The organism is Paenibacillus ginsengarvi (assembly GCF_003626695.1).
Lineage (GTDB): Bacteria > Bacillota > Bacilli > Paenibacillales > NBRC-103111 > Paenibacillus_AB > Paenibacillus_AB ginsengarvi.
Map to the genome: position 1 here is coordinate 8363 of NZ_RBAH01000018.1, position 57671 is coordinate 66033.

General features: G+C 54.5%; 51 protein-coding genes, 2 tRNA genes and 1 riboswitch (1 of these 54 cut by a window edge). Of the genes, 49 read left to right on the forward strand and 4 right to left on the reverse strand.

The window, feature by feature from the left end; genetic code table 11:
* The first annotated feature begins 235 nt into the window (after window positions 1-235).
* From D7M11_RS22245 to D7M11_RS22250, 3 genes are read left to right on the forward strand one after another with little or no spacing between them, the layout of a single operon-like run.
* Window positions 236-580, forward strand: a complete 345-nt coding sequence (locus D7M11_RS22245) for a hypothetical protein (RefSeq protein ID WP_120749469.1) — start codon at window positions 236-238, stop codon at window positions 578-580.
* A gap of 15 nt (window positions 581-595) precedes the next feature.
* On the forward strand, window positions 596-754 hold the full coding sequence (locus D7M11_RS36780; RefSeq protein ID WP_168928320.1) for a hypothetical protein: 159 nt from the start codon (window positions 596-598) through the stop codon (window positions 752-754).
* Window positions 755-777: 23 nt separating this feature from the next.
* The gene (locus D7M11_RS22250) at window positions 778-924 is read left to right on the forward strand and encodes a small acid-soluble spore protein P (RefSeq protein WP_120749470.1); all 147 of its coding nucleotides are present in this window, start codon (window positions 778-780) and stop codon (window positions 922-924) included.
* A gap of 345 nt (window positions 925-1269) precedes the next feature.
* On the opposite strand, the gene D7M11_RS22255 is transcribed toward D7M11_RS22250, so the two are convergent.
* The 3 genes from D7M11_RS22255 to D7M11_RS22265 all read right to left on the reverse strand — a co-directional run bounded on the left by D7M11_RS22255 (window position 1270) and on the right by D7M11_RS22265 (window position 2413).
* A complete protein-coding gene (locus D7M11_RS22255) occupies window positions 1270-2064 on the reverse strand; it encodes an alpha/beta fold hydrolase (RefSeq protein WP_240041252.1) in 795 nt (264 codons plus the stop codon).
* Window positions 2065-2239: 175 nt separating this feature from the next.
* Window positions 2240-2316 (reverse strand) — tRNA-Pro (locus D7M11_RS22260).
* Between the two features lie 22 nt (window positions 2317-2338).
* Window positions 2339-2413: transfer RNA gene (locus D7M11_RS22265), tRNA-Arg, on the reverse strand.
* A gap of 332 nt (window positions 2414-2745) precedes the next feature.
* Between D7M11_RS22265 and D7M11_RS22270 the strand changes: the two genes are divergently transcribed.
* The 7 genes from D7M11_RS22270 to D7M11_RS22300 all read left to right on the forward strand — a co-directional run bounded on the left by D7M11_RS22270 (window position 2746) and on the right by D7M11_RS22300 (window position 18838).
* On the forward strand, window positions 2746-5652 hold the full coding sequence (locus tag D7M11_RS22270) for a hypothetical protein (RefSeq protein ID WP_120749472.1): 2907 nt from the start codon (window positions 2746-2748) through the stop codon (window positions 5650-5652).
* 119 nt (window positions 5653-5771) lie between these two features.
* Window positions 5772-8789 carry a hypothetical protein gene (locus D7M11_RS22275; protein WP_120749473.1) on the forward strand — a complete coding sequence of 1006 codons (3018 nt, stop codon included), beginning with the start codon at window positions 5772-5774 and terminating at the stop codon, window positions 8787-8789.
* A 111-nt stretch (window positions 8790-8900) separates the two neighbouring features.
* Complete coding sequence (hepB, locus tag D7M11_RS22280) at window positions 8901-14117, forward strand: heparin/heparin-sulfate lyase HepB (RefSeq protein WP_120749474.1); 5217 nt, start codon at window positions 8901-8903, stop codon at window positions 14115-14117.
* Between the two features lie 209 nt (window positions 14118-14326).
* On the forward strand, window positions 14327-15487 hold the full coding sequence (locus D7M11_RS22285) for a GIY-YIG nuclease family protein (RefSeq protein WP_120749475.1): 1161 nt from the start codon (window positions 14327-14329) through the stop codon (window positions 15485-15487).
* Between the two features lie 20 nt (window positions 15488-15507).
* On the forward strand, window positions 15508-16203 hold the full coding sequence (locus D7M11_RS22290; protein WP_240041253.1) for a Crp/Fnr family transcriptional regulator: 696 nt from the start codon (window positions 15508-15510) through the stop codon (window positions 16201-16203).
* 107 nt (window positions 16204-16310) lie between these two features.
* Window positions 16311-17795, forward strand: coding sequence for a methyl-accepting chemotaxis protein (locus D7M11_RS22295; protein ID WP_158606778.1), 1485 nt, complete (start codon window positions 16311-16313; stop codon window positions 17793-17795).
* A 95-nt stretch (window positions 17796-17890) separates the two neighbouring features.
* On the forward strand, window positions 17891-18838 hold the full coding sequence (locus tag D7M11_RS22300) for an aldo/keto reductase family protein (RefSeq protein ID WP_120749477.1): 948 nt from the start codon (window positions 17891-17893) through the stop codon (window positions 18836-18838).
* A gap of 50 nt (window positions 18839-18888) precedes the next feature.
* On the opposite strand, the gene tadA is transcribed toward D7M11_RS22300, so the two are convergent.
* On the reverse strand, window positions 18889-19377 hold the full coding sequence (gene tadA, locus D7M11_RS22305; protein ID WP_240041254.1) for a tRNA adenosine(34) deaminase TadA: 489 nt from the start codon (window positions 19375-19377) through the stop codon (window positions 18889-18891).
* Between the two features lie 584 nt (window positions 19378-19961).
* Between tadA and ychF the strand changes: the two genes are divergently transcribed.
* From ychF to spoIIID, 39 genes are all read left to right on the forward strand, one after another.
* Window positions 19962-21062: a redox-regulated ATPase YchF gene (ychF, locus tag D7M11_RS22310; protein ID WP_120749479.1), complete on the forward strand. Its 1101-nt coding sequence runs from the start codon at window positions 19962-19964 to the stop codon at window positions 21060-21062.
* Window positions 21063-21123: 61 nt separating this feature from the next.
* The gene (gene prfA / locus D7M11_RS22315; protein WP_120749480.1) at window positions 21124-22191 is read left to right on the forward strand and encodes a peptide chain release factor 1; all 1068 of its coding nucleotides are present in this window, start codon (window positions 21124-21126) and stop codon (window positions 22189-22191) included.
* A gap of 114 nt (window positions 22192-22305) precedes the next feature.
* Window positions 22306-23178 (forward strand): peptide chain release factor N(5)-glutamine methyltransferase, encoded by an 873-nt coding sequence (gene prmC / locus D7M11_RS22320; RefSeq protein ID WP_120749600.1) that lies wholly within the window; start codon window positions 22306-22308, stop codon window positions 23176-23178.
* 74 nt (window positions 23179-23252) lie between these two features.
* Window positions 23253-23960, forward strand: a complete 708-nt coding sequence (gene spoIIR / locus D7M11_RS22325) for a stage II sporulation protein R (protein ID WP_120749481.1) — start codon at window positions 23253-23255, stop codon at window positions 23958-23960.
* Between the two features lie 191 nt (window positions 23961-24151).
* Window positions 24152-25228 (forward strand): L-threonylcarbamoyladenylate synthase, encoded by a 1077-nt coding sequence (locus D7M11_RS22330; protein WP_120749482.1) that lies wholly within the window; start codon window positions 24152-24154, stop codon window positions 25226-25228.
* Window positions 25229-25287: 59 nt separating this feature from the next.
* Complete coding sequence (locus tag D7M11_RS22335; protein WP_120749483.1) at window positions 25288-25848, forward strand: manganese efflux pump MntP; 561 nt, start codon at window positions 25288-25290, stop codon at window positions 25846-25848.
* Between the two features lie 94 nt (window positions 25849-25942).
* Window positions 25943-26524, forward strand: a complete 582-nt coding sequence (locus D7M11_RS22340) for a low molecular weight protein arginine phosphatase (RefSeq protein ID WP_120749484.1) — start codon at window positions 25943-25945, stop codon at window positions 26522-26524.
* A gap of 95 nt (window positions 26525-26619) precedes the next feature.
* Window positions 26620-26701, forward strand: a riboswitch (ZMP/ZTP riboswitch).
* A gap of 89 nt (window positions 26702-26790) precedes the next feature.
* A complete protein-coding gene (gene rpiB / locus D7M11_RS22345) occupies window positions 26791-27249 on the forward strand; it encodes a ribose 5-phosphate isomerase B (protein WP_120749485.1) in 459 nt (152 codons plus the stop codon).
* A 144-nt stretch (window positions 27250-27393) separates the two neighbouring features.
* On the forward strand, window positions 27394-27975 hold the full coding sequence (locus D7M11_RS22350) for a TIGR01440 family protein (protein ID WP_120749601.1): 582 nt from the start codon (window positions 27394-27396) through the stop codon (window positions 27973-27975).
* Window positions 27976-28054: 79 nt separating this feature from the next.
* Entirely contained in the window at window positions 28055-29302 is a 1248-nt protein-coding gene (gene glyA / locus D7M11_RS22355; RefSeq protein ID WP_120749486.1) for a serine hydroxymethyltransferase, read from the forward strand.
* A gap of 238 nt (window positions 29303-29540) precedes the next feature.
* Window positions 29541-30170, forward strand: coding sequence for a uracil phosphoribosyltransferase (gene upp, locus D7M11_RS22360; protein WP_120749487.1), 630 nt, complete (start codon window positions 29541-29543; stop codon window positions 30168-30170).
* Between the two features lie 31 nt (window positions 30171-30201).
* A complete protein-coding gene (gene wecB / locus D7M11_RS22365) occupies window positions 30202-31344 on the forward strand; it encodes a non-hydrolyzing UDP-N-acetylglucosamine 2-epimerase (RefSeq protein WP_120749488.1) in 1143 nt (380 codons plus the stop codon).
* 205 nt (window positions 31345-31549) lie between these two features.
* Complete coding sequence (locus D7M11_RS22370; RefSeq protein WP_120749489.1) at window positions 31550-31789, forward strand: AtpZ/AtpI family protein; 240 nt, start codon at window positions 31550-31552, stop codon at window positions 31787-31789.
* Window positions 31782-32222, forward strand: a complete 441-nt coding sequence (locus D7M11_RS22375) for an ATP synthase subunit I (protein ID WP_120749490.1) — start codon at window positions 31782-31784, stop codon at window positions 32220-32222. Before D7M11_RS22370 ends, D7M11_RS22375 begins: the two co-directional genes overlap by 8 nt.
* The gene (gene atpB / locus D7M11_RS22380) at window positions 32191-33000 is read left to right on the forward strand and encodes a F0F1 ATP synthase subunit A (RefSeq protein ID WP_120749491.1); all 810 of its coding nucleotides are present in this window, start codon (window positions 32191-32193) and stop codon (window positions 32998-33000) included. Before D7M11_RS22375 ends, atpB begins: the two co-directional genes overlap by 32 nt.
* A 53-nt stretch (window positions 33001-33053) precedes the next feature.
* Entirely contained in the window at window positions 33054-33278 is a 225-nt protein-coding gene (atpE, locus tag D7M11_RS22385; protein WP_120749492.1) for a F0F1 ATP synthase subunit C, read from the forward strand.
* 103 nt (window positions 33279-33381) lie between these two features.
* A complete protein-coding gene (atpF, locus tag D7M11_RS22390; protein WP_120749493.1) occupies window positions 33382-33867 on the forward strand; it encodes a F0F1 ATP synthase subunit B in 486 nt (161 codons plus the stop codon).
* On the forward strand, window positions 33864-34406 hold the full coding sequence (locus tag D7M11_RS22395) for a F0F1 ATP synthase subunit delta (RefSeq protein ID WP_120749494.1): 543 nt from the start codon (window positions 33864-33866) through the stop codon (window positions 34404-34406). Before atpF ends, D7M11_RS22395 begins: the two co-directional genes overlap by 4 nt.
* Before the next feature lie 25 nt (window positions 34407-34431).
* Window positions 34432-35949 (forward strand): F0F1 ATP synthase subunit alpha, encoded by a 1518-nt coding sequence (gene atpA / locus D7M11_RS22400; protein WP_120749495.1) that lies wholly within the window; start codon window positions 34432-34434, stop codon window positions 35947-35949.
* 202 nt (window positions 35950-36151) lie between these two features.
* Entirely contained in the window at window positions 36152-37009 is an 858-nt protein-coding gene (gene atpG, locus D7M11_RS22405; protein ID WP_120749496.1) for an ATP synthase F1 subunit gamma, read from the forward strand.
* 162 nt (window positions 37010-37171) lie between these two features.
* On the forward strand, window positions 37172-38581 hold the full coding sequence (gene atpD / locus D7M11_RS22410; RefSeq protein WP_120749497.1) for a F0F1 ATP synthase subunit beta: 1410 nt from the start codon (window positions 37172-37174) through the stop codon (window positions 38579-38581).
* A 96-nt stretch (window positions 38582-38677) separates the two neighbouring features.
* Window positions 38678-39079, forward strand: a complete 402-nt coding sequence (locus D7M11_RS22415) for a F0F1 ATP synthase subunit epsilon (protein ID WP_120749498.1) — start codon at window positions 38678-38680, stop codon at window positions 39077-39079.
* A 402-nt stretch (window positions 39080-39481) separates the two neighbouring features.
* A complete protein-coding gene (locus tag D7M11_RS22420; RefSeq protein WP_193556259.1) occupies window positions 39482-39853 on the forward strand; it encodes an NADH-quinone oxidoreductase subunit A in 372 nt (123 codons plus the stop codon).
* Window positions 39838-40356, forward strand: coding sequence for a NuoB/complex I 20 kDa subunit family protein (locus D7M11_RS22425; protein WP_120749499.1), 519 nt, complete (start codon window positions 39838-39840; stop codon window positions 40354-40356). Before D7M11_RS22420 ends, D7M11_RS22425 begins: the two co-directional genes overlap by 16 nt.
* Window positions 40353-41609: an NADH-quinone oxidoreductase subunit C gene (locus D7M11_RS37790; RefSeq protein WP_275671728.1), complete on the forward strand. Its 1257-nt coding sequence runs from the start codon at window positions 40353-40355 to the stop codon at window positions 41607-41609. The genes D7M11_RS22425 and D7M11_RS37790 overlap by 4 nt, the downstream gene beginning before the upstream one ends.
* 3 nt (window positions 41610-41612) lie before the next feature.
* Window positions 41613-42713: an NADH-quinone oxidoreductase subunit D gene (locus D7M11_RS22435; RefSeq protein WP_120749500.1), complete on the forward strand. Its 1101-nt coding sequence runs from the start codon at window positions 41613-41615 to the stop codon at window positions 42711-42713.
* Window positions 42713-43720, forward strand: coding sequence for an NADH-quinone oxidoreductase subunit NuoH (gene nuoH / locus D7M11_RS22440; RefSeq protein WP_120749501.1), 1008 nt, complete (start codon window positions 42713-42715; stop codon window positions 43718-43720). Before D7M11_RS22435 ends, nuoH begins: the two co-directional genes overlap by 1 nt.
* Window positions 43721-43850: 130 nt before the next feature.
* Window positions 43851-44309, forward strand: a complete 459-nt coding sequence (nuoI, locus tag D7M11_RS22445; protein WP_120749502.1) for an NADH-quinone oxidoreductase subunit NuoI — start codon at window positions 43851-43853, stop codon at window positions 44307-44309.
* Window positions 44299-44823: an NADH-quinone oxidoreductase subunit J gene (locus D7M11_RS22450; protein ID WP_120749503.1), complete on the forward strand. Its 525-nt coding sequence runs from the start codon at window positions 44299-44301 to the stop codon at window positions 44821-44823. The genes nuoI and D7M11_RS22450 overlap by 11 nt, the downstream gene beginning before the upstream one ends.
* A 1-nt stretch (window position 44824) precedes the next feature.
* Window positions 44825-45136 (forward strand): NADH-quinone oxidoreductase subunit NuoK, encoded by a 312-nt coding sequence (gene nuoK / locus D7M11_RS22455; RefSeq protein ID WP_120749505.1) that lies wholly within the window; start codon window positions 44825-44827, stop codon window positions 45134-45136.
* A gap of 14 nt (window positions 45137-45150) precedes the next feature.
* Window positions 45151-47034: an NADH-quinone oxidoreductase subunit L gene (nuoL, locus tag D7M11_RS22460; RefSeq protein ID WP_120749506.1), complete on the forward strand. Its 1884-nt coding sequence runs from the start codon at window positions 45151-45153 to the stop codon at window positions 47032-47034.
* On the forward strand, window positions 47024-48658 hold the full coding sequence (locus D7M11_RS22465) for a complex I subunit 4 family protein (RefSeq protein ID WP_120749508.1): 1635 nt from the start codon (window positions 47024-47026) through the stop codon (window positions 48656-48658). The genes nuoL and D7M11_RS22465 overlap by 11 nt, the downstream gene beginning before the upstream one ends.
* A 4-nt stretch (window positions 48659-48662) precedes the next feature.
* Window positions 48663-50207 (forward strand): NADH-quinone oxidoreductase subunit N, encoded by a 1545-nt coding sequence (locus D7M11_RS22470; protein WP_120749510.1) that lies wholly within the window; start codon window positions 48663-48665, stop codon window positions 50205-50207.
* Between the two features lie 208 nt (window positions 50208-50415).
* Complete coding sequence (locus D7M11_RS22475) at window positions 50416-53196, forward strand: S8 family serine peptidase (protein WP_240041255.1); 2781 nt, start codon at window positions 50416-50418, stop codon at window positions 53194-53196.
* A 50-nt stretch (window positions 53197-53246) separates the two neighbouring features.
* On the forward strand, window positions 53247-53498 hold the full coding sequence (locus tag D7M11_RS22480; RefSeq protein WP_120749511.1) for a DUF1146 family protein: 252 nt from the start codon (window positions 53247-53249) through the stop codon (window positions 53496-53498).
* A 296-nt stretch (window positions 53499-53794) separates the two neighbouring features.
* Entirely contained in the window at window positions 53795-55120 is a 1326-nt protein-coding gene (gene murA, locus D7M11_RS22485; RefSeq protein WP_120749512.1) for a UDP-N-acetylglucosamine 1-carboxyvinyltransferase, read from the forward strand.
* 210 nt (window positions 55121-55330) lie between these two features.
* The gene (gene spoIID / locus D7M11_RS22490; RefSeq protein WP_120749514.1) at window positions 55331-56356 is read left to right on the forward strand and encodes a stage II sporulation protein D; all 1026 of its coding nucleotides are present in this window, start codon (window positions 55331-55333) and stop codon (window positions 56354-56356) included.
* A 116-nt stretch (window positions 56357-56472) separates the two neighbouring features.
* Entirely contained in the window at window positions 56473-57201 is a 729-nt protein-coding gene (locus D7M11_RS22495; protein ID WP_120749515.1) for a M23 family metallopeptidase, read from the forward strand.
* Between the two features lie 190 nt (window positions 57202-57391).
* Window positions 57392-57671, forward strand: partial view of a sporulation transcriptional regulator SpoIIID gene (spoIIID, locus tag D7M11_RS22500; protein ID WP_120749516.1) — the 5' portion only. The gene runs 8 nt beyond the window's last position; 280 of the gene's 288 nt are visible here — the first part of the coding sequence; it begins with the start codon at window positions 57392-57394; its stop codon lies off the right edge, out of view.

The window sequence follows — 57671 nt, forward strand, 5'->3', positions numbered from 1 at the left end:
AACCTTCAGGTTCGTCGGAGCGTATGCTTCGGTAGCGATACATCGCAGTCTCACCCGAAGGGGGAGTATCCCACCCTCTCCGTATCTACATACTTCAGGATGAGAACCTTTAGGTTCGTCGGAGCATAAGAGTAAACAGTCATGAATCCTCAGATTCATGGCTTTTTTTGTCCCCGCCGCCATTCGCATAAAACAATGCCTACCTTCGCAAGTTAACGTTGCGGAGGTGTTTTTTATGAGCAAAACAGACGTGCTCACGATCGATCAAAGCGAGCTGACACAAGCATGGAGGCAAACGCTGCCTACTGTGCTGAACGAGTCCGACCAGGCCGAGGTTATGGCGGACGAACATAATCCGAGCTCGCTTCGCATTCACATTCGCAGCGCCGGTCATTCGATGTATACGTTCGACTTTCTCGTCACCTATGTCGACTCCCGGGAAGTGAAGGTCGAGCTGGTTGACGTAGAGAAGGCGGATGTCACCGTTGATGAACGAAACGAATTGATTCAAAACCTGGTAGAAGACTACATTCGTCACATCCACGAATGCGCCCAAGCGTTGAAGAAAGTAACCAGCTAAGAGGGAGAGGGAACGATGACTAAGCAAAAATCGGCGGATAAAAATTTGCAAAATGTAGTCAAAGACTTGGCGCAGGACCCGGTTAACGCCCATCACGCCCAGCAGCTTCAACAGGATACGAACGATCGGCAGAAACGGGATCGCCATAATCACGATACAACAACGGCAAGATAATTCGATAAGGAGGCGCCGCCATCATGCCGAAAGATATTCCCCAGCCTGTAAATCCTCCAACGGGGGCGGGACAGCACGAGGCTAAAGGCCGAGGACCGCAGGAGCCGTTGTCCGGCTCCAAAAAAACAAAGCAAGCGAATCATACCCGCCATAATAACGGCGAAGGATAAGATTTTCAAAAAAATCGAGAAAAAATGAATAAGACGCTTAGATCCGGACATACTACAATTGACGGTGAACAGAGAGGTGTGGTTCCGTTGAACTATTCAGCAGATACACCAAGTAAGGGTCAATATACCGAACAAGAAAGCCGAGGCGATGTGCTAAAGACACGTTAGCGTGTTTCTAACACAAGAAGGATAAACTGGCGACAGGTATCCGGATAACCAGAGCAGAAAGTAAGGTAAGATTCGATTCATACAACCGTTCCACCGTCGAAGGGACCCGAAAGGGTCCTTTTCCCATTGTGTGTTAAATGAAAAGAACCCGCCAATAGGGGCGGGCCGATTTGTAAGCTAACGCAGCGATTGCACAAAATCGATTAAAACAGGGGCAAGCTGCTGAGGATCCTCCATCATGCTCATGTGACCGACCTGCTTTAGCAGGGCTTGCCGGACACGGTTGTGATGGACGGTAAATGTTTTGTCCGGAGCTATAATTTGATCGTTCTCTCCGGCGACGAGCAGTACGGGACATTCGGCGGAGGCGAGTATGCCGGTTCTATCCGGCCTGCTCCGCATTGCCTCCAGTGCACGTACCGCTCCCTCTTGCGAGGTGCAATAGCCAATCTCCTTGGCCTCATGAATCTTCGTTTGCATCGTTTCTACATGCTCCGGAGCGAACAGCTTCGGCACGAGCCCGTCTATGAACGCGGCAATGCCGGAACTTTGCACCGTCTGAATTGACTTCAGACGGTTTTCTTTGCCTTTGTCATCGTCCGGATACGCTGTAGAGTGGATCAGGCCGAAAGCCGCCATACGACCCGCATGGCGCTCTGCAGCGGCGAGCGTAATATATCCGCCCAGAGAGTGACCGAACCAAACCGCCTTCTCAATACCCAAGAGCTGCAAAAACTGCAACAGGTCATCGGCATAGTCCTCTATGGAGTAAGGAGCAGCCGGAACCCCTGACAAGCCATGCCCCGGCAAATCGGGTGCGATTACCCTACAGGTTGGACTAAGCAAGGGGAAAACGGAGTTCCAGTACGCCGAGCTTCCGCAAAAACCATGAAGCAGCAGCACGGGGGTTCCTTGTCCCTCTTCCCTGTACGCGATATCGATGGAACGTTTACTGAGATTGATTTTGTTCATGACCATTCCTCCCTCCGTATTGTAACCATGCTATTCGAAAACGAAACCATAGTAAAGCCGGCGCTGGAGGTACAGCGAAATATGTATTGAAAAAAAAGAGCCTGGAGTATGCGGCTCCGAAGCTCTCTAAAACAAAAAAATCGCGACCGTGGCCGCGATTGTGTTGGTTATAAAGTGGTCGGAACGACAGGATTTGAACCTGCGACCTCTTGGTCCCGAACCAAGCGCTCTACCAAGCTGAGCCACGTTCCGTCATATATAAAAATATGGCAAGCGCGCCACGGCGGGATTCGAACCCGCGACGCACAGTTTAGGAAACTGTCGCTCTATCCTGCTGAGCTACGGGCGCGAGTGAAATAATCAGCATAAAGTAATATAGCACAACTCCCATTCAAAGTAAAGATGCTCATGCTTTTTTGCTATACGATTTGTATGCAAATTAGTCATCAACACGATTGGCATTTCACCAAACAATCGTTCATTTATTTTTTCCTCACATTAAAGACAGTAAAAGTTAAATTTATCATGGAAACCCTTTCATAAATGTGCAATAATATAGCCAAACAAAGGTACGGTTGTTGTCTACCGTAACCAAATAGCTTGGTTTCAAATGACCACATAGCCGTCAGCCTCCTTAGGGAAGGGTTGGCGGCTTTTTTAGCAGCGGATGGGGGAGAGCCATTGAACGATCAGGAAACGAATAACAATCCCGAGGCGAAACGTTCCTCGATGAGCAGGAGGAAAATGCTGGCCTTTGTCGGAGTCGCAGGAGCGGCGGCGCTTACGATTGGCGGTTCTACCGCTTTTATAGCTCGTAAACAGGCATCGGGTTCAAAGGAAGAGCCGGCCCCCGAATCCTATACACTAACTGAACTGAAGCAGGCTTCCGGTCTGAGGGAGAACGCAGTAATCCGTACTACCGGGTATTACGAGAGCGGCGATGGCGGAGGCGCCGAATACATCATCCGTGCCGATAAGTCTTTGCCGGACGGCGGAAGCGTCGTTGATTTACAGAACGGGCTGCAGGCGCATCTGCTCCCGGTCAGCGGCGTTACCTACAAAATGTTCGGCGCACGCGGAGACGGCAAAAATGACGACGGCGTGCAGATCAAGCTGGCGCATGCATACGCCAATCGGCAAGGTTGTCCGATCGTGAATACGAGCGGCGAATACTGGATCAAGGAAACGAATCTGATTTCGATCGCCACCTCCGTGGAGTGGGGGCATACGAAATTTCATATCGACGAAAGCTTCAATTCCAAATCGAATCCGCGTTTCCAGGTGATCAGCCGTAAAAAGGAGGCAGCGATCCCGTTCGATGCGGCTGCCAAAACCGCGTTCCTGGCGAAAATGAAACCCGGAACGACACTTATTCCGGAGCTGGCTCCTTACAAAAACAGTCTGGTGTTCGTTGTCGACAGCAACGACAAAATCGGTGTGCGTTACGGTTATAACCATAACGGCTGGAATCGCGAAGATTTTTTCTATGTCGAGGAGCACGGCCGCATCGTTGGGGATATTGCCTGGACGTTTACCAATTATACAAGTTTGGTTGCTTATCCGTGCGACGACAATTATCTGGTCATAGACGGCGGAACGTTCTACATGTCTGGAACAAGTCCTGGCGCTAACGGCTCTTACCTGCATAACGGGATCATGGTTAAGCGCAGCCGCACGATCCTGCGCAACCAGTGGGTCGGTCTGGATCAGGGAGCGGTGGACGTATCGCTCGATCCGCGAAGCGGCTTCTACTACTTCACCAATGTGTTCGATGTCACGCTTGAGAATGTGCGCCTTATCCCGTGGGAGCAGGATCGGGAGGGGACGGCTAAAGACGTGCCTGCAGGCACGTACGGTATCGGAGGAGCGCGGGTGCTGAATGCGACGTTCCGCAATGTAACGGCGGAGGGCAGCAACGTCCATTGGGGCGTGTTCGGCACGAATATGTTCAAAAATTTCCGAATTGAGGGCTGCCGTCTGAATCGGGTCGATGTCCACTTCCATTGCTGGAACTTGTACGTGAAAGATTCGGAGATCGGGTACAAAGGATTTACACTGACCGGAGGCGGCGATCTGTTCATCGAGAACACGAAACGGTTCGGTACCCGCTTCATCGATTTCCGCAACGATTACGGGGCGAAATGGGACGGCAATATCCGGCTGAATAACTGCCGGCTTGTTCTCACAAGCGGAACGGCGGAGGCGGTCGGGCTGCATTTCGTCCCTGCTGACTTCGACTACAAGTACCCGATCGGTTACGGCCGTTCGATCAAGATTCAGGACTTTATTTTTGACTATACTGGTGTGCCGAATCCAACCGGTGTATGCCGAATGATGAAGATTGCCGCCTTCTCCAAAGTGACGAGCAGCGGGGCGAGACTGTTTTTCCCCAGCTCGATCGAATGTAGCGATGTGATCGTCGTCGGCCGGGAGAAGGGCGTGCGTTTACTCGAAATTCAAAATCCGTTAAGTTACGACGTAGGCAAAGCAGGCGGCTACGACGAGAATCGGGTAACGGCCAACTGTTACATGCGTTTTGCGAACATACAGGGGGAGAAGGTTCCCGCTCAGGCGTCGCAATCGAACACACACGTCAACTTTTTGCTGAATGCGCTTGGGACGGCGGCGTATGACGACGCGAATGCGCTGTACCCGAAAATCGACATTGTCAATTGCGGCGATTTTTTCGGCCATTTCAAGGGTGCGATTGCAGACGTCTACTTCAGCGATTGCACGGTGAACTGCGTGGACGCTTACGAGGGCGGGCCGATGCGCGGCCGTATCGCGTTCGATAACTGCCATATTCAGGCCGATACGGTTGATGACGGTAAGGCATTTTATTCGCTTAGCTCGACAGGCGGCGTATCGTTCGTGGGCTGCACGATTCATGCGCCGATCGTGGACGGCGCCCAGCGGCCGGAGCTGCTCTCGCGTTACGATTTTATCGATGTAAACCGTACGCTTCATTACCACCATCTCGGAACGCGGCTGTCAAAGCGGATTATGGATCATTACGCACCGGTTGCGCCTGAATATATCGCGATGCTGAAAAGCCATCACGAATCGGAAAGTCCGCAGATGCTGCGCCGCAGAGGGACGAGCGCTCAGCGTCCTGCGGCGGGTTTGACCGGGCTGGCTAGCGGCTTCGGCTACTACGATACGGATAAGGGCGAGTGGGTTGTGTGGGACGGAGCCGGTTGGATGCCCCCGGTTCGGCAGGAGGAGTCTTTGCACTATTACGTATCGGGTTCAGCCCTGACTTCTCCGGGAGAAGTGCGGATGAAACGGATGGAAGGGCACCCGACCGATGAATATACATTACGAGGAAGCGGCAGAGCGATTGCCTATTCCGTTTATGCGGACGAGTCGCTCGCCGGTGTCTATACATTCGATCTATGGAAAAATGGCGCCGTATGGCACGCCGGACTAAACGTGCCGGAAGGGCAGTTATCCGCTTGGCTCCCGCTGGACAACAGCGTTTGGTCGGCTGGCGACCGCATTGCGGTCAAGCTGCTTCTCCCGAACTTGACCGATCCCGTTCCGACAGGCGTGACGTTCGATCTGCTCATACGGTACGGGGGCTCTTAATCGTAAAACTGCATACTCGTTTGACCGACTTGTCTCGTTGCCGCTTGCGTAAAAGTTATCGCCATCGTTCATCATGATATCCCACATATATATTTTCCATGTAAAGGGAGGAATTCGTAATGAATGAACAACAGCAGCATGACGGGAACATTCCGGGAGCGGCGGTCAGCCGCCGCCAGCTGCTAACGGCGTTCGGCTTGGCCGGGGCCGCCATGGCCGCTCAGTCCGTACTGTCCGTGCAAGGTTTTGCCGCCCAAGGCGGCGGGACGGTATCAGGGGGCGTCTACGGGAATGGAAGCACTGTGACAGGCTCTACGTATCACGGGAATGGAAACGGTTCGGGTTACCCGCCGGGTCAGGCGCTGAGCAGCGGACTGTTCCACCTGCTGTACGAGTCGGTTGCCGCCATGGTGGCGGACACGAACTTGACGGACGGTTTGCTGGCCAGCACAGCCGGTTACTTCGAGCCCGGAGATGGGGGCGGCTCCGCTTACATCATTCAGTCGGGAACGCAAACGGAGGACGGCGGAAGCGTCATTACGCTGACAAACGGCTTGCAGGCCATTTTGCTGCCCGGGGACAGCATCCGGTACAAGCAGTTCGGCGCGGTCGGCGACGGCGCGAACGACGATGGCGTGCAGATCAAAAAAGCTCATGCGTACGCAAACGGCCAGCAGCTACCGGTCATCAATCGCAGCGGCGAATACTGGATCAAGGCGACCGTCGATATTGTCGTCCAAACGAGCGTCGACTGGGGCCATACGAAGTTTCATATCGACGAAAGCTTCAACTCCAAGACGCAGTCCCGTTTTCGAGTGGCGAGCCGCAAGACGGAGGCTGCAATCCCTTTCGATGCCGCTACAAAAGCGGCCTTCCTTGCCCAAATGAAGCCCGGCACAACACTTATTCCAGAGCTGGCTCCCTACAAAAACAGTTTGGTGTTCGTTGTCGACAGCAACGACAAGATCGGCGTGCGTTACGGCTACAACCACAACGGCTGGAACCGCGAAGATTTTTTCTATGTCGAGGAGCACGGCCGCATCGTTGGGGACATCGCCTGGACATTCAACAATTATACGAGTCTGGTCGCCTATCCGTGCGACGACAACTATCTGGTCATAGACGGCGGGACGTTCTATATGTCCGGGACAAGCCCCGGCGCGAACGGCTCTTATTTGTATAACGGAATACTGGTCAAACGCAGCCGCACGATCCTGCGCAACCAGTGGGTCGGTCTGGATCAGGGAGTGGTGGATGTATCGCTCGATCCGCGAAGCGGCTTCTACTACTTCAGCAACGTGTTCGATGTCACGCTCGAGAACGTGCGGCTTATTCCGTGGGAGCAGGATCGGGAGGGAACGGACCGCGACGTGCCTGCAGGCACGTACGGCATCGGCGGAGCACGGGTGCTGAATGCGACGTTCCGCAACGTGACGGCGGAGGGCAGTAATGTCCATTGGGGCGTGTTCGGCACGAATATGTTCAAGAACTTCCGGATCGAAGGCTGCCGCCTGAACCGGGTCGACGTCCATTTTCATTGCTGGAATTTGTATGTGAAAGATTCGGAGATCGGCTACAAAGGGTTTACGCTGACCGGAGGCGGCGATCTGTTCATCGAGAACACAAAGCGGTTCGGTACCCGCTTCATCGATTTCCGCAACGATTACGGGGCGAAATGGGACGGCAATATCCGGCTGAACAACTGCCGGCTCGTCCTTACGAGCGGAACGGCGGAGGCGGTCGCTCTAAATTTCATTCCCGCCAACTTCGACTACAAGTACCCGATCGGCTACGGCCGTTCGATCAAGGTTCAGGACTTTATTTTTGACTATACCGGCGTTCCGAATCCGACCGGCATATGCCGGATCATGAAGATCGCCACCTTCTCCAAAGTGACGAGTACGGGAGCGAGGCTGTTTTTTCCTAGCTCGGTCGAATGTAGTGATGTGATCGTCGTCGGCAGGGAGAAGGGCGTGCGTATGTTGGAAATTTCGAACCCGCTCAGTTTCGACCTCGGGAAGCCGGGCGGCTACGATCAGAATCGGGTAACGGCGAACTGCCACATGCGTTTTGTGAACATTCAGAGCGAGAAGGTTCCGGCTCAGGCATCGCAATCGAACACACATGTCAATTTCTTGCTGAACGCGCTCGGAACGGCGGCGTACGAGGATGCGAATGCGCTGTACCCGAAAATCGACATCGTGGGCTGCGGCGACTTTTTCGGTCATTTCAAGGGTGCGGTTGCCGACGTCTACTTCAGCGACTGCACAGTGAATTGCATGGATGCCTATGAGGGCGGCCCGATGCGCGGCCGGCTCGCGTTCGAAAACTGTCATATCAAGGCTAACGCCGTGGATGACGGCAAATTGCTGTATTCGCTGAGTGCGACGCATGGCGTCTCGTTCGTGGACTGCACGATTCACGGCCCAGTCGTGGACGGAGTGGAGCGGATGGACCTGCTCTCGCGATACGATTTTATTAACGTAAACAACACGTTGCGCTACAACCATCTGAATACGAAGCTAGCCAAATCGGTCATCGACTATTTCGCAAGCGCGGGGACTCCGGTCGAGCCGGAATTTTACGCGATGCTGAAAAGCCACCACGATTCGGAAAGCATCTCTATGGCGAAGCGCAAAGGAACGACGGCGGACCGGCCCGCCCCGGCGAAGTTTGGTTCGGAGAAAGGCTTCGCTTACTTCGACACCGATCTCGGCCAACCGGTCGTCTGGGACGGTACCCGCTGGGTCAGCCCGGCGAAGTCGGGGGATACGCTGCATTTTTACACAAGCAGCTTGCCCGGTGCGGCCGGTACGGCGATGAAGCGGATGGAATCGCATCCTTCACAGGAGTATGTGCTGTCGCAGGCGGGCTCGCTCGTTCGTTTCGCTGTCCATGCGAGCGCTCCGCAATCGGCTGCGGCGTTTACGTTTGACGTATGGAAGAACGGCGCCGTCTGGCTAAGCGGTTTAGCCGGTCCGACCGCTTCGGCCAATCCGCGAATGGCGGCATTCACGGGGAATGCTACGTTTTCGGCCGGAGACCGGATTTCGGTCCGCGTTGTATCTGTCGATTCGTCACTAACCGCTGGTACTTACGCAACGGTTGATGTGTACGCTACTTATATCAACTACTAGAGCTTACGGAAGGTAGGGAGGGCTGCCTCGACAAACGGTCATACACCTCATGTAGCTATTGATGAAGCAGCTTGATGCCATGAATAGGGATGATAGAGAGGAAGCGATCGTATGAGAAAATTGAGCTGTCTGCTGCTTGCGCTCGTGCTGCTGATCGGTCTGATTCCGCTGTACGCCGTGGAAACCCGGGCCGAGACGCTGCCGCTTCAGAACGGCGGGTTCGATTCGGGATTGACCGGCTGGAGCACACTTCACGGCAACGCGGCCAATATGACGGTAACGAGCGAAATCAAATATTCCGGCGGGTTCAGTCTGAAAATTAAGGATATGGAAAACAACGCCTCCTATGCAATGATTAGCGACAGATTGCCTACTGCGGAGGGCAAGCAGTTAACCGCCTCGGCGAAACTATTTTTGGCGGGAGGCTCGGGCTCGGTATATTTATATTTTTATAATGCGGCGGGAACGATGATACACAGCGTATTCTCGAATAAAAGCTCGCCGCAAAACGAATGGGTCGACGTCACCATCACCGCTACCGCTCCGGCGGAAGCGGTTCAGGTCAGTGTCGTACTTGCGACGAGCATCGTCAACGTGGGCACGGCTTATTTCGACAACGTTACGCTCACGTCGGCGGTTCCGATCGCGAACGGCGGGTTCGAATCGAACCTGACCGGCTGGAATACGGCCTTCGGCAGCGCAGCGCAGATGACCGCTACGAGCGAGGCCGCCTATGCGGGCTCCAAAAGCTTGAAACTCGTCGACAACTCGGCCACCAGCTCATTCGGCATGGAAAGCGATAAGTTTCCGGCTTCCGCTGGCAAGCAGTACACCGGCGAGGTGAAAATGCGGGTCGATAGCGGAGCGGGAGCGATATACATTCGGTTCTACGACTCCGCAAACAAGCTGATCGATTCGAAATCGGCGAGCACCGGGGTTACGTCGGGCGGATGGCGCAATGTCGCGGTTACGATGGTTGCTCCGGAAGGAACCGTTAAAGCGGCTATTTTATTGTACAGCGCGCTGGCAACCGTAGGGACGGTCTACTTTGACGAAGTCAGCGTTTCCGAAGTCAGTCTCGTGCGCGGTACGGTAACCGATGCGGCAGGCGGTTTGCCGGTTGCTTGGGCGGTCGCCTATTTATACAAAGCTTCGGATACGGGCTTTACAAGCCCGATCGACAAGGCAGTAACCGATGCTGCCGGCAAATTCATCTTTCCCGGCAGCGTAGACAACGGCAGCTATGCAGTCCGCGTCTCCAAGGACGGCTATTCGCCCGGAACGGCCGTAGTCGAGGTCGGCGGCGGAGGAAGCGGCAGCGCTGTTGTGACGCTGGCAGCAGATACGGCGGCAGCGAAGTATTCCGTAAGCGGCCAAGTCCGTGTTCCGGGCTCGGATCAGCCGCTGGCCGGAGCTAACATCGCTCTGTACGACGACGACGATGCTGCTTACACGACCTCGCTCGGAGCGGCGGTTACGGCTGCCGACGGCACGTTCGCCTTGGACCGGACGGTCGTGAACGGCCGGTACTTAGCCCGTGCCGTAAAAGCCGGATATATAACGGCTACGTTCCCTGTAATCGTACGGGATGCCGCATTCGACCGCGTCGAACTGCAAATGCCTCCTGCGCCTAACGTGACAGAGCAGAACATGCTGAAGCCGCCGTCCGGGCACCCGCGATTGTATGCGACAGCGGGCTTTGTGCCGCAGCTTCAGGCCAAAATTCAGACGCCCGCATTTCAGCCCATATGGAGCAAGGTCGTTAGCCAAAGCTACATTCCGGAATATACCGGACGAAGCAGCGGCACAACGCTGGATTTCGAGACGTACCCGTTCCCGGCTGCGGAGACGGCTCGTTACGTGAAGTTGTTCGGTAGAGGCAATTCGACGAATCAGTGGAACTCGATTACGGAGACGGAAATTTATACGCGCGGCGGTACGGGTCAGCTGGAGAAGCTGCCCATCCAGAGCGCCAGCTGGAGCAGTCAGGACCGCCAGTATGACGGCAACAATACGATCGACGGCGATCTTGACGCGGAATCGAGATGGTCGGCGGAAGGGACGCAGGAGTGGATTCAGTACGATCTGGGAACGGCACGGACCGTTACGGATTTGAAAATCGCTTGGTACAGCGGCAATATTCGCACTTCCTATTTCGATATATACGTATCCACAGACGCACAATCATGGACGCTGGTCGATCTCGGCCTCGGCAAACCGCCAGGTTTGCTCGATCCGCCTCCGACCGGCCAATCGAATTATTCGGCCGCGCTTAAAAATGCGATCGAGTACAACGCGATGAAATATTTGCTGCAAGGCGATACGGCCAGCGGCAGACTCGCCATCCGTACGATTCTGAACTTTATGGATACCGCCGTATATGCGGGACTCGATACGTTCCGGCCGATCGGCGATACGATTCATGCGGCATCGGTTACATACGACTGGTGTTACCCGCTGCTGACGGCGGAGGAAAAGACGGCGTTTATCGCCAAAATCAAGTCTCTTGCGGCCCAGATGGAGATGGGATATCCGCCGACACGCGGCGGATCGATTACCGGGCATTCCGGGGAAAACATGCTGTTGAAGGACTTGCTTGCCGCCGGCATCGCCGTTTACGACGAGGATCCGGAAATTTATAACGTGTCGGCGAAACGCTTTTTCGGCGAATTCGTCCCGGCGCGCAATTTCTGGTATTTGTCCGGCATGCATCATCAGGGGGATTCGTACGGCTTCGGCGTCAGGCTCATGCCGGAGCTGTGGGCGCAGTGGATGTTCGCCCGCATGGGTTACTCTGGCGTATTCGCGGACGAGCAGCGGGACGTGCTGTACCGCGGGCTCTACATGCGCAGACCGGACGGCCAGTTTATCCGCGACGGAGACACGTCTTGGCAGAACAGCAATCCGCCGGGCATGTACTGGAAATATTCGTCGCCGATTCCGCTGCTCGCCGCCTCTTATTACAAGGACCCGTATTTGCAGGGCGAGTTTTTGCGGCAGCATACGATGGGCTCCAGTCCGTTCGTCGAAATTTTGTTCGCCGATCTGGACGTTCCAGTAAGCGAGCCGGATGAGCTCCCGTTAACCCGTTATTTCGGGTTTCCGTACGGCACGATGATCGCCCGCACCGGCTGGGAGCTGGATAGCCCCGGGTCCAGAGTATCCGATGTCGTCGCCGAGATGAAGATCGGCAATTATCAGTACGGCAATCACCAGCATCTCGATATGGGAAGCTTCCAGCTTTACTACAAGGGCGGTCTCGCCATCGATTCCGGCATGTACCAGGGCGTATACGGAGCTTACGGCAGCGAGCACGATAACAATTATTACAAGCGCACGATCGCGCACAACTCGATGCTCGTTTACGATCCGGCCGAGAGGTTCTATAACGGCTGGGCGAACGACGGCGGCCAGCGGAAGTTTGCGGAAGCGGGCAAGCTTGAGGACCTGCTCGGCAAAAACTATTACAATGGCGTTGTCGAAGGCCATCAATTCGGCCCCGATCCGGTATCTCCGGACTTCAGCTACTTGAAGGGCGATTTGACGAATGCGTATTCGGACAAGGTGGGGCAGTTCAAACGGTCGTTCCTGTTCCTCAGGCTGAATGACGAGACGCATCCAGCGGCGATGATCGTGTATGACAAGGTCGTTTCGTCGGACCCGAACTTCAAAAAGTATTGGCTGCTCCACAGCATGGAGGAGCCGCAAGTAACTGGCAACACGACCACGATCGTGCGCAGCGAGGAAGGCTATTCCGGCAAGCTCGTCAATGAAACGCTGCTGCCTGCAGTAGGCAATGCGGTCATCGAGAAAGTCGGAGGAGACGGTCACGAGTTCGAGGTGTTCGGGACGAATTATTTGCAGGCGCCGGCTCGTCCTTCCGGACAGCAGACGGTAGAGGCAGGGGAATGGCGCATTCAGATTTCACCTGAGACGGCTGCGCAAACCGATCGTTTCTTGAACGTTATGCAGGTGATGGATAACGGCAGCACCGCACCGCTTGCCACGACAATGGTCGACTCGGATAAAATGATCGGTGCCGCCATCGCTGACTCGGTTGCCCTTTTCAGCAAAACGGGAGACCGGGAAAACGGAACCGTGTCGTTCTCGGTGTACGGCAGCCGGCTGCAGCTTCATTTTGTCGTGACCGATATGGCTGCCGGCTCGTGGGCCATTATGCAAGGCGGGCAGACGACGTATGGTGAAGTTACCGACGACGGAGGCGTCTTGTATTTCGACGGACAGCCCGGCTCCTATACGCTAACGTACATGGGGCGCGCCGATATCGTTGCTCCGGTTACGAAGGTGTTTATCGACGGCAAGAGCGGAGCCGGAACGTTTAACAATCGGGACGTTACTGTGACGTTCAGCACGTATGAGCTGCTGTCCGGCATCGATCGGACGGAATACCGGCTCGGGGGAGGCGGCTGGACGACCGTAACGGGCGCCGTTTACTTGACCGGGGAGGGCGTGCATACGCTCGAATACCGCTCCGTTGACGGCGCTGGGAACATCGAGATGCCGAAGCAAGCGATCATCGGAATCGACAAAACAGCTCCCGTTCTGACGCTGAACGGCAGTTCGGTTATGACTGTGCTGGCGGGCAGTACGTTCACCGATCCCGGCGTGACGGCGAATGACAATCTGGACAGCGGCATAAACGGGCGAATTACGGTGACGGGAGCGGTGTATGCGAACACGCCCGGAACGTATCAGTTGACGTACCGGGTATCGGATGCGGCCGGCAACGCGGCCTTGCCTGTGACGCGGATGGTCCAAGTACTTGATCCGTCCGGTATCGCCCGAATCGAGTTCGATTCGCCGATCTACTTGCTTGAGACGGGAGCACAGCGACAAACGGTCGTAACCGCCGTTTACGGTGATGGCCGTCGTTCGCAGGCTACCGCGATTGCGTCCTACTCGGCGACCAAGCCGGGAGTCGCGACGATAGCTGGCGGTGTAGTAACCGCCATCGGGGAAGGCGGCACAGTTATATCGGCTTCGTTCGGGAGTCATACCGCATGGGCCATTGTTGGAGTCGGTGCGGGGGCGCCGGGCATGTTCGCGGCGCTAGATGAACTACTAGGGAAATATGCTGAGCTGGGAGAAGTGACTTCTTCGCTGCACAGCCAGCTAAACAACCGGCTGATGCAGGCCGAGCATCATCTGGAAAAGGGACATTCGAGCCAGGCGCTGAAGCATTTGAACGATTTTCTTGACGTTTTAAGCAAGCAGTCGAATAAATTGTCGCTTGCGGCGGAAGAGCAGCTGCGTAGCTGCGTTGACGGATTGATTGCAGTTCTGTCATCATCTAAGCTTGATTTGTAACTAGACGAACAGGTAGGTCTTAAAGCTGTTCCTCCGCGCGGCATTCGTGCGGGGAACGGCTTTTTGTCCTATATGGAATCAAGGGGCGGACGACAAAAAGGGGCTGTTTCGTCTTTACATCATCTGGTACGATACAAGTAGCCCCTCATTCGCCTTTTTCTAACAGAAGCTGCGAAACGGGACAAGCCTGTACAGGGGAGAGGTTCGCCGTGGGCTCGTTTACATTCGTGCCGCACCGATATCCGGAAGAGCCGGGATGTTACTTGATGTTCGATCGTACCGGCCGTCTGCTGTACGTCGGCAAAGCGGTTAATTTGCGCCGCAGGCTCTGCTCGTACTTCCACTCGAAGCCGGATTGGATCAAGGTGGCTCAGCTTGTCGAGGAAGTGGCCGATATCGAGATTATGATCGTTCGCAACGAGAATGAGAGCCTTACTCTGGAGACAAACTTGATTCAGTATTACTTACCGCCCTACAATCGCGCCAAAAAGCGGGAGCGGTCTGTGTTCGCCTACATAGCAGCCACGCAAGAAAAGCTTCCCAGACTGACGGCTCTCGACCGGGAGCGCCAAGCGCCGAGAACCCAGCTATCCGGCGCCGATGAGCTTATCGCCGGACCTTTTCCGAATCCGGTATTTCGCAATTATGCGCTCGATTTCGCGATCGACTGGTTCAAGCTGCGAACATGCGCTCCGCTCGAGAAACGGCTGTGCATGAGATACTATATGGAGAAATGCGGAGGCGTCTGCGAGCAGATGGAAACCGGCGAGCAGTATGCCGATCGTTTCCGGGAAGCGATGCGTCTGCTGTCCGAACCGGCGAAGGTGCCCGAAGAGATGGAGAAGGGCGTAAGCCGGCTGTCGGAACGGCTTCAATTCGAGAAAGCGAAGGAATTGCACGTTCGGCTCACCGCGCTTCGCAGCATGCTGTCCGAACAGGCGGTGAATATTCCCCGCGACTATCACCAGCTGGCGGTTTTTTTCGGCCCGGTTTATTTACTTGCCGCCCGCATCGACTACGGCATGCTGCGAACAAGATTCGTATGGGAGCGGACCGATTGGGGAGAACGACCGGAACAAATCAGGTGGCTGGATCGCCTTGTTTCGCTGTTGCCGGATAAAGGGCGGGTCGAGGTAGTCACCAATGACTTCATCCGTTCCGAGCCGCTCGTGAAGGCGGCCCGTATACGCGGCGTGTCCGCGAAAGCGGTCGTTCCGGTTAAAGGGGTTAAACGGCATATCTTAAACCTATGTGAGCGTAATATGACGTATCGCGTAGAGCTGGAATGCCAGGCTGCCGCCAGTCTGGAGGACGAAAGCGTTAGTATTCTGCCTATCGATCACAGCCGGAAGTTACCGGATGGGCCGTAAGCCAAAAGGAGTCGACATTCGTGAGGGAACCGATCGCGGCACTGATCCGCAACATCCCGCTGTTTCAAGATTTGAGCGAGGAAGAGCTTCGCGGCATCTCCGATTTGTTTCGGGAGCGCAAGTACAGCAAGCATTCGATCGTGTTTTTTGAAGGGGATCCGGGCGAGGAACTGTTCATTATCAAGTCGGGAACCGTTAAAATATATAAAATCGACAACACGAAACAAATTACGCTGGCGCTATTTCGCAGCGGGGACTTCTTCGGGGAAATGTCGCTTATGCAAAAGGACGGAGTTCGTTCGGCCCATGCGGAAACGCTGGAGCCCAGCGTGTTTTATACGCTGAGGCGCACGACGTTTAATGAGTTTATGGTTCGCACGCCTTCTCTCTGCATGCGTTTGCTGGAGATGACGATGGACCGGCTGCGGGGGGCCAACGAGCAGATTCACGCCCTGACATTTCTCGACGTCCGCACGCGCATATTGAAAGCTGTGTTCCAGCTGTCCCAGGAATACGGCGAGTCCGAGACCGATAAGGTGCTCATCTCGATCAAGCTGACGCATCAGGAAATCGCCAACATGGTCGGAACCGTTCGCGAATCGGTAACGAAGGTGCTTCAGGAGCTGCAGGACGACCGGGTCATCTCGATTCGCAACAAACAGATCACGATCGAAAACATGGATGCGCTCAAGCGCAAAATGACATACATCAAATGAAAGGGATGCCGCTTTGGGGGCATCTTTTGTTTTTTGTAAACGCTCGCACGTTCGACAAATTTCGATTATAATTTTCAGTAACTATTATTTTAAGGATGTGGACGTTTATGGATGTTCAGCAGACGATCAAGCTGCAGATTATGAAGCGCAAAAACCTAGTTGTATTCATCGCATTGGCCATCACTTGTTTACTTGCTTCCTTAAGCGTAGTAACGCTTAAAGGAGGGGCAACCGGCACCAACTCGTGGATCGTGATCGGCCTGCTCGTCTCGCTGCTGGCCGTATTCGGCTTCCTCCATTTTACAAGCCGGGTTCCGTACCTTCTTCCTTACATAGCCATTGTCGGCAACGCAGTCATCTCTTTCGTCACGGGTTCGCAAAGCGAGTCGCTCAGCAATGTATTCGGCGTCTATTACGGCCTCATTCTCGCCTCGATCTATATGAGCGTATGGCCGACTGTCGTCAGTATAACGGTCAATACGGGGCTGCTCGCCTACTTCACGGTGACGCAGAACGAGGTCCCGGGCATTGCCGGAAATGAGTCTACCTTGTTCATCTACTACGTGCTTATTTGCGCACTGCTCATTACGCTGCTTGTAATCGCCACCCAGATGACCAAGAAGCTGGAGGAATTCGGCGCGGAGGCGGGGAGGCTGTTCACCCGGCAAAAGGAAGACCAGGAGCGGCTGCTCGGCAGCGCCTCGTCCGTTTCCGACAAGATGAGGCAGATCGCTCAAGCTAGCGAAGAAACGAACCGCGCCTTCGGCGAAATGAACACGGCGTTTCAGGAAATTGCGGGAGGAGCAGGCAGTCAGGTCGATTCGACTTTAGCTATCAACCGGGCGGTTCAAGAAACGGGGGGAATGATTAACGAGATGCTCGGCTCGCTCGCCGAGCTGAAACAAAAAGCGGACGGCGCGAGCCGGCACAGCGAGGAAGGCAGCGGCAAAATGGACACGATGTTCCGGAGCACAAACGATTTCCAGACAAGCATCTCCGCGATGTCGACGGAAATTGCCGCTTTGACCGAGACGCTCCAGGAGGTGACGGCTTTTAGTCAAGCGATTCAGCAAATCGCCCAGCAAACGAACCTGCTGTCGCTGAATGCCGGGATCGAGGCCGCGCGAGCGGGGGAAAGCGGCAGAGGCTTCGCCGTTGTGGCGCAAGAAATTCGCAAGCTCGCGGATATGAGCGGTAAATCGGCCGACGAAATATCGCAGAAGCTGGCTGCCATTTCGAAGCAGGCGGAGGCGACCAGCGACAGCATGAGAAGGATTGCGGAGCAGATGAACCATAACAGGGAGATTACGGTCGATGCCCGCGAATCGTTCCGTTACATTCAATCGGCGGTCGGCGAACTAAATGCGCTGGCGAGCGGATATTATACGATGATGGGCACCATTCGTACTGCGAGCGATTCGATTCAGGCTTCGACAGAGCATTTCGCCTCGGTCAGCGAGCAGTCGTCGGCGACGCTGCAGCAGCTGCTCGCCACGCTGGAAACGCTGCATAAGCAAAATGTGCAAATCCAGCAGCATATCCGGGAAACGGACAGCATCGCAGGGCGAATGGTGCAGGGCGAAGCGCTGTGATACACTAATGTGGAAAAAGGCGGCCGTGTGTTCAGCAGGCGTTCGGAAAACGAACAGGAGCGGACGGCCGCGCGTTCGATTCGAGGAGGGATAAGATGCAGTACCGAAGATTGGGCGGCTCGGGTTTGAAGGTAAGCGAGATCAGTTTGGGCAGTTGGCTGACGTATGGCGGTTATGTGGAGAAGCGGCAGGCGATGCAGACGATTCATTCCGCCTTTGATAGGGGCATCAACTTTTTCGATACGGCCAACATCTACATGCGAGGCGAGGCGGAGAAGGTAGTCGGGGAGGCGCTCGCCGGGTACCGCCGGGAGTCGTTCGTGCTGGCGACGAAGGTGTGGGGCCAGATGGGCGACGGTCCGAACGATCGGGGCTTGTCGCGCAAGCATATTATCGAGCAATGCGACGCCAGCCTGAAGCGGCTTGGCATGGACTATATCGACTTGTATTATTGCCACAGTCCGGACCCGTCTACACCGCTTGCAGAAACGCTTAGAGCGCTTGACGATCTGGTCCGCCAAGGCAAGGTGCTGTATGCGGGGGTCAGCAACTGGACGGCCGCCATGATGACGGAAGCCGTTCACATCGCGGACAGCAAGCTGCTGGACCGGATTGTGGCGAGCCAGCCGCCGTACAGCATGCTGAGGCGGGATATCGAAAAGGAGATCATTCCGACCGGCCTGAAGTACGGCATCGGTCAAGTCGTTTATTCTCCGCTGGCGCAAGGCGTGTTGTCGGGGAAATACAAGTCGTCCTCGGAAGTGCCCGGAGACAGCCGGGCGGCAAGCGAACGGGGCAAGCAATCGATCGCGAAATATTTGACCGATGCGAACCTGGTGAAAGTGGAAAAGCTGGCACAGATAGCGGATGGACTCGGGTTATCGCTGCCGCAGCTGGCATTGGCCTGGATTTTGAGGCAGCCTAACGTATCCAGCGCGATTATCGGGGCAAGCCGCCCGGAGCAGGTCGAGGAGAACGCGAAAGCTTCGGGCGTTATCATTCCCGATGACGCTCTCGCTGCAATCGAAAGCGCTCTTCAGTGAAGAAAAACATAGGGCCGGCTTCCCGATGAGGGAGACCGGCCATCCGGTTTTTACGACTCTGCGGAATCGGCTGCCGCTGCAGCGGCTTTGCCCCGCAATTTACGGAAGAAGTCGGTGAGCAGCGCCGCGCATCGCTCCCGAAGCACCCCGTCGATCAGCTCGGCCCTGTGATTGAAGCGGTCTTCCTGGATTAAATTCATTAGCGTCCCCGCGCAGCCGGCTTTCGGGTCCGGCGTGCCGTAAACGACCGTTTTGACGCGGGATTGCACGATCGCTCCGGCGCACATCGGACATGGCTCGAGCGTAACGTACAGCGTGCAGTCGAGCAATCTCCACGCGCCTAACGACTCGCTTGCCTCGCGAATGGCGATCATCTCGGCATGGGCCGTAGGATCAAGCGACGTTTCCCGCAAATTGTGGCCCCGGCCGATGATTTGGCCGTCCTTTACAATAACGGCGCCGATCGGCACCTCGCGAAGCGCTTCCGCTTTGGCTGCTTCCCGTATCGCCTCTTCCATCCACCGTTCGTGGTCGTTCATTGAAGATATCCTCTCCATAAGTTATTCCCATGTGCACAAGTGCGAACATTTATTCTGTTAACATGCTGTGGATAAATTTGTGGACAACTATCGGCTTTCTGTAGATAAAAGATTCCGAAGTGGGATAAACCCCTGCGAAAATAGCTTTCTCCTTATTGTAGGGGAACAGTCGTTTCGAATCAACAACCGCAGCAGAGAGTTGTTCATAGGGGCTCTGCAAGGCTTGCGCTGCAGGGCGGCTTTCGTTCGGTAATTTCGCCTCCAAGCATGAATAGGAGACTATACGGACGCTTTTTCTGCTTTCTTTTGCCGATGTGTCTTGTTCTGATGGCGTTAAAGGGAATGGCTAATGCGAATATTCAGATAATGTTGTTAACATGTGGATAACCTTTGGATATAATGAGGATAACAGGTGCATATTTGTTGATAACTTGTGAATATTGTGGATTGGAAGCGTTGCCGGTTGTTTTTTTATCCGCAGTCAAGGCCTATCGGCCCGGCTCTAGCCGTCATTGTATATCGTTCTGTCGTGCTATATAATGATGGGAGTATTCAGTTTGGAAGATGAGGAGTTGTCGCGTTTCATGGCATTGAAGGCAGGTATCGTCGGACTTCCCAACGTAGGGAAATCAACCTTGTTCAACGCAATTACCCAGGCGGGGGCCGAATCGGCCAATTACCCGTTTTGTACGATAGATCCGAATGTCGGCGTGGTGGAGGTGCCGGACGAAAGGCTGCAGAAGCTGGCCGATATCGTCGTGCCGAACCGCATCGTGCCGACCGCATTTGAATTTGTGGATATCGCCGGACTTGTAAAAGGCGCGAGCAAGGGCGAAGGGCTCGGCAACAAGTTTTTGGCGCATATCCGCGAGGTGGACGCGATCGTTCACGTTGTTCGCTGCTTCCAGGACGAGAACATTACGCACGTATCGGGCAAGGTTGATCCGATCAGCGATATCGAGACGATCAATCTCGAGCTGATTCTGGCCGACATCGAGTCGGTGGAGAAACGGATCGACCGTTCGCGCAAAAATATGAAGGGCGGCGACAAAAAGTACGCCCAGGAAGTCGAAGTGCTCGAAAAAATCAAAGAAGCGCTGTACGCGGACAATGCGGCCCGCAGCGTCGAGCTGACGGACGAAGAAAAGCTGATCGTTCGCGACCTGCACCTGCTGACAATGAAGCCGGTACTGTACGCGGCGAATGTAAGCGAAGCGGAAGCTGCGGGAGCGGGAGACAATCCGTATGTCGCGAAAGTTCGCGAATATGCGGCGACCCAAGGGGCCGAGGTCGTTCCGATCAGCGCCAAGGTGGAGTCGGAAATTGCGGAGCTGGAAGGCGAAGACAAAGAGCTGTTCTTGCAGGAGCTGGGGCTTCAGGAGTCGGGGCTGAATCGCCTCATCCGCGCGGCTTATAAGCTGCTTGGTCTGTACACGTATTTTACGGCGGGCGTGCAGGAAGTTCGGGCATGGACGATCCGCAAAGGGATGAAGGCGCCGCAAGCGGCGGGCGTCATTCATACCGATTTCGAACGCGGCTTTATTCGCGCCGAGGTGGTCGGTTATAACGATCTGATCACGAGCGGCTCGATGAACGCAGCGAAGGAAAAAGGCCAGCTTCGTTTGGAAGGCAAAGAATATACGGTGCAGGACGGGGACGTCATGCATTTCCGTTTTAACGTATAGGATTAGGGCAGGTTTAAAGGAACGGCATAATATGAAGACATAAGAAGGAGGTGACTGTAGCATGCTGGATCGGCTGCAGGCGTTGGCGGATCGGTATGAGAAGCTGAGCGAGCTGCTCTGTGATCCCGACGTCGTGAACGATTCGAAACGGCTTCGCGAATATTCGAAGGAGCAGTCGGGTCTGGAGGACGCTTACCAGGCGTATTCGGAATACAAAACGGTCGTGGAGCAGTACGAAGCGGCCAAAATCATGCAGGGCGAGAAGCTGGACGACGAAATGAAAGAGCTCGTCAAGCTGGAGCTCGACGAATTGGCCGAGCGCAAGGAAGCTCTTGAAGCTTCGATCCAAGTGCTGCTTCTGCCGAAAGATCCGAATGACGACAAGAACGTCATCGTCGAAATTCGGGGTGCGGCAGGCGGCGAGGAGGCCGCTCTGTTTGCCGGCGATTTGTACCGGATGTACAGCAGGTTCGCGGACTCCCAAGGATGGCGTACGGAAGTGCTCGATACGAGCTACAGCGACCTTGGGGGCTTCAAGGAAATTGTATTCATGATCAGCGGTCAAGGCGCTTATAGCAGGCTGAAGTACGAAAGCGGAGCGCACCGGGTACAGCGTATTCCGACGACTGAATCGGGCGGACGCATTCATACGTCAACTTCGACGGTAGCGGTCATGCCGGAGGCGGAAGAGATCGAGGTCGAGGTGAGCGAGAACGACATTCGGGTCGATACGTTTTGTTCCAGCGGTCCCGGCGGACAGTCGGTCAACACGACCAAATCGGCGGTGCGCATTACCCATCTGCCGACGGGAATCGTCGTATCGTGCCAGGACGGCAAGTCGCAAAATTCGAATAAGGACAAGGCGATGCAGGTGCTGCGGGCGCGCATTTACGACAAGTTGAAGCAGGAAGAGGATGCGAAGTATGCCGGCGAGCGGAAAAGCAAGGTCGGAACCGGGGATCGCAGCGAACGCATCCGCACGTACAATTTTCCGCAAAGCCGCATCACCGATCATCGGATCGGGCTTACGCTGCATAAGCTCGATCAGGTGCTGAACGGCGATCTGGAAGAGATCATTTCCGCGCTTACGCTGGAAGCCCAGTCCGAGCTGCTGGAAAAAGGAGAGTAACATCCGATGAACGACGGAGTTCAGGGAGCCGGAGGCGGACTGTCAGCGCATCGTGATGCGGAAACCAGAAACTGCCGGTCGTCGGGTACCGCCGGACTGCACAAAGGGACGGAGATGACGATTCGGGAAGCCTGTTTGCAGGCTTCTTCTTTTTTGACCGGCAATGGAGTGGAGGCAGGCGATGCTGCGGCATCGGCGGAATGGCTGCTCGAGCATTTGCTCGGCTGCTCCCGCAGCGAGCTGTTCATGCGCTGGAACGAGTCGTTTCCCGCTGAGCAATCCGAGCGGTGGAACGGGCTGCTGGAACGGAGGGCGGCAGGGGAGCCGGTGCAGTATATAATCGGCGAGCAGGAGTTTTACGGCTTGCCTTTCCGCGTTACGTCAGCCGTACTGATCCCCCGGCCGGAGACGGAGCTGCTGGTGGAGAAAGTGATGGAGCTGGGGCGTCGGAGGTGGCCAGAGGGAAGGCCGCTCGTCGCGGATATCGGCTGCGGAAGCGGAGCGATCCCGGTCACGCTTGCCGTAAAATGTTCCCCGTGGAACATAACGGCGAGCGATATTTCGCCGGAGGCGATTGAGGTCGCTCGCCGGAACGCGCTGCTGAACGGTGTCGGCGACAAGGTCGCGTTTTATCAAGGAGATCTGTTGGAAGTGTATATTCGGGAGCGGATTGCTATCGATATACTCGTCTCCAATCCGCCGTACATCGAGTCGGGCGACATTGCGTTTTTACAGCGGGAAGTACGGCTGCATGAACCGGTTTTGGCGCTGGACGGAGGAACGGACGGGCTTGATTTTTATCGCCGTATCGTTGGTCAGGTGGAGCTGCTGCCCTCGCCGCCGGCGCTGATCGGCTTTGAAGTAGGCCAAGGGCAAGCGCCGGCTGTCGCCGAGCTGCTTAGAATCGGCGGCCACTGGGACGAAATCATCGTCGTGCCGGATTTGGCCGGCATAGAGCGGCATGTAATAGGTTTGAAAAAAAATTAATAGATTGATAGGTTTAGCCCCTCCCTCGTCTGCCCATACTGGGTACCAAGAGGACGAAAGAGGGGTTTTCGATTATGGTGAAACGGCAATCATTCCGCTCTTATTGGTTTGTAGCTTTTGCAATTATCGTAATGATCACTTGTTGGGATTCGAACCGCACTCAAGCCGCGCTGCTCGATCCGGGTATTCCGGAACAGTCGATCCGGCTTCGCATATTGGCCAACTCCGACGCGCCGGAGGATCAGCTCGTGAAACGGGTGATCCGCGACGAGGTCATCCGGCAGATGAGCGAATGGGTGACTGAGCCTGACGGGATTGAGGCGGCTCGCGAGGCCGTTCAGGGCCATCTGCCCGAGCTGGAGGCGCTCGTAGGCAGCGTGCTCGAGATGAGCGGATACAACTATGACTATCAAGTCGAGCTTGGACAAGTTCCGTTCCCGACGAAAATATATGGCAGCAAAGTATACCCGGCAGGCGATTACGAGGCGCTGCGCATTACGCTCGGCAAAGGGGAAGGGCAAAACTGGTGGTGCGTCTTGTTCCCTCCGCTCTGCTTCGTGGATGGCAAAGCCGGCGTAGCGGTAGCGAAAAAAAGCGACGATTCGGCGGCCAAAGGAGCGGTTAAGGTTGCGGCCGCGAAGCAGCCAAGCAAGGACGCAGCGAGTACAGCGGTAACCGCACCGAATGACGGTGGAGACAACGGGCAGCAGGTGGAAATGAAGTTTTTCGTGTGGGAGCTTGTCGTAAAAATGGTCGGGTGGGTCAAAGAGATTCTGCACTGATACTATCATATGAGAGCCTAACTATGCGCCATACGACCTCGGGTCGTGGGCGCATTGCGCTGTGCAGGGACATATGGACGACGTGACAGTCCGCTGCCCGGCAGGCTATAATGGCAAAGACAAAAGGGACGGATGACGGGCTGTACTCGCGGCTACCCATCGATCCCGGATAAGCAAAGGGATGAACGAGCATGACGAAGTTGTGGAAAATAGAACCGGGGCAAGCGGCTCCGGATTATCGGGAGCTGGCGGAAGCTGGAGCGATGCTGGCGGCGGGCGGAACAGTAGCTTTTCCGACGGAGACGGTGTATGGACTGGGGGCGGATGCAACAAATACGGCTGCCGTGGAGGCGATCTTTACTGCCAAGGGCCGTCCGTCGGACAATCCGCTCATTGTTCATATTGCGAATATCGGGCAGCTTGACGAGCTCGTCCAGGAGACGGATGCCGTTTCGCGGCGTTTGATGGAAACGTTCTGGCCGGGGCCGCTAACCTTTGTGCTGCCGGTACGTCCGGGGGCGGTCTCGTCTAGGGTGACGGCAGGGCTGTCGACTGTAGCGGTTCGCATGCCCGACCACCCGGTTGCACTCGCGCTGATCGACTCAGCCGGGTGTCCCGTCGCGGCGCCAAGCGCGAATCGGTCCGGGCGGCCAAGCCCGACGACGGCGGGGCACGTGAGCGATGATCTCGCCGGTCGGATCGGCGGCATCGTCGACGGCGGCCAGACCGGAGTTGGCGTCGAGTCCACGGTCGTAGCCGTCGAAGCGGGCGGACGGCGCATACGTGTGCTGCGTCCGGGCGGCGTTACGGTAGCGGAGCTGAAGCAGGCTGTGCCAGAAGCGGACGTGACCGTGGAGACGGCGGCTGAAGAAGCGGAGGCTCCCCGCTCTCCGGGGATGAAGTACGCGCATTATGCGCCGCAAGGACGTCTGACGATCGTCCAGGGCGATGAGAAGGAACGGGTCTCGTGGGTGCTTCGGTCCCTCGGCGAAGCAAAAGCTGCCGGAGAACGAACCGGTGTTCTCACTGTGGCGGAGCATGTGGAGCTGTTCGAGGCCGATCTTGTTGTCGGTTGCGGCGGCATCGGCAGCATGGCCGGAGCCGCCCGCGATCTGTATGCCGCGCTGCGCCGGTTTGACGAAGCGGGAATTACGTACATTTTGGCCGAAGGGTACGAATCGACGGAGGGGATCGGACTGGCTGTTTTGAACAGGCTGAATAAGGCGGCCGGCCATCGAATTGTCCATATAAGCCAGGCCGATTGTTGAATGTTTCCGGGATTGTCCGCATATGTTGGTTAAGAACAAGCGGACATGGAGGAGATATCATGACAGCAGCCTCGGCTGAGACGGGACAACTTATCACGATAATCGTCATGGCCATAGCGCTCGGGATGGATGCTTTTTCTCTCGGAATCGGAATCGGGCTTCGGGGAATTCGGCTGCTGGATATACTGAAAATCAGTTTCGTTATCGGTTTGTTTCATGTCATCATGCCGCTGGCCGGCATGTTCATGGGCCATTACGTGGGCTCGCTGCTCGGAGACGTAGCGACGATTACGGGAGGAGCGCTGCTTATTCTGCTCGGGGCGCATATGATTTTCAGTTCCTTTAAAGGACCGGAGGTTCGTGCCTTCGATCACCGGACATTTTTGGGGCTGATCGTTTTCGCTCTGACCGTAAGTATCGATTCGATGTCGGTAGGCGTCTCTCTCGGTATCTTTGCAACCGATATCGCCTTTACGGTTCTTATGTTCGGCGGCTTCGGCGGTGTTATGTCGGTTTGCGGCCTCCTGCTCGGAAGACATGCGGGCTCTTGGATCGGCGATTATGGTGAAGCGGTAGGGGGCGTCATTTTGCTTGCGTTCGGAATCCGCTTTTTGATATAACCGTGGATGTGAGGTACAATAAGGGAAAAAGCGGGTTTGGCGATTACGGCGAGCGTAAGCCAGTATGGGCTCCTCGAGAATACGGGAGGTTCCGATGTACGAACGCATTTTATTTGTATGTACGGGCAACACATGCCGCAGTCCGATGGCGGAGGGGTTATTTCGCAAGCTGGCGGAGCGGGAAGGTTTAAAGATGGAGGTTCGATCGGCAGGCGTTGCCGCCTGGAACGGTTCGCCCATCTCCAAGCATTCCGCCGACATTTTGCAGGAGAAGGGCATTACGGATAAGCTGACGTCCAGCGCGGTGACGGAGGATACCGTGGCCTGGGCCGATCTTATCTTAACGATGACGATGGGACATAAACAGCAGCTCATCCGGCGTTATCCGGAAGCTGTCGACATAGCATATACGCTAAAAGAGTTCGCAGAGGACGATCCGGCTGTAACCGAAGCGATCGCGAGACGGCAAAAGCTTCACACCGAGCTGCAAATCAAGCAGGCGCTCGGCGAGCCGGTCACGAAGGCGGAGCAGGAAGAGCTGCAGCAGGCGGAAGCCGGGCTGCCGGGGTTCGATATCGCCGATCCGTATGGCGGCGACCGGCGTACGTATCAGCGAAGCGCCGACGAGATCGAAGCGTATTTGATGAAGCTGATTCGCAAGCTTTCGCAGATGTAATTGAGGTTTGCTGGCGTTGGTTTAAAGGGAACGCCCGGTTTGCATGTATCGTCTTTACAGCGCATATCGAATGCGTTATGATGGAACTATCAATAACGACTCGATGTAACTGGCGACAAGTGGAGATTACCACAATGGAGCATCGAGGGAATCCGGCCGGTCGCCTGGGCAAAGAGCAGCAGCGTTTTCATGACGAGAACGCGTCTTGCTCTTTTTTCATTTCAAGGCGGGTATACTAAGCTCATTCCAGAACGGAGGGAAAGGAAATGAAAATTGCCATTGGTGCGGATCATGCCGGCTATCGCTTGAAGGACGATATCATCAAGGCGCTGGAAGCCGCAGGGCATGTATTGGAAGATTTCGGCTGCAACTGCTCCGATTCGATCGATTATCCCGACTATGCGATTCCGGTATGCGAGAAAGTGGCGTCCGGCGAGGCGGATCGCGGCATTCTCATTTGCGGAACGGGAATCGGCATGTCGATCGCCGCGAACAAAATCCCCGGCATCCGCTGCGCGCTCGTTCACGATTTGTTTTCGGCGAAGGCGACCCGGGAGCACAACAACTCGAACGTGCTTGCTATGGGAGAACGCGTTATCGGTCCGGGTCTTGCGCTCGAAATCGCCAAATTATGGACCGAAACGGAGTTTTCAGGCGGAGAGCGGCACCAGAACCGGATCGATAAAATAACAAAGCTGGAACATAAATATGCGGTGCATCCGTAACGACTCTTGGAAAGCTTCTTCGGAAAGGTGCGGATGGCGGTGAGCGATGGGTTCTATACGAGCTGGCGGGCACAAGCGGACGGCCAGGTGGGGTCTAGCGGCGGACAAGCGGCGGCAGGGGCAGATTCCGCGACCAAAGCGGATATGCCGGATTTGGGCCGAATCGGCTCCGATGTAGAGCAGGTGCTGCGCGAGCTGGTGGAAATCGGCAAAGTGGGTCCGGGACAAATTGTCGTCATCGGGACAAGCACCAGCGAGGTGCTCGGACGGCATATCGGCACGGCTGGAACGGAAGCGGTGGCGGAGCGGATCTACACTGCGGTGGAAGCCGTGCGCAAGGAAGCCGGGTTTTATCCGGCGTTTCAATGCTGCGAGCATTTGAACCGCGCGCTTGTTGTGAACCGGGAGCTGCTCGGCAAGTATCCGCTGCTGGAGGAGGTTGCTGTCGTTCCGGTGCGGAAGGCGGGCGGCTCGATGGCCGCTTACGCGTTCAAGCATTTTACCGATTCATGCGTTGTCGAGAACATTGCCGCCCATGCCGGGCTGGATATCGGCGATACCCTGATCGGTATGCATTTGCGGCGAGTTGCGGTACCGGCTCGTCCTTCGATCCGAACGATCGGCCATGCGCATGTCAATATGGCGTATACGCGTCCGAAGCTGATCGGCGGCGCGAGAGCCGTCTATTCTGCGGAAGCGGCCGGAGAGCAGGAGCATTGCGATTAAGCGCAGGCAAAAGCAAGCCGCATTACGGTGCGGGTGTATATATAAATCGAAAAAATCAAAAGCGGAGGAACCGATACTTATGGAACATTTACGCAAATCCGATCCGAAACTGGTGGAAGCTCTCGGTCTGGAACTGAACCGTCAACGCGACAAAATCGAGCTGATCGCATCCGAGAACTTCGTCAGCCAAGCTGTTCTGGAAGCGGCTGGAACTGTACTTACGAACAAATACGCCGAAGGTTATCCGGGCAAACGCTATTATGGCGGCTGCGAATATGTCGATATCGTGGAAGACATCGCTCGCGACCGGGCGAAGGAGCTGTTTGGCGCCGAGCATGTGAACGTGCAGCCGCACTCCGGCGCGCAAGCGAATCTAGCCGTTTACCTCGCCGCTTTGAAGCCGGGCGATACGGTGCTCGGCATGAACCTGGCGCATGGCGGCCATTTGACTCACGGCAGCCCGGTTAACGCCTCCGGCATTTTGTACAACTTCGTGGCATATGGCGTAAGAGAAACCGATTCGCGAATTGATTACGACGAAGTACGCAAAGCGGCATTCAAGCATCGTCCGCGGATGATCGTAGCCGGCGCTAGCGCTTATCCTCGCATAATCGATTTCGAAGCGCTCGCTGCGATCGCAAACGACATTGGCGCTATGCTCATGGTCGATATGGCGCACATCGCCGGTCTCGTAGCCGCAGGACTTCATCCGAATCCGGTGCCTTACGCGCACTTCGTAACGACGACGACGCACAAAACGCTCCGCGGTCCGCGCGGCGGCATGATCATGACCCGCAAAGCGTGGGGACCGGCGATCGACAAGGCCGTATTCCCGGGAACGCAAGGCGGTCCGCTTATGCATATTATCGCGGCCAAGGCGGTTGCCTTCGGCGAAGCGCTCCAGCCGGAATTCAAGACGTATGCGCAAAATGTAGTGAAAAACGCCAAAGCGCTGGCCGACGGCCTGCTCGCGGAAGGACTCGACCTCGTATCCGGCGGTACGGACAATCACCTGATGTTGGTTGACCTCCGCAGCATCAACATGACCGGCAAAGATGCCGAGCATCTGCTCGACGAAGTCGGCGTTACTTGCAACAAAAACGCGATTCCGTTCGACCCGAACAAGCCGATGCTTACGAGCGGCATCCGTCTGGGTACGCCTGCTGCGACTTCCCGCGGCATGGATGAAGCGGCTATGAAGACGATCGCCAAAATTATCGCGCTTACGCTCAAAAACCCGACCAACGAGTCGGCGCATAACGAAGCGCGCGGTTTGGTTAAAGACTTGACGGCTCAATTCCCCCTTTACCCGGGATTGGCATATTAAGCTGCACTAACGGAATAATATCGTAGCTTATCTTCCACTTTGTGGGGTTTAGTACGGGGCCGGCCATCTGTCCTTTCGGGACGGGTGACCGGCCCCCCTGCTTTCCAGCCAAAAACATTCGTGCAACGCGATAAGGACAATGATATAATATACAAGGTTCGCCTTCTGAAGGCGTTACCGCATGCAAGGAGCGTCCGCCTAAGACAAGCCCGGCGGATGTTGCCCGGGAGGAACGTTTATGAGCAAAGTTTTCGTGTGTGATCATCCGTTGATCCAGCACAAGCTAACTTACATTCGGGATAAAAACACGACTACGAAAGACTTTCGCGAACTGGTCGACGAAGTGGCCACCTTGATGGCTTACGAAATTACCCGCGATATTCCGTTGGAAAGCGTCGAAGTGGAGACGCCGGTCCAGAAGGCGGAAAGCAAAATCATATCCGGACGGATGCTCGGCCTTATTCCGATTTTGCGCGCCGGATTAGGCATGGTGGACGGTATATTGAAGCTGCTGCCCGCCGCTAAGGTAGGCCATGTCGGTTTATACCGGGACCCTGATACGCTGCAGCCGGTCGAATATTACGTGAAGCTGCCCACCGATGTGCAGGAACGGGAGCTGATCGTCATCGATCCGATGCTCGCCACCGGCGGGTCGGCCAATGCGGCCATCGATCTGCTGAAGAAGCGGAATTGCACCCAAATCAAGCTGATGTGCCTGATCGCAGCGCCGGAAGGCATCCGAGCGGTACAGGAGGCGCATCCGGACGTCGACATTTATGTAGCCGCAGTTGACGAATATTTGAACGATCACGGGTACATTGTGCCCGGACTCGGCGATGCCGGCGACCGGCTGTTTGGTACGAAGTAACGATTGGCTGAAGGAGAAGGAGACTAGAGCTATGAGCCGCATTCGCGTAATGACCATTTTCGGCACAAGGCCGGAAGCGATCAAAATGGCGCCGCTCGTTCTGGAATTGAACAAGCGCAGCGAGCAGATCGAATCGATTGTGTGCGTGACCGGGCAGCACCGGGAAATGCTCGATACGGTGCTGAATGTTTTCGACATCAAGCCCGACTACGATTTGAACGTGATGAAGGCCAGACAGACGCTTAACGAAATTACCGTCAGAGTGCTGCAAGGATTGGAGCCCGTCCTGAAGGAAGCAAAACCGGATATCGTTCTAGTGCATGGTGATACGATCACCTCCTTCCTGGCCAGCTTTGCCGGGTTCATGCAAAAGATCGCGATCGGCCACGTTGAAGCCGGACTTCGCACTTGGAACAAATATTCGCCATATCCGGAAGAAATGAACCGGCAGCTGACCGGCGTGCTCGCCGACATGCATTTCGCTCCGACCGACTGGTCGGCCGATAATTTGCGGCGGGAGAACAAGTCCGAGTCGACTATTTATGTAACCGGCAATACGATTACGGACTGCATGAACTATCTGGTGAAAGAAGATTATACGCATCCGATGCTGGACTGGGCGAAAGGCCGCCGGCTCGTGCTCGTTACGGCCCATCGTTCGGAGTCGCTCGGCGAGCCTCACCGCCGCGTGTTCCGGGCAATCAAGCGGATCGCCGACGAGTTCGACGATATCGCCATCGTCTACCCGGTTCATCTCAATCCGGCCGTGCAGGAGCCAGCTCGGGAAATTTTGGGGGGACATGAACGCATCCGGCTCATTGATCCGCTCGATGTAACCGATCTCTACAATTTTTACCCGCATACGCATCTGATTATGACCGACTCCGGGGGCATTCAGGAAGAAGCGCCTTCGTTCGGAGTGCCGGCGCTGGTGCTGCGCGATACGACGGAACGTCCGGAAGGCGTAGGTACTGGAGTACTGGAGCTGGTCGGCACAGACGAGGAGCTTATCTACGAACGGGCCAAGACGCTGCTGAGCGATAAGGCCGCCTATGAGAAGATGAGCAAGGCTGCGAATCCATACGGGGACGGCCGGGCTTCGGCACGCATCGTCGACGCGATTCTGCATCGTTTCGGAGCCTGCGACACGCCGCCGGAGCCGTATAAGATGTAATGTCGAAATAAAAGGGGGCAAACCAAACAGCGCAACTGTACGGTGTTTGGTTTGCAAAATCCGGGAGCCGTTGAACCACAAGAACTTTTTGCCTGTGCGTTCACACAATGTTTGATTTTATTTGAATTGACAAATACAACTTTACTTCGATAAAATAATTGAGGATTGACAGGATTTTTCGGAAACCTCTACGGGAGGGTTGGCGATGAGTCGACGAAAATCCGACGACAATCCATGGCGGGCAGCCGTGGTCGTCAGCGCTATGGGCGTGGATCTGGCTGTTTGTCTGGGAGCGGGTTATTGGATCGGGGCCTATGCGGACCGCAAATTCGAAACCGGACAGTTGTGGACATTAATCGGAATGCTGGCAGGCCTCATTATCGGAGCGATTGGCGTTGTTTACCTCATCAGATATTTCGCGGAGGACCAAAACGATAATGAATGATTTGTCTGCCCGTCTGAAAACCGCAACACGAGCTTCCTACCTGATGTTATGCATCTGTTTTCTGGGTTGGGCGATATTTCCGCAGTATAAGGGCGTATTCGCAGGGCTGGTAATTGGTATCGCTGCAAGCGTAATCAACTCGCTGCATCTGAGCTGGAAAATTTATCGGCTCACCGATCTGGCGCTGGGGAAGACGAGCCGCAAGACGACGCTCGGTTTTTTGACGCGCGCCTGTATTGTGCTGCTGGCGGTAATCGTGTCCACGCGAACGTTCCAATTCAACCTCATCGCCACCCTTGCGGGATTATTTTTCGTGCAGTTGGCAACACTCGTATTGGGTATTATTTCTACCGTAAGAGACAAGCAGTCTGAGCCTACCGTTGAAAGGGGGGAAAAAGAAAATGGATCATCTGAAACCGCTGATTCACCTTAATCTGTTCGGCAATGATGTCAGATTCGATTTGTCCGCGATCTTGATGATTGTCGTTACGAGCGTTATCGTGTTTATTTTGGCCCGGGCAGCGGTCCGTAAAGCTTCGGTTACCGATCCAGGCAAAATGCAAAACTTTATGGAGTGGGTTATCGAGTTTGTTGAAGGCATTATCGGCACCTCGATGGATATGAAAAAGGGTAAGGCATTTCTCAGTCTCGGCCTGACCTTGATCATGTTTATCTTCGTAGGGAACATGCTCGGTTTGCCTGCGGCGGTCGTCACGGAGCACCATCATCCTTCTTCGTTTTTGGGCAATGAGTTCGTCACTCAGCAGGATATCGATCATGCAGAGGCGGAGGCAACCCGCAAAGGAGAGGAGTTCCACGGCGCCGAAGTGCTCTGGTGGAAATCGCCGACCGCAGACGTGGGCGTTACGATGGCACTCGCTTTGATGGTGGTTGTGCTCACTCACTTTATGGGGATGACCCGGAACACACGGCATTATTGGAAGCACTACATTGATCCGAATCCGGCCTTCCTGCCGCTGAACTTGATCAAAGAAGTGTCCAAGCCGCTTTCGCTCGGTCTCCGTCTTTACGGGAACATTTTTGCGGGCGAAGTGATGATTTCGGTTATTATGGGTCTCGGTGTGGTAGGGATCCCGGCGTTAGTCGTTTGGCAAGGCTTCAGCATGTTCGTCGGTGCGATTCAATCGTTCGTCTTCGTTATGCTGACCATGGTTTACATGTCGCAAGCAATTGTGCATGAAGATCATTAAACCGCAGAATCAAAGTTTAAAACATAAAATTGAATTTAGGGAGGATTTTTTCAATGGGAGCTTTAGCATTGGTAGCAGCAGCAATCGTGTTTGGTCTTGGCGCAATGGGCGCCGGTATCGGTAACGGTTTGATCGTAGGACGTACGATCGAAGGCATTTCCCGTCAGCCTGAGCTTCGCGGTACGCTGCAAACGACGATGTTTATCGGGGTCGCACTGGTAGAAGCATTGCCGGTTATCACCCTCGTTCTTGCCTTTATCTTCTTGGGCAGAGCTTAATATCAAGCGCTCCATGGCGGGGATGGCCTTAGCCCTCCACGCCTTCGTTTTATCGTTCTTACATTGACGCATTCTCCATCGCTCAGAAAGGAGTGAGTTTCTTTTGGATATCGTATACTCTACGTTTTTTATTCAGCTAGCTGCGTTTCTGATCCTGTTTCTCCTGCTTCAAAAGTTCGCGTTTAAACCTTTGTTCGGCATTATGGAGAAACGGAAAGCACTCGTAAAGGAACAGCTGCAGACGGCCGAGCAAAACCGCACCGATGCCGCCAAGCTGCTGGAAGAACAGAAGCAAGCGATTCAAACTGCGCGCAAAGAAGCTTACGATATGATCGAACAGGCTAAAGTAACCAGCTCGAGACAGGCGGATGACATTATTCGCGTAGCGAAGGAAGAATCCGCACGCATTAAGGAAGAAGCGCTTAAGGATATCGAAAGCGAGAAGAACAAAGCGATCGCCACGCTGCGCAGCCAAGTTAGCGCGATGTCGGTAATGATTGCCTCCAAAATTATTGAGAAGCAGCTGGATGAGAAATCCCAGCAAGAGCTGATCAACCATTACCTGAATGAGGTAGGGGGCAAAGCATGAGCAAGGAGACGATCGTAGCGAAACGTTACGCCAAAGCGTTGTTCGAAGTTGCCCGGGAGCGCGGCCGGATTGCCGAGGTGGAGCAAGAACTCGGAGCAATCGCCGATGCTTTGAACGGCAACCCGGAGTACGTCAAATTGCTCGAGCACCCGAATATCAGCGCAGAGGATAAAGCAGCCATGCTGAAACAGGTTTTCGCGGCGAAAGTATCCGAAGAAGTGCTGAACACGCTTCAGTTGCTCGTGCAGCGGGGAAGAGAGTCCATTCTGCGTGAACTCGTATCCCAGTATTCACAAATCGCGAATGACGCTCTGGGACAAGCCCAAGCGAAAGTATATACGCCGCTTCCGCTGACGGAAGTGGAGTCGAACCAAATCGCGGTCGCCTTCGGTCAAGTGACGGGCAAACGCATCCGCATCGAGAATGTTGTCGATCGGAATCTGCTCGGCGGACTTCAAGTCCGTATCGGCGATCGGATGTATGACGGCAGCTTGTCCGGCAAGCTGAAACGTATCGAGAAGTCGCTAAATCAAGCTTAAAGCCAAATGTTAGGGGTGAGCTTCGTTGAGTAGTATCAGACCTGAAGAAATCAGCACGCTGCTTAAGCAGCAAATCGAACAATATAAATCGGATCTGGAAGTATACGATGTTGGTACTGTTATTTATATCGGTGACGGTATCGCGCGTGCGCACGGCCTGCAAAATTGTATGGCGGGCGAACTGCTTGAGTTCTCCAACGGCGTTATGGGCATGGCGCTCAACCTGGAGGAAGACAATGTAGGTATCGTTATCATGGGTCCTTACACGGACATTCGCGAAGGCGACCAAGTGAAGCGTACCGGCAAAATCATGCAGGTTCCCGTAGGCGAAGCTATGCTCGGACGCGTAGTCAATTCGCTCGGTCTGCCGGTTGACGGCAAAGGTCCTATCGCCACGACGGAATTCCGTCCGGTAGAATCGCAAGCTCCGGGCGTTATCGACCGGAAATCGGTTCATGAGCCGATGCAAACGGGTATTAAAGCGATCGACGCGATGGTTCCGATCGGCCGCGGTCAGCGGGAGCTCATTATCGGCGACCGTCAAACAGGTAAAACCTCGATTGCGATCGACACGATCATCAACCAAAAAGGCAACGGCGTTCTCTGTATCTACGTTGCTATCGGTCAAAAGCAATCTACTGTAGCAAACGTTGTGGAAACGCTCCGCCGCAACGGCGCGCTGGATTACACGATCGTTGTAACCGCAGGCGCTTCCGAGCCTTCCCCGCTGCTCTTCCTGGCTCCTTACGCAGGCGTAGCAATGGGCGAGTACTTCATGTTCAACGGCAAGCACGCGCTCATCATTTATGATGACTTGACGAAGCAAGCAGCCGCATACCGCGAGCTTTCCTTGCTGCTCCGCCGTCCGCCGGGCCGCGAGGCTTACCCGGGCGACGTATTCTATTTGCACTCCCGTTTGCTGGAACGCGCAGCTAAGCTCAGCGACGCTCTTGGCGGCGGTTCCTTGACGGCTCTGCCGTTCATCGAAACGCAAGCGAGCGACGTCTCCGCGTACATTCCGACGAACGTTATCTCGATCACGGACGGACAGATCTTCCTAGAGTCCGACTTGTTCAACGCCGGTCAACGTCCGGCTATCAACGTAGGTATTTCCGTATCCCGCGTAGGCGGTTCCGCTCAGATCAAGGCGATGAAAAAGGTTGCTTCTTCCTTGAAGCTTGACCTGGCACAATACCGCGAGCTTGCTGCATTTGCGCAGTTCGGCTCCGACCTGGACAAGAGCACCCTGGCTCGTCTGAACCGCGGTCAGCGCACGCTGGAAATTTTGAAGCAGGGTAACAACCAACCGCTGCCGGTCGAGAAGCAGGTCGTCTCCATCTACACCGCGGTTAAAGGGTTCCTTGACGATATTCCGGTTCAAGACGTACTTCGTTTCGACAGCGAGTTCCTAGCTTATGTCGATGCTAACTATGGCGAAGTATACGCGAATATTCGCGATACGAAGGACTTGACCGCCGACAACGAGAAGAAGCTCGTTGAAGCGATCGAGAAATTCAAAAAAGGCTTTGCCGTATCGGCTTAAGACGATAAACGCCTGAGCGGCCGGTCGTCGCTCGGGGTGGTTCAATAGAAACGGGTAAGATACCCCCTTCAAACGATTTGAAGGGGTAGCTTACGCGGTATGCTCGGTTATGCTACGAAGTTAACTTTCCCCTCAGGAAAGTTCTAAGGTTATGCTTACGAAGTTAGCTTTTGCTCTGCAAAAGCTCTAAGGTGGTGAAAGCATGGCAAAAGGTATGCGCGAGGTCAAGCGTCAAATAAAAAGCACGCAAAACATGAAGCAAATCACCAAAGCGATGGAAATGGTCGCCGCTTCCAAGCTCAGAAGAGCGCAAGAAGCAGCTCAGGCGGCACGCCCGTATTCCGAGAAAATTCAGGAAGTCGTCTCCAATATCGCAGCCGGTACAAAAGGGATCAAAAATCCGATTTTGCTAGCACGCGACATTAAGAAGACCGGCTACTTGATCATCACGTCGGACCGCGGCTTGGCCGGCGGTTTCAACGCCAACCTCCTTCGCACTATGATTCAAACGATCCGCCAAAACCATAAGTCGCCAGACGAATATACAATCTTCGTCGTAGGCCGTAAAGGCCGCGATTTCCTGAAAAAGCGCAACTTCCCGATTATGGGCGAAGTAACCGGTCTATCGGATAGCCCGACTTTCGCCGATATTAAGACCCTTGCCTCCAAAGCGGTACAAAATTATGTGGATGGCCACTATGACGAATTGTATCTCGTATACAACAAGTTCCACAATGCCATTTCGCAAGAACCGACTTTGAACCGGATTCTTCCTCTGGAAGTAACGGGGAGTAAAGCGGTAGCCAACTACGAATACGAACCTTCGCCGGAAGAAGTGCTGGACGTGCTGCTTCCGAAATACGCGGAGACGCTTGTATTCAGCGCGTTGCTGGAGTCGAAGGCAGGCGAGTTTGGCGCCCGGATGAACGCGATGGGCAATGCGACACGGAATGCGACGGATTTTATCAGCCGCCTGACCATTGTTTACAACCGTGCGCGTCAAGCGTCCATTACGCAGGAAATTACTGAGATCGTGGCAGGCGCGAACGCACAAGGCTAATCTCGCGGCTCACGAGCCTGATGGTTAACGAAGCCAAGTCGGATGAGACTTGGATCATGTTTGATACAATAACTGCTCAAGAAGCGGAGCTTTTGTACGAAGGCTTCGGTAATTGCTTACGATGTGAGTTTTCTGAACGGAAAGCTCTTAGGAGGGAAATCAATGAACACAGGACGCGTATTGCAGGTAATGGGACCTGTCGTCGACATCGAGTTCGAAAAAGGGCACCTTCCTGAAATTTTGAACGCCGTCAAAATTCAGAGCAAATCGCAAAATGCGAATGAGCCTGAAATCAACCTGACGGTTGAAGTTGCCGTTCACTTGGGCGACAAAGTGGCTCGCTGCGTATCGATGTCTTCCACGGACGGTCTCGTTCGCGGCATGGATGCAGTCGACACGGGAAGCCCAATCAGCGTACCGGTAGGCAGCGTAACGCTGGGCCGCGTATTTAACGTACTCGGCGAAGCGATCGACAACGCAGGCGAAGTAAATGCCGAGCAAAAAAATCCGATCCACCGTCAAGCTCCGGCATTCGACGAGCTTTCGGTACAAGCGGAAGTTCTTGAAACCGGGATTAAAGTCGTTGACCTTCTCGCTCCTTACGCCAAAGGCGGTAAAATCGGTCTGTTCGGCGGTGCGGGCGTAGGTAAAACGGTATTGATCCAGGAGCTTATCAACAACATCGCGCAGGAGCACGGCGGTATTTCCGTTTTCGCGGGCGTAGGCGAAAGAACGCGTGAAGGAAACGACTTGTACCACGAGATGAAAGACTCCGGCGTTATTTCCAAAACGGCGATGGTATTCGGACAAATGAACGAACCGCCAGGAGCGCGTCTGCGCGTTGCTTTGACCGGTTTGACGATGGCCGAATATTTCCGCGATAACGAAGGCAAAGACGTTCTTTTGTTCGTCGACAACATTTTCCGCTTCACGCAAGCGGGTTCCGAAGTTTCTGCCCTTCTCGGCCGGATGCCTTCCGCGGTTGGTTACCAGCCGACGCTTGCTACGGAAATGGGTCAATTGCAAGAGCGGATCACATCCACCAAAAAAGGTTCCGTTACGTCGATTCAAGCGATCTACGTACCGGCGGACGACTACACCGACCCGGCTCCTGCAACGACTTTCGCCCACTTGGACGCAACGACCAACTTGGAGCGTAAAATTTCCGAAAAAGGGATCTACCCTGCCGTTGACCCGCTTGCTTCCAGCTCGCGGATTCTGCAGCCGGATATCGTAGGCGAAGAGCACTACAAAGTCGCTCAAGGCGTTAAGAAAATTCTTCAGCGCTATAAAGAGCTTCAAGATATTATCGCGATCCTTGGTATGGACGAGTTGTCCGACGACGATAAAGTGATCGTAATGCGCGCGCGCAAAATCGAGCGTTTCTTGTCCCAGGCGTTCCACGTTGCCGAGCAGTTCAACGGTTTCCCTGGACAATACGTGCCGGTTAAAGATACCGTCCGCAGCTTCAAGGAAATTTTGGAAGGCAAGCACGACGACCTTCCTGAAGCCGCGTTCCTGTTCGTCGGCACCATCGAAGAAGCGGTTGAAAAAGCGAAATCGATGCAATAAGCCGGATGACCGTGCCTTGCTGATGCCAAAGCTAGCGGCATCAGCATCGGCATACGATGAAGCTTTCGGGATCGGAAGCTCTCAGGAGGAATATGCGTGAGTACTTTTCTATTGGAAGTCGTTACTCCCGAGCGGAAAGTATACGCTCAGGATGTAAATATGGTTATCGTGAAAGGCATCAGCGGCGAATTGGGGATTCTTCCGAATCACATTCCGCTCGTTACTCCGCTTAAAATTGCCCCTATCATCATTAAAAAGGGCAATGCAACGGAGCTCATCGCCGTAAACGGCGGTTTTATGGAAGTTCGTAAAGAGAAAGTCGTCATTCTCGCTGAATCGGCCGAGTTTCCGGGCGACATCGATGTTGAGCGCGCGCGTGCGGCAAAAGAACGCGCTGAGCAGCGTCTTGGTGCAAAGCAGGACGAAGTCGATTTCCGCCGTGCGGAGCTTTCGCTGCAGCGTGCAATGAATCGTCTGGACACGGCATCGAAAAAATAAGCTTTAAGCAAGCAGAGGAGTTGTATCCTTTGCTTTTTTGTTTTGTGGAGCCTTTTTTTGGACGGAATAATCTTATGGACGGCGGGCAAAGCTTTTGTTACCATAGCAGTGGTCGAGAGTTTTGCTTACGGGCAAAAACTTCCGCTGCTTAGGGAAAGCATCCTTTGAATAGACGCCCATATCTGTTTTTGTTTACGTTAAGCAAAGCGGAGAAGAGATTCCGTGCCGGAAACCGATCGAGAGCTTTGCTTACCAACAAAAACTTCCGCTGCTCAGGGGAAGCATCCTTTGAATAGACGCCTATAACTGTTTTTGTTATAATTGTGTGGGTAATATTAGTAATTTTTTTGATGCTCCAAAGCATAATTTATAAATTCCAAGGAAAAGGCGGGAGGCGATGGAATGGCGATTTACAGCAACAACTACGTATTAGTAGCCATTTTTATTGCACTTGGCATTTTATTGCCGATTGTAGCGTTGACGCTGGGAAGATGGCTAAGACCGAGCAAGCCTACGGAAGAAAAGCAAACGACTTACGAAAGCGGTAACGAGGCCGTCGGCGAAAGTCATGTCCGGTTTAACATCCGTTACTATTTGTTTGCTTTGATGTTTGTCATTTTCGATGTAGAAACCGTTTTCCTTTATCCATGGGCGGTCGCCTATGACTTCCTGGGACTGTTCGCTTTGATCGAAATGCTTATTTTCGTCGCTCTGCTGGTCGTAGGACTACTTTATGCCTGGAAGAAGAAGGTGCTGCAATGGAGCTCAATCTAGAGTCGATATCGCCGGAAGAAAGACGGGAACTGGAGCGTAACGTATTTACGACTTCGCTGGATCAGATTAAAGCGTGGGCGCGCAGCAGCTCGCTGTGGCCGCTTACGTTTGGTTTGGCATGTTGTGCTATCGAGATGATGGGGACAGGCGGAGCGCACTATGACTTCGACCGGTTCGGAGTTATTTTTCGGACATCGCCGAGACAATCGGACGTCATGATCGTTGCCGGAACGGTGACGAAGAAAATGGCGCCCCTGCTTCGCCGCCTATACGAGCAAATGCCGGAGCCGAAATGGGTAGTTGCGATGGGCTCTTGCGCAACCGCAGGCGGGCCTTATATTAAGTCGTACTCGGTTGTCAAAGGCGTGGACCAGATCGTCCCCGTCGATATATACATCCCCGGCTGTCCGCCAAACCCGGCGGCGCTTATTTATGGGATCAACAAGCTGCAAGAAAAAATTCGCTATGAGGCAAAAACCGGGAAGCGGGTGACCAACTCTTGAGTGAGGAAAATAGCGAGCGCAAGCAAGAAAGCGTAACCACTCCCACTTCTGGGGAGAATAAGCAGGAATCCGGTTCGAAGGACGAAGCGGGTGCTAGCGATAATCCGGAGACGAAGCAGACGGACAATCCCCCTGCCGAAGGCGGAGCCTCTGCTCCGGTCGATCCGAAGAAGGAAGCAAGGGCGAAGGCGGCGGCAGAGCTGAGAGCAGCCCGAGCGGCGCGTGAGGCAGCCGGAGGCGAAGCGCCGGCGGAAGGAGCGGTCGATGCGGAGAAGGAAGCGAAGGCGAAGGCGGCAGCGGAGCTGAGAGCAGCCCGAGCAGCGCGTGCGGCAGCCGGAGGCGAAACGCCGACGGGAGCGGCCGATGCGGAGAAGGAAGCGAAGGCGAAGGCGGCAGCAGAGCTGAGAGCAGCCCGAGCAGCGCGTGAGGCAGCCGGGGGCGGAGCGCCAGCTGGAGCGTCCGATGCGGAGAAGGAAGCGAAGGCGAAGGCGGCAGCAGAGCTGAGAGCAGCCCGAGCAGCGCGTGAGGCAGCCGGGGGCGAAGCGCCGGCGGGAGCGGCCGATCCGGAGAGGGAAGCGAAGCTGAAGGCGGCGGCAGAGGCGAGAGCGGCCCGAGCGGCGGCGCGTGAAGCGGCCGGAGGCGAAGCGCCGGCGGGAGAGGCGGACGCGGAGAAGGAAGCGAAGGCGAAGGCAGCGGCGGAAGCCAGAGCGGCCCGGGCAGCGGCACGCGGGCAAAAAGCCGAAGAAGGAGCGGAGGCCGCTCCGAAGTTGCCTTCGCCGAACCAGCCGCGTCTGGATCGCATTGTCGAGCTGATCAAGCAGCACGTGGGCGACGATGCCGTGACCGAAGCCGTCATCAACGAACGGGACCGCGATTTGCCGACGTTGACGATTCTGAGTGAGCGCTGGCCGGAAGTGGCCCGTTTTGTGAAGGCGAACGAAGAGCTTGATTTGATTTATTTGAGCAATGTGACCGGCGTTGACTATGAAACGCATATGGAAACCGTTTATTATATCGGCTCGCTGAGCAAGAAGCATTTTTACGGCTTCAAAGTGAAAACGGACCGGGAAGCCGCTTCGATTCCGTCGGTCACCCCCGTATGGGAGACGGCCAATTGGAACGAACGGGAAATATTCGACTTGCTCGGCATCGATTTCCCGGGCCATCCGGATTTACGGCGCATCATGATGCCGGACGACTGGGTCGGTCATCCGCTTCGCAAAGACTACGAACCGATTGATCCGGAGGTGTAACCTTTGATTCGGACCGAAGAACTGCTGCTTAACGTCGGACCCCAGCATCCGAGCACGCATGGCGTATTCCGCGTCATCGTCAAGCTCGACGGCGAAATCATTACCGAGGCTCGGCCCGTAGTCGGCTATTTGCACCGGGGGACGGAAAAGCTTGCGGAAGATTTGAACTATATGCAGATTATCCCTTACACCGACCGGATGGATTACGTCTCGGCGATGACGAACAATTACGTGCTATGTCATGCCGTCGAAACGATGCTTCAGCTCGAAATACCCGATCGCGCCCAATATTTGCGCCTGATCGCGATGGAGCTTCAGCGGGTGGCTAGCCATCTGGTGTGGTGGGGCACTTATTTGCTCGATATCGGGGCGATCAGCCCGTTTTTGTTCGCTTTCAAAGATCGGGAGATTATTATCGACTTGTTCAACGAATTGTGCGGAGCAAGGCTGACGTACAATTATATGCGGGTAGGCGGCGTCAAGTGGGACGCGCCGGAAGGCTGGATCGAGAAGGTTAGAAAGTTCGTCCCGCATATGCGCGAACAGCTGAAAGTGTACGACGATCTCGTGAGCGGGAACGAAATTTTCCTGGCCCGTATCAAAGGGGTCGGGACGTATACGGCCGAGGATGCTATCAACTACGGGCTAAGCGGTGCGAACTTACGCTGTACAGGCGTCAAATGGGACCTGCGTAAAGACCAGCCGTACGGCATTTACGATCGGTTCGATTTTGATGTTCCGGTCGGCATAAACGGGGATTGTTATGACCGGTACTTGGTCCGGCTCGAAGAGCTGCGCCAGTCGCTGCGTATCATCGAACAAGCGGTAGAGCAGTTTCCCGAAGGCGGCGACATTATGGGCAAAGTGCCTCGTGTCGTTCGACCGCCCGAAGGGGAAGCCTACGTACGTATCGAGTCGCCGCGCGGAGAGATCGGCTGCCATATCGTATCGAAGGGCAAAGATAAGCCGTATCGGCTGAAATTCCGGCGTCCATCGTTCGTTAACCTGCAAATTTTGCCCAAGCTGCTCGTCGGGCAGCCGATGGCGAACATGATCATGATACTCGGCGGTATCGATATCGTGCTCGGGGAGGTGGATGGCTGATGCTGGATCTGTTGTCCAAACAGCTGACATGGGTGAATTTCGGCATCATGTTCGCCTTTGCGGTATTGTTTCTTTTGCTTATTCTCGGATATGTGACCTATGCGATCTATTTCGAGCGGAAGGTGCTCGGCTGGATGCAGTTCCGCCACGGTCCGACCAAGACGGGGCCGCTTGGTTTGCTGCAGACGGTGGCCGACGTGCTGAAGCTGCTCATTAAGGAAGATACGATTCCGAAAAAGGCGGATCGCGGGCTGTTTATACTGGCGCCTGCCCTTACGTTTATACCCGCCTTTGCGGTGCTGGCGACGTTTCCTTTTACGAAAACGTGGCAGTTTGCCGATCTGAATGTCGGCCTGCTCTATTATGCGGCGTTGTCGAGCATATCGACGATCGGCATCGTGCTCGGCGGCTGGGCGTCCAACAATAAATATTCGCTGCTTGGCGGCATGCGTTCCGCCGCGCAAATGATTAGCTATGAAATCCCGCTGGTCATGTCGATGGTAGGCGTAATTCTCCTCTCCGGCAGCTTGAACTTGCGCAAAATCGTGGAGGCTCAGGGCAACTGGTTCTGGGAATGGAACTTTGTCCCGCAAATTATCGGGTTTGTCGTCTTCATTATCGCCGCCGTATCCGAGCTGAACCGGACGCCGTTCGACTTGCCGGAAGCGGAGTCGGAGCTGGTAGCCGGGTATCACGTCGAATACAGCGGTTTCCGCTTTGCCTTCTTCATGCTGGCGGAGTATGTGTATACGTTTGCGATTGCGGCTCTGACTACGGTACTGTTTCTGGGCGGCTGGCATGCGCCGTTTCCGTTCCTGGATTTCATACCGGGCATTCTCTGGTTTTTGATCAAAATGTCGATTTGCGTCTTTTTTATGTTCTGGCTGCGCGCGACTTTGCCGCGGGTAAGGATCGACCAGCTGATGGGTCTTGGCTGGAAGGTGCTGCTGCCTCTTGCGCTTGTGAACATTTTCTTGACGGCAATCGTGAAGGAGATCTTACGTTAAGGCGACTTTCCGAAAACGAGTACCGCTGCACTCGAGCAGATAAAGCCGGTTTACATGTGAGGACTTTCTCTGCAGCAATCGGACTTCGGAAAGCGTCCTACCATACCGGCTGGATTGGAGGGAAAGCATTATGAAAGGGATTGTGAAAGGGCTCGGGCTGACGTTTAAGACTATGCTGCAAAAAAAAGTGACGTACGCGTACCCGGATGTGCCGCTTCAGATGCCGGACCGGTTTCGCGGCATTCAGCATTTCGACCCGGAGAAATGTATCGTCTGCAACCAGTGCGCCAGAATATGCCCGACCGACTGCATCACCTTGACCGGGAAAAAGAACCCCGATCCGGAAAGCAAAATGAAGCTCATTATCGACACATTCGATATTAACTTCGAAATCTGCATCCTGTGCGATTTCTGCACCGAGGTATGCCCGACGGAAGCGATCGTCATGACGAACAATTTCGAGCTTAGCACGTACAGCCGCGACGATTTGTTCAAAAACTTGGAATGGCTGAATGACAACAATACGAATGTTCGTAAAGAGAACAATCTGGCGGCGCCCAAGGGAGGAGCCAAAAAAGATGCTGGCTAATATCGCGGACTTTTTCTCTAGCGGCGCCAACCTGGTTTTTTTCCTGTTCGCCTTGTTCGCGATCGGCGGCGCCATCTTTATGATCAGCTTCACGAAAGTCGTTTCGATGGTCGTATCGGTAGCCGTTACGTTCCTGAGCCTCGCCGGGCTGTACGTGCTGCTGGAGGCGGAATTTCTCGCGATGGCGCAGGTGCTTATCTATGCCGGGGGCATCTCTATCCTGATGATTTTCGGCATTATGATGACCCGCCATCAGGGAGAAGAGGAAGAGTCGAAGCAGCCTTGGTACTCAAGACTGTTATGGATCGGCATTATCGGGCTGTTCGGGATTTTGTTTTATGTCTTTCAGAAGACGACGTTTCCGCAAACCGAGTTCAAGGCGCCGGAGGACAATACGCTCGAGATCGGCAAACTGCTCTTCAATCAGCATGTGATCCCGTTCGAGTTAATGTCGGTGCTGCTCACTGTTGCATTTATCGGCGCTATCGTTTTGGCGAAGAGGGAGGAAGAATAGCATGAGCGGCACGATTCTGCCTTACTTGACGCTGGGAGCTATTTTGTTTTGCGTAGGCTTGTACGGGGCGCTGACGAAGAAAAACGCCGTCATCGTCCTGCTGTCGATCGAGCTTATGCTGAATGCGGCGAACCTGAATCTGGTCGCTTTCTCCAAATTCAGCATCGCTCCCTCGCTGCAAGGCCAAATTTTCTCCTTGTTCAACATGACGGTGGCGGCGGCTGAAGTAGCGATCGGAATCGCCATCCTCATTACGTTGTATCGGAACAAAGGAACGTCGAATGTGGACGACATGAACGAATTGAGGAAGTAACGGGAGGAAAGAAGATGGAGGCGTACGCAAAAATCGCTTGGCTCATCCCACTGTTTCCGCTTTTCGCGTTCCTCGTTCTGCTTGCCGCAGGCCGCGGCTGGAAGCGGGCGGCCCCATATGTCGGCACTCTGGCAACGCTCGCGTCGTTCATCGTATCGGTGCTCGTGTTCGCGGAACGTCTTGGGAAAAACGCGGAGGATTACACCTGGAACTCGCTGGAATGGATCAAGCTCGGAGATTATTCGCTCGCGATGGGGTACGAGATCAACAACCTGAACGCGCTTATGTTGATCGTCGTCTCGCTCGTCAGCTTTCTGGTCAATCTGTACTCCAAAGGATATATGGAGGGCGACGAGCGCATCTCGGTATTTTACAGCTACGTGGCGTTGTTCACGTTTGCCATGCTCGGCGTCGTCATGGCCGAAAATTTGCTCCAGTTATATATTTTCTGGGAGCTCGTCGGTCTTGGCTCCTTCCTGCTGATCGGCTTCTGGTACTTCAAGCCGGAAGCGAAGGCGGCCGCGAAGAAAGCATTTATTATCACAAGAATCGGCGACGTCGGTCTGTTCCTCGCCATCTTGCTGCTGTTCTGGCATATGCCGGGCCATTCGCTCGATTTCACGAATATTCATAACGCCTTTGCCGAAGGAAAAATATCCGGCGGCACCGCCACTCTGATTGCGCTGTTGATCTTCATCGGAGCAGTCGGGAAATCAGGCCAATTCCCGCTTCATACCTGGCTTCCAGACGCAATGGAAGGTCCGACTCCGATCAGCGCCCTGATTCACGCGGCTACGATGGTAGCTGCCGGGGTGTATTTGGTCGCCCGGACGTTCGACATCTTTCAGGCGTCGCCTGCCGCACTCGATACGGTTGCTTATGTCGGGGCTTTCACGGCGATTTTCGCCGCTACGATCGGGGTGGCGCAGAACGATATCAAGCGGGTTCTCGCTTATTCTACGGTAAGCCAGCTCGGCTATATGATGATGGCGCTTGGCGTAAGCGCCACCGTATCAGCGGGCATGTTCCATCTGTTCACCCATGCGTTCTTCAAAGCGCTCTTGTTCCTCGGGGCAGGCAGCGTCATTCATGCTGTACATACGCAAAACATTCACGAAATGGGCGGATTGTCGTCCAAAATGAAAATAACCGCCTGGACGTTCGGCATCGGGGCGCTCGCGCTGTCGGGCATTCCGCCGTTCTCGGGTTTCTGGTCCAAGGATGCGATTTTGGCCGAGGCTTATGCCGGCGGTCATACGGTTTTGTTTATCGTCGGACTTGTAGCAGCCTTCTTTACGGCATTTTACATGGCACGCCTGTTCTTCCTCGTCTTTACGGGCAAGCCTCGGGGCGAGCATCACAAACATGCTCATGAATCGCCTGCGGTTATGACGGTCCCGCTCGTTATTTTGGCGGTGCTGGCTGTCGTATCCGGCTTTGTGATGACGCCGTTTAACGGCTGGTTCGGCGAATGGCTTACCGGACAAACGCCGGAAGAACACAATGCGGCAATGGTTATGATCTTGTCGACGATTGTCGGCCTGCTCGGACTCGGACTCGGCTATACGATGTACGGTCCAGGGAAGGCGTATCGCGCCGCCAAAACGGACGGAGACTCCTGGCTGTACCGGCTTGTACACCATAAATATTACATCGACGAGCTGTACGGCATCATCATCGTGAAACCGCTGAAAGCGTTAGGATCGGGATTGACGCGTTTCGATCAGGTCGTTGTGGACGGCATCGTTCGGTTATGCGCGTCGGCCGTTACCGGCTTGGGACGACTCGGTTCGCGCGCACAGAACGGGCAAGTGCAAGTATACGGTCTCGTCATGCTCCTCGGGCTCGTGGCGCTTCTGCTCGTATTTGCCGGGAGGAGGTTATTGAATGTTTGGTAGCTGGCCCATCTTGTCGACGATCATCCTCTCGCCGCTGCTCGGCATTATCGCTTTGCTGTTTATACCGAAGCATAAAGGTCGCGCGCTGAAAACGGCTGCAATTGCCGGGGCGTTCATTCCGCTTATACTGGCTGCGCTTCTGTACGCCGATTTCCAGAACGACACGGCAGACATGCAGTACAAGGAAGACGTGAACTGGATTCAAATTCCGCTGAATAAGGAAATCAGCGAGATTAGCGAAGTGAAGCAGTTTTTTTACGAATTTGACTATACGCTTGCCATTGACGGTTTGTCGTTGCCGCTCGTCTTCCTGACCGCGCTTGTGACCGCGATGGCGGCGCTTGCCTCCGTCCATGTGAAGAAGCGGTGGAAGTCGTTCTACATCTGGTTTTTGCTGCTGGAAGTCGGCATGTTCGGCGTATTTATGGCCCGGGATCTATTCCTGTTCTTCCTGTTCTTCGAGCTAACGCTCATTCCGATGTTTTTCTTAATCGGCATATGGGGATACGGCGAACGGGAGAAAGCGGCGAACAAGTTTTTGATTTATAATGGGATCGGCTCGGCCATCATGCTGCTCGCTTTTTTCATCATTGTCAACACGGCGGGCTTCACAACGCAGACCGTCGGCGACGTAACCCAATTTTTCTATAGCGGCAGTCTCGAGGTCATCACGAAAAACTTGTTCCAGGATACGTCGGCGTTCGTCCATGCAGGTACCGAAGTGTTCCCGGGTAATCCGTTTTACTTGAGCGGGGCGATGAAATGGACGCTGTTCCTGATGCTTCTCGTCGCATTCGGCATCAAGCTGCCGATCTTCCCGTTCCATACATGGATGCTGAACGTACATACGGAAGCGCATCCCGCTGTCGTCATGATTCACTCCGGCATCCTGCTGAAAATGGGGGCATACGGCTTGCTCAGCTTCGGCATCATGCTGTTTCCCGAGCAGGCGAAGTCAGCGGCCGTGTTTATTGCTTTACTCGGCGTCATCAACATTTTGTATGGCGCGATACTCGCTTTTCGCCAAACCGATTTCAAGCTCATACTCGCTTATTCCAGTATCAGCCATATGGGCATCGTCCTGCTCGGTCTGGCGGCGTTTAATGAAATCGGCCTCAAAGGGGCCATCTTCCAGCTGGTCTCGCACGGGCTCATCTCGGCCCTCATGTTTCTGCTGGTCGGAAGCTTGTACGAGCGGACGGAAACGACGGAAATCCGCAAGCTTGGCGGGCTGGCCGCATCGCTTCCGTTTCTGTGCGGGTTCCTGATGCTGGCGGGTATGGCTTCTCTTGGGTTGCCGCTGCTGTCCGGTTTTATTAGCGAATTCCTGGCGTTCCTCGGCTTGTTTGACAGTATGCCGGTTATGACGGTGATCGGCGCGCTCGGCATCATTTTAACGGCGGTTTACGTCTTGCGCGGGGTGCTGAAAGTAAGCTATGGCCCGATGAACGAGTCGTACCGGGATATTCGCGATGCGAGGCTGATCGAAGCGATTCCGATGATTACGCTGGCCGCTTTCATTATCCTGATCGGCATCTATCCCGCCGTGCTTAGCGAGCCTATGCAGATGACGGTGAGCGGAATCGACCAATGGATACATAACATCGGGAAGATGGGAGGATAAAGCCATGAATCAACTGGAGCGTTTAACGGCAGGCGATATCGTCCATCTGGCCCCGGAGATCACCCTGGTTATTACGGCGGTCGTCCTGTCGCTCATCGATCTGGCTTTGCCGCGCTCGGTCAGCCGCAATTTTCTCGGATGGCTCGCGCTAGTCGGAACCGCCGTATCGGCCGCCTTCGTTCTCGGCGATATCGCCGCTCTTAATCCTTCGGGGGCGGAACAGCAGGCCACAGCCATCTCGCTGCTTGGCAACAGCTGGCGCGTGGACGATTTCGCGAACTTGTTCAAGCTGCTGTTCCTCGGGGGCACGGCGCTCATCCTGCTTATGAGCATCGGGAATGTCAAGGAGAGCGAAATTCCGCATACCGGCGAATATTATTACTTATTCCTCCCGGCCACGCTCGGAGCTATGGTCATGGCCTCCTCGGGGGACTTGATTACGCTGTTCGTCGGTCTGGAATTACTTAGCATCACGTCCTACGTACTCGTAGGTATGCGCAAAAAGATATATGCCTCCAGCGAAGCGGCGTTCAAATATGTCGTGACGGGCGGTATTTCGTCCGCGATCATTTTGTACGGAATGTCGTTTCTGTACGGTATGTCCGGGTCAACGAATATTGCGGTTATCAACCAATCGCTGTCAGCCAATTACGCGTCGTTTGAGCCTTTGATTTACATGGCCTTCTTTCTGCTGCTCGCCGGTTTCGGCTTCAAGATTGCGGCAGCGCCTTTTCATATGTGGGCGCCGGATGTGTACGAAGGGGCTCCGAACCCGGTAACGGCTTACTTGGCTGTAGTATCCAAAGCGGCCGGCGTTGCCATCACATTCCGCGTCTTGTATGACTTGTTCGGCTATAGAGGCTTGTTCGAGCAGCCTATCCATACGGATGTGCTTGCCGCTATAGGCGCGCTTGCAGCAGCTGCAATGATCGTAGGGAACTTCATCGCGCTCCGGCAAACGAATATGAAGCGGATGCTTGCGTATTCGGGGATTGCCAATGCCGGGTATTTGCTCGTACCGATCGGCACGCATTTCGGCATGGTCCATTACTCCAACTTTTCGGAAATGTTCTTCTACCTGATCGCCTATATGTTTATGAACATCGGAGCCATCGCGGTATTCATGGCGGTAAGCAACGCGGCGAAAAGCGAAAATATTTCCGCCTTTGCGGGCTTGTATTACCGCGCCCCGGGACTAGCCATAGCGATGGTCATTCTGATCTTATCGCTGGCGGGGCTTCCGGTAACGGGCGGATTTTTCGGTAAGCTGTACATTATGCTCGGTACACTGCAAATGCAGCATTATTGGCTGGCCGCCATTATGATCGGAACAAGCGTCGTTTCGTTCTACTACTACTTCGGCGTCATCCGGCAAATGTTCATGCGGTCGGAAGCGGATGAAACGGCGGTCAAAGCAACGCTCACGAACAGCATTACGATCTGGATTTGTGTGGCGGCTACCTTGCTGACCGGCTTTTTTCCTCACGTGGTGCTGCGCTTCATCGAATCGGTTTTCAGCTTGCAGAACGATTTGTTTCTGGGCATGTGACGTATATTTGTTAAGAAGCCTTTCCGATTCAGCGGAAGGCTTCTTTTTTTCGTCAAATACTAGGAGGAAGCGATTATTTCCCGGGAAAACACACTGTGAATTGGGCCTTTGGGCCTTATTTTGATACAATGAAAAGGGATGAAGGCCATGATGAAGAAATATATAAGTTCGGACTAATAGCGATGAAACGTTAAAGAGGATCTAACCGATGGTAAACCGATGGAAGCTGTACACGTGGGTTACACTTATCGCGATATGGCTGACTGCATTACATATGGATAGCTGGGGCAAGATCGCCTATGCGGATGGAGCGGCCGCTGGGTACACCCGGGAAAAAGCGACACAAGTGGCAGACTCCACATGGATTATCAAGTGGAGCGGAGAGCCAACCCCCGAATTTTATGCTTCCAGCGAGATCGTTAGACCTTATGACGCCTCCGGTACGGTTGTGGCAAAGCCCGCATCGGGTCGGAGCGAGGCCGAATGGCAGAGTCACTGGGAGCAAGCTGCGCAGGTGAGCTATGTTGTGCCGAATCGCGCCGTACAAACGGCTTCCGCAGCGACAAACGATCCCTTCTTGAGCAAACAGACATATTTAAACCAAACCCATACGATCGAAGCGTGGAACTCCGTCAACAAAAACGAATCGATCGTTATCGCCATCGTGGATACGGGGGTCGATCTGGACCATCCCGATTTGATAGGAAATCTTGTACCCGGCATTAATCTCGTCAATCCGGAAATACCGCCAGATGACGATAACGGGCACGGGACGAATGTGGCTGGCGTCATTGCCGCTATGGGCAATAACGGTAAAGGTGTTTCGGGCATGCTGTGGAAGGCCGGCATTATGCCGATCAAAGCGCTCGAAACGAACGGCCGCGGGGACGAGGATAAGCTTGGAGCCGGAATCCGATATGCCGTCGATCACGGGGCGAAAATTGTCGTTTTATCGGTCGGTTTGCTGCGTAACGATGCCTATTTGCAAGAAATCGTCCAGTATGCGGAAGATCATCAGGTGCTGCTGGTAGCCGCAAGCGGCAATGATGAGGGCCGCAACATCCGGTACCCGGCCGCTTATCCGACGGTGCTCGCCGTCGGCGGAGTGAATGAGAACAATGCGGCGGAGGAACGTTCCAACTACGGTCCGGAGCTGGATCTTGTGGCTCCATGGTCGGTGTTTACGACCGCCATGGAAGGCAAGTACGAATACCGCGATGGAACATCGATGGCCGCCCCCCAAGTGGCAGCGGCTGCGGCGCTGGTCTGGGCCAAATATCCGGAGATGAAAGTGAGCGAGGTGCGGAATTTGCTGCGCCAAACCGCTGACGAGATCGGGGAGCCGGGTTGGGATGAGCGTACAGGCTACGGGCTGCTTCGCGTCGACCGCGCGTTGAGCGAAGTGTATAAAACCGATATGTATGAGCCTAACGATCAAAGAACGGAAGCGAAGCCGATCTCGTTTGGACGAATGGTGTCGGCCGAATTGTCGGGAGGTTCTGATGTAGACTGGTTTTCGATCGATATTCCCTATGACGGGACGTTAAGCATGCGCCTAGTATCCGAGGATGCTCCGCCTTCATCCGTCAAGCTTACCCATGCGGGAGGGCGCGGCGTGTTCGCGTACCCCTTTAATCCCGGTACGCCGCTGGAGCTGAAGGTAGAGAAGGGGATGAACTCTTTCGCGGTACAGTACGACAAGAGCGACGAATCCCGGGCCTGGACGTACCGGTTAGCCTGTTCCTTTACCATTTACCGCGATCCGTTCGAAGATAACGATAAGCAGTATAAAGCATTCAAGCTTCCGGTTCGCAGCCAAACCGTTGTTGGCACGTTTGACCACGAAGGCGACGAAGATTGGTATGCGATCACGTTCGAGCAGTCGGGCAATGTGACGGTCACGATGACTCCGGACACGAAACGAATCGACCCGGTGCTAATGGTGCAAAAAAAGGGCGAGAAAGCCGTTACGATTGATGAGAATAGCGACGGAGAGCTCGAAACGTATACGTTCGAGGTTTTTCCGGGAACTTACTATTTGAGGGCAAGCAAGCTGCTTCCCGATCCGGCGATCGGCGAGTATGCGCTGAATATTCGGTATGAGCCGTTATATATCGACCCGAATGAACCGAACGACCGGCCTTATCAGGCCACGGTAGTCAGCTTTGACACCCCTTACGAGGGAGTTTTCGACCAGTCTGCGGATATCGACTATTTCAAATTTACGCTAACCGAGCGCAGCTTGGTGCGATTAACGGTTACGGGCATTCCGGAAAATCGCCAGCTCAGCGCCTCCTTTCAATATAGTAACCTCGGGGAAATTACGAAGCAGGTTAGTGTGCCGGGAGACCGGCGCATCGTGATGTCGGCGGCGTTAGATCCGGGTACGTACTTGATACGATTAGGAACGAATCAAGCCTTCCAGAATCAGATGTATAAGCTGAATCTTCATGCAGACGTTTTAAGCGGCAATTACACCGATATTACAGGGCACTGGGCGCATGACAATATTGTGGAACTGACGGATAAGGGCATTATCGAAGGGTATGGCAATTATGAGTTCCGCCCTGACCGGACAATTAGTCGTTCAGAGGCGGTTGCGCTCGTCGTGAAGGCGTTTGGCTACACGAAGAAACGTGAGGCGTATTTTCCGGATGTGCCTGCGGGCCACTGGTCGAACGATGCGATATCCAAAGCTTTGCAGGCGGGACTCGTCGACGGTTATCCGAATGGATTGTTTCGGCCGGACGGTTCGCTTAGCCGGGTGGAAATGGCGGTATTGTTCGCCAAGGCGCTGGGCATCAATGGTAAGCTGCGCGGCGACATTCCTTTTGCCGATATCGACGCCGACTACTGGGCGCTGCCGATCTTGAAGCAGATGAGTGCCGAGGGCTGGATAACCGGGTATGATGACGGCACGTTTCGTCCGGACCATCTCACAACCCGTGCAGAGTTCGCAGCATTGCTGAACCGCATCATGAATCGATAGATAGGCGATAGTGCTAATTGGAACGGCACTTGCAGAGAGGGTGGTAACGGATGGATGTTGCAGATAAAATGGCGTATTCGATGGGCATGACCGGTCTCCTATCGATTCTGGTCGCTCTCGTTTGTATCGCTGTGTCCTGGTGGGCGCTGCAGCAATTCCGCTTTGACCTGTTTTTGAAGCAGCCGAAAAGCCCGGCGGCCAAAATGCTCCAGGTGCTGCTCTCCATTGCCCTCGGTTATCAAGTCGCGCGGTTTGTGCTTGAGTATTTCAATTGGTCGCAATTGCTGAAGGGCATGTTTTGATGACGACTCCCCGCAGCGCTACATTATAAAGCAGCTTCCGAAACAAAGTCCGAAACTTGCTCCTATGGAATAACATTGTCGGATGTTGTCAACAATGGTAATACAGATGATTGCTGCGAAGGAAGAATTTTGTGGAAAAGCGGTTATGATACATTAGGCTGGAGCATGCAGCGACAACCACCATTTTACAGTTGTCACGCCGATAGCCCTGATGCTACACTGTACGCTGGGCGTTCGGGGAATTTTCCCATGCTGCGGCGTCATATACCGCTCAACAAGCGCGGAGGGGGAACAAGATGAGCACAATAATCGTCCGCGGTGGCAAACGATTGTCGGGAAGAGTAAAGATCAGCGGAGCTAAAAATGCCGTGCTGCCGATTATAGCGGCATCTCTGCTTGCTGCGGAAGGCGAAAGCATCATTCACGATGCGCCGCCCTTAGACGATGTGATGACGATCAATCACGTTTTACATTCGCTTGGCGTTCGCGTCCAATACCATAACGAGACGATTCGGGTCAATGCGGAGCAAATCACGACCTGCGAGCCTCCATACGAATGGGTACGCAAGATGAGGGCTTCTTTTCTCGTGATGGGACCGCTGCTTGCCCGGCAAGGCTATTCCCGTATTTCCCTGCCCGGCGGCTGCGCCATCGGGACCCGGCCAATCGACCAGCATCTGAAAGGGTTCGAGGCGCTGGGAGCGGAAATCGAGCTGGGGCAAGGATATATCGAAGCCCGGGTGAAAGGAAGACTGAAGGGCGCCAAAATTTACTTGGACGTCGCCAGCGTTGGAGCTACCGAAAACATAATGATGGCGGCCACTTTGGCAACCGGCACAACCGTTATCGAAAATGCCGCGCGCGAACCGGAAATCGTAGACCTCGCCAACTACTTGAACGCTATGGGCGCCCGCATTCGCGGAGCGGGGACCGGCCTTATCCGGATTGACGGGGTGGAAAGTTTGCGCGGAACCGTACATACTGTAATACCCGATCGAATTGAAGCCGGAACATTCATGATCGCTGGGGCCATATCCGGCAGTTCCCTTTATATTGAAGGAGCGATTGCGGATCATTTGCGCCCGGTTATTTCCAAATTGCAAGAAATGGGCGTGACGATCGAAGAAGACGAGAACGGGATTCATGTGTCGAGGGAGCGGCCGCTCCGAGCCGTCGACGTGAAGACGCTGCCGTATCCCGGTTTTCCGACCGATATGCAGTCACAGATGATGGCGCTGCTGACCGTATCGGACGGCACTGGCATCGTGACCGAAACCGTGTTTGAAAACCGGTTTATGCATGTCGAGCAGTTTTCTAGTATGCAGGCTCAGATTCGGGTGGAAGGGCGTACCGCTGTCGTCAGCGGCAATGCGAAGCTATGCGGGGCGAAAGTATGCGCTACCGACTTGCGGGCCGGCGCCGCGCTAATATTGGCCGCTCTGGCGGCTGAAGGCGAAACCGAAATCACCGGCGTTCACCATATCGATAGAGGGTATGTGGACATCGAGCGAAAGCTGCGCGACCTGGGCGCCGACATTCGACGCGTCAATCCGGTTCAGGATATCCAACCGGTGACGAACCACGAAATGAAAATATTTACGATACAACCGACGTGGGCTTGAATGGAGCAGGGAACTGTTTCGATCCTGCCTCTCGTATTCACCTATGCAAGCGGTGTTTTTTAAATAGAACCGTCACTCCAAGCCGATTTCGCTGCCAGCCGCGAGGTCGGCTTTCATTTTGCCGCGGTTCTAGCCCCTCTGTTCCTCTCATAATAATGGAGTATCATCCGCTAGAGACGCTGCGCTCTATCAATTATTATGGAGGAACCGATGAGAAACCGTATATCCGCTCAGCCCTGGATACCAACCGCCGCCCTATTTGCCGCAATACTTCTCGTTACGATGCTGCTACCGGGTATTCTAGTAAAACGGATTTCCGATCCGGAGCCGTCTCCTGCTGCAGCGGGGGAACTTGCCGAGCAGGAGCCCCATCTGCTCGTCCCCGTTTATTTGACGCGCGAGCAGAAGGTAGAGCAGGTCCCTTTGGAAACGTATGTTCGTAATGTGGTGGCTGCGGAAATGCCCGCCCAATTCGAGCTTGAGGCGCTTAAGGCGCAGGCGATCGCCTCCCGAACGTATATTATGAAGCGTATGCTGGAAGGTGATTCATCGCAGGTTCCTGTTCCGGGAGCCCTCGTAACCGACACAGTGGCTCATCAGGCTTATCTGACGGAGGAACAGATGAAGCGCAGTTGGGGCGAAGCGGATTATGCATCGCGTCTGGACAGGCTGAACCTGGCTGTCAAAGAAACGGCCGGGCTGATTGTCACCTTCGAGCATAAACCGATACAAGCGTCTTTTTTTTCGACCAGCAACGGATACACGGAAAACGCCGAAGACTATTGGCGGGATTACAGCCCGTACCTTCGCAGTGTGCCGAGTCCGTGGGACAAACAGCTTTCGCCGAAATTTACGGCAAAAACGACCTTTACCTTGCAGCAGTTTGCCAGCAGGCTCGGGCTCCCTTCATCCGCCGCGCTCGCGAAAAGCGGAAGCATTCGCATCCTGTCCACGACGGACGGGCACCGCATCAAGACGATATCGATAGCGGGCAAGACGTTTACCGGTCGTGAGGTGCGAGAGAAGCTGGAGTTGAACTCTTCCGATTTTACGTGGACTATTGGCGGATCTTCTATTGAAATTACGACGACCGGCTACGGACACGGCGTAGGCATGAGCCAGTGGGGAGCGAACGGGATGGCCAAGGAAGGCAAAAAGGCGGCGGCAATCATTCAATACTATTACAAGGGAGTCACGATCGAGGATGTCTCTGCACTTCTGAAGACGAAGGCTTAGAAGTAGAGGGACGAAGAGCGAAACATAAGGGCGCCAAGGTTTTCGACCGTTAAAATTCTATCACCTCACGTATAAAACCTATTGAACTGGCAACAATGGTGACTGAGGTGATAACCATGAGAGATCAAAACAAAGAAAAAGAACTGCAAGCCGGCGAACAAGCTCCAAAAACTATCGATGGAGCGAAAACGACTTCCGGCTGGAAGAGACTGCTCGGCAAGAAATGGGTGTTTCCGGCGACTTACATGGCAGCAGCGGCAATTATACTAACGTTAATGTGGGTCTACACGGATTCGGGCGTGAAGAATTTGTCCGAAAACGAGCTCGGCTCCAGCGCCAAGCCGCAAACCGTGACCGATTCCACTAACAAGCCCGATGCGTTAGCCGTTCAAGGAAATGCCGAAACGATGCAATGGCCGGTCAAGGACCAAAATGAAGTGGAGCCGGTCATGCACTACTTCGACAGCAAAGCTTCCAGTGAAGTTCGTCAAGCCGCTATGATCGAGTACGGCGACACGCTCACCCCGCATGTCGGAGTAGACTTCGCCCGTGAGGACGAAAAAGCGTTCGACGTAGTAGCCGCGCTGAGCGGTAAAGTAACGAGGGTCGAGAAAGATCCTATCGTTGGTCAGCTTGTCGAGATTACGCATAGCGATGGGACGGTCACGATCTACCAAAGCTTGGCCGATGTAAAGGTAGCGAAGGACGTTCAAGTGAAAAAAGGCGATGTCATCGCAACGGCCGGACGCAATGAGCTGGAGAAGGAACTTGGCACTCACGTTCACTTCGAAATCCGGCAAAACGGAGCACCCGTGAATCCGGAATCGCTGATCAGCCAGAAATAACAACCATATCGCTGCAAGCAGAAGGGAAACCTTCTGCTTTTTTGCTGTAATTTCGTTTAAAATCGCGCTTTTTCATCGCCCACAGCAAAAATAATTGAACAGGCAAGCTTGTCAGGCTTGGAAACAAAGAATATATGGCCCTGCCCCTCATATACTGTACCAAACCAACTCGAGTAGGGAGGCGAGGGGCGTGCACGATTACATCAAAGAGCGTACGATCAAGATTGGTCGCAGTCTTGTGGAAACAAGGCAGACGGTCCGCACGATTGCCAAGGAATTCGGAGTATCGAAAAGCACGGTTCATAAAGATTTAACCGAACGGCTTCCCGAGATCAACCCGGAACTAGCCAACCAGGTGAAACTGATTTTGGAATACCACAAGTCGATTCGGCACTTAAGGGGAGGAGAAGCAACCAAAGTCAAATACAAGCGTACCCGTCAGCAAAAACCGGCCGATCACCTCGTCACCG

Bases quoted from the DNA above. Each gene is read 5' to 3' on its own strand.
- D7M11_RS22245 (WP_120749469.1), top strand. From the start codon at position 236: ATGAGCAAAACAGACGTGCTCACGATCGATCAAAGCGAGCTGACACAA.
- D7M11_RS36780 (WP_168928320.1), top strand. From the start codon at position 596: ATGACTAAGCAAAAATCGGCGGATAAAAATTTGCAAAATGTAGTCAAA.
- D7M11_RS22250 (WP_120749470.1), top strand. From the start codon at position 778: ATGCCGAAAGATATTCCCCAGCCTGTAAATCCTCCAACGGGGGCGGGA.
- D7M11_RS22255 (WP_240041252.1), bottom strand. From the start codon at position 2,064: ATGAACAAAATCAATCTCAGTAAACGTTCCATCGATATCGCGTACAGG.
- D7M11_RS22275 (WP_120749473.1), top strand. From the start codon at position 5,772: ATGAATGAACAACAGCAGCATGACGGGAACATTCCGGGAGCGGCGGTC.
- hepB (WP_120749474.1), top strand. From the start codon at position 8,901: ATGAGAAAATTGAGCTGTCTGCTGCTTGCGCTCGTGCTGCTGATCGGT.
- D7M11_RS22295 (WP_158606778.1), top strand. From the start codon at position 16,311: ATGGATGTTCAGCAGACGATCAAGCTGCAGATTATGAAGCGCAAAAAC.
- D7M11_RS22300 (WP_120749477.1), top strand. From the start codon at position 17,891: ATGCAGTACCGAAGATTGGGCGGCTCGGGTTTGAAGGTAAGCGAGATC.
- tadA (WP_240041254.1), bottom strand. From the start codon at position 19,377: ATGAACGACCACGAACGGTGGATGGAAGAGGCGATACGGGAAGCAGCC.
- ychF (WP_120749479.1), top strand. From the start codon at position 19,962: ATGGCATTGAAGGCAGGTATCGTCGGACTTCCCAACGTAGGGAAATCA.
- prfA (WP_120749480.1), top strand. From the start codon at position 21,124: ATGCTGGATCGGCTGCAGGCGTTGGCGGATCGGTATGAGAAGCTGAGC.
- prmC (WP_120749600.1), top strand. From the start codon at position 22,306: ATGACGATTCGGGAAGCCTGTTTGCAGGCTTCTTCTTTTTTGACCGGC.
- spoIIR (WP_120749481.1), top strand. From the start codon at position 23,253: ATGGTGAAACGGCAATCATTCCGCTCTTATTGGTTTGTAGCTTTTGCA.
- D7M11_RS22330 (WP_120749482.1), top strand. From the start codon at position 24,152: ATGACGAAGTTGTGGAAAATAGAACCGGGGCAAGCGGCTCCGGATTAT.
- D7M11_RS22335 (WP_120749483.1), top strand. From the start codon at position 25,288: ATGACAGCAGCCTCGGCTGAGACGGGACAACTTATCACGATAATCGTC.
- D7M11_RS22340 (WP_120749484.1), top strand. From the start codon at position 25,943: ATGTACGAACGCATTTTATTTGTATGTACGGGCAACACATGCCGCAGT.
- rpiB (WP_120749485.1), top strand. From the start codon at position 26,791: ATGAAAATTGCCATTGGTGCGGATCATGCCGGCTATCGCTTGAAGGAC.
- D7M11_RS22350 (WP_120749601.1), top strand. From the start codon at position 27,394: ATGCCGGATTTGGGCCGAATCGGCTCCGATGTAGAGCAGGTGCTGCGC.
- glyA (WP_120749486.1), top strand. From the start codon at position 28,055: ATGGAACATTTACGCAAATCCGATCCGAAACTGGTGGAAGCTCTCGGT.
- upp (WP_120749487.1), top strand. From the start codon at position 29,541: ATGAGCAAAGTTTTCGTGTGTGATCATCCGTTGATCCAGCACAAGCTA.
- wecB (WP_120749488.1), top strand. From the start codon at position 30,202: ATGAGCCGCATTCGCGTAATGACCATTTTCGGCACAAGGCCGGAAGCG.
- D7M11_RS22370 (WP_120749489.1), top strand. From the start codon at position 31,550: ATGAGTCGACGAAAATCCGACGACAATCCATGGCGGGCAGCCGTGGTC.
- D7M11_RS22375 (WP_120749490.1), top strand. From the start codon at position 31,782: ATGAATGATTTGTCTGCCCGTCTGAAAACCGCAACACGAGCTTCCTAC.
- atpB (WP_120749491.1), top strand. From the start codon at position 32,191: ATGGATCATCTGAAACCGCTGATTCACCTTAATCTGTTCGGCAATGAT.
- atpE (WP_120749492.1), top strand. From the start codon at position 33,054: ATGGGAGCTTTAGCATTGGTAGCAGCAGCAATCGTGTTTGGTCTTGGC.
- D7M11_RS22395 (WP_120749494.1), top strand. From the start codon at position 33,864: ATGAGCAAGGAGACGATCGTAGCGAAACGTTACGCCAAAGCGTTGTTC.
- atpG (WP_120749496.1), top strand. From the start codon at position 36,152: ATGGCAAAAGGTATGCGCGAGGTCAAGCGTCAAATAAAAAGCACGCAA.
- atpD (WP_120749497.1), top strand. From the start codon at position 37,172: ATGAACACAGGACGCGTATTGCAGGTAATGGGACCTGTCGTCGACATC.
- D7M11_RS22420 (WP_193556259.1), top strand. From the start codon at position 39,482: ATGGCGATTTACAGCAACAACTACGTATTAGTAGCCATTTTTATTGCA.
- D7M11_RS22425 (WP_120749499.1), top strand. From the start codon at position 39,838: ATGGAGCTCAATCTAGAGTCGATATCGCCGGAAGAAAGACGGGAACTG.
- nuoH (WP_120749501.1), top strand. From the start codon at position 42,713: ATGCTGGATCTGTTGTCCAAACAGCTGACATGGGTGAATTTCGGCATC.
- nuoI (WP_120749502.1), top strand. From the start codon at position 43,851: ATGAAAGGGATTGTGAAAGGGCTCGGGCTGACGTTTAAGACTATGCTG.
- D7M11_RS22450 (WP_120749503.1), top strand. From the start codon at position 44,299: ATGCTGGCTAATATCGCGGACTTTTTCTCTAGCGGCGCCAACCTGGTT.
- nuoK (WP_120749505.1), top strand. From the start codon at position 44,825: ATGAGCGGCACGATTCTGCCTTACTTGACGCTGGGAGCTATTTTGTTT.
- nuoL (WP_120749506.1), top strand. From the start codon at position 45,151: ATGGAGGCGTACGCAAAAATCGCTTGGCTCATCCCACTGTTTCCGCTT.
- D7M11_RS22465 (WP_120749508.1), top strand. From the start codon at position 47,024: ATGTTTGGTAGCTGGCCCATCTTGTCGACGATCATCCTCTCGCCGCTG.
- D7M11_RS22470 (WP_120749510.1), top strand. From the start codon at position 48,663: ATGAATCAACTGGAGCGTTTAACGGCAGGCGATATCGTCCATCTGGCC.
- D7M11_RS22475 (WP_240041255.1), top strand. From the start codon at position 50,416: ATGGTAAACCGATGGAAGCTGTACACGTGGGTTACACTTATCGCGATA.
- D7M11_RS22480 (WP_120749511.1), top strand. From the start codon at position 53,247: ATGGATGTTGCAGATAAAATGGCGTATTCGATGGGCATGACCGGTCTC.
- murA (WP_120749512.1), top strand. From the start codon at position 53,795: ATGAGCACAATAATCGTCCGCGGTGGCAAACGATTGTCGGGAAGAGTA.
- spoIID (WP_120749514.1), top strand. From the start codon at position 55,331: ATGAGAAACCGTATATCCGCTCAGCCCTGGATACCAACCGCCGCCCTA.
- D7M11_RS22495 (WP_120749515.1), top strand. From the start codon at position 56,473: ATGAGAGATCAAAACAAAGAAAAAGAACTGCAAGCCGGCGAACAAGCT.